We start from the raw sequence: 49,122 nt of genomic DNA, 5'->3' as shown, positions 1-49,122 counted from the left end.
CTCCTTCAACGGCGGTACGGCGGTCGACGTCACCTTCGGCGACGGCACCAACGGCACTGTCAAAACGCTCGATCAGCTCAACGCGAAGCTCCAGGCCAACAACCTGTCGGCGACGATCGACGCCAACGGCCTGCTGACCATCATCGCGTCCAACGACTATGCGTCCTCGACGCTCGGGTCGACGGCGGCGGGCGGCGCGATCGGCGGGACGCTCACCTCGGCGCTCACGTTCTCGACGGCTTCCAACCCCGTCCAGGACGGCGTTGCCCAGACGGCGCGTGCCAATCTGGTATCTCAGTACAACAACATCCTGAACCAGATCGACACCACCTCGCAGGACTCCTCGTTCAACGGTGTGAACCTCTTGAACGGCGATCAGCTCAAGCTGGTGTTCGACGAGACCGGCAAGTCGAGCCTGAACATCACCGGCGTGACCTACAACTCGAAGGGTCTGGGCCTTGCCTCGCTGACCGTCGGCGTCGACTTCATCGACAACGCCGCCGCCAACCGGGTGCTGACCAACCTGAACTCGGCATCGAGCACGCTGCGCTCGGAAGCCTCGAGCCTCGGCTCGAACCTCTCGGTCGTGCAGATCCGTCAGGACTTCAACAAGAACCTGATCAACGTGCTGCAGACCGGCTCGTCCAACCTCACCCTGGCCGACACCAACGTCGAGGCGGCCAACAGCCAGGCGCTGTCGACCCGCCAGTCCATCGCGGTCTCCGCGCTGTCGCTGGCCAACACCTCGCAGCAGAGCGTGCTCCAGTTACTCAGGTAATAAGCGACTGAAATAACTGGATAAAATTGACCGGCGGGGCCATTTGTCCCGCCGGTCTTTTTTGCGTCCGGACACGGGCAGGGGCCTTCACCGGCCATTAACCCTATCCCTTAAACCGGCGTTAACCATACTTTAAAGGAGACCCCCTAAGACTGGACAAAAGCCCGCTTTGCAGACCGCGCGGCCGATTCGTATCCGGTTCAAGAGGAAGACTCGCCAATGTCCAACATCGTTCTCTCGGCGTCCGTTCGCCAGAACCTGTTGTCGCTGCAGTCGACGGCCGACTTGCTGGCCACGACGCAGGAGCGGCTGTCGACCGGCAAGAAGGTCAACACGGCGCTCGACAATCCCACCAACTTCTTCACCGCCCAGGGGCTGGACAACCGGGCGAGCGACATCAGCAACCTGCTCGACGGCATCAACAACGGTGTCCAGGTGCTGCAGGCCGCCAACACCGGCATCACCTCGCTGCAGAAGCTGATCGACAGTGCCAAGTCGATCGCCAACCAGGCGCTGCAGACCACGGTCGGCTACTCCACCAAGTCGAACGTCTCCACCACCATTCCCGGGGCGACGCCCGCCGACCTGCGCGGCACGACCTCCTATGCGAGCGCAACCGCGAAAAGCAACGTGCTCTATACCGGCGCGGCCGGCGGCGTCACCCCGGTCACGGGAACTGCCGCGCTTGGCGCCTCGCTGGGCTCGAGCGCCGGCACGTTGGTCGGATTTGCGGCGACCGCGGCCGACGGCACCACCGTGCTCAGCGGCACCGCCACGCTGGTCGGCACCACCGCATCCACGACCTTCGGCGCCGCGCCCGCGGACGGCGACACCATCACGGTGAACGGCAAGAGCATCACCTTCCGCACCGGCGTCGCACCGAGCACGCAGCCGACCGGCTGGGGTCTCGACGCCAGCGGCCACATCGCCACCGACGGCAACGGCAATTCGATCGTCTACGAGGGAACGCCGACCGCGCCCGGAGCGACCATCAACGACGTCCTCACCGCGATCGACCTCGCCAGCGGCGTCAAGACTGCAACCATCAGCGCCAGCGCGGCGACTATCGCCATCAGCGGCGCGGCCGGTCCGGTCGGCACGCTCCAGACGGCATCTTCGATCTCGGGCGGCGGCCAGATCACGCTGAAGAGCTCGACCGGCGCCGATCTGAGCCTGACGGGCAAGGCCGACTTCCTCAACAAGCTCGGTCTGACCGCGGCGACCGGCGCAGGCAATGCGTCCGTGAGCGCGAACCGGTCGACCACCGCCGGCTCGCTCGGCACTCTCGTGCAGGACGGCTCGACGCTGAACATCGACGGCCACACCATCACCTTCAAGAACGCGCAGACGCCACAATCGGCCGCGAGTGTCGCCACCGGCTATGGCGTCAGCGGCAATGTCGTCACCGACGGCAACGGCAACTCGACGGTCTATCTGCAGAGCGCGACGCTGACCGACCTGCTCAACTCGATCGACCTCGCCACCGGCGTGAAGACCGCCAGCATCTTCAATGGTGCGGCGACGCTGCAGACCACGTCGGGCCAGATCCCGTCGTCGGTCAACAGCAGCGGTCAGCTTGCGATCTCCACCGGCGTCAACGCCGATCTCTCGATCACCGGCACCGGCAACGCGCTGAGCGCGTTCGGCCTCAGCGGCAACACGGGAACTGCGACCGCCTTCACCGCGGCGCGCACCTCGGGCGTCGGTGGCATCAGCGGCAAGACGCTGACCTTCACCTCCTTCAACGGCGGCACGCCGGTCAACGTCACCTTCGGCGACGGCACCAACGGTACGGTCAAGACGCTCGACCAGCTCAACGCGCAGCTTCAGGCCAACCACCTCACTGCGACGATCGACGCCAACGGCGTGCTGACGGTCACCACCGTCAACGAATACGCCTCCTCGACGCTAGGGTCGGCGACCGCGGGCGGCGTCGTCGGCGGCACCATCACCGGTGTCCTGGCCTTCACCACCGCGCAGCCGCCGGTGCAGGATCCCGTGGCACAGACCGCGCGCTCCAACCTGGTCAACCAGTTCAACAACATCCTGGCGCAGATCGACACGACCTCGCAGGATTCCTCCTTCAACGGCGTCAACCTGCTCAACGGTGACACGCTGAAGCTCGTCTTCAACGAAACCGGCAGCTCGACGCTCAGCATCAACGGCGTGGTGTTCAACGCGGCCGGACTCGGCCTCAGCAATCTCGTCAACGGCGTCGACTTCATCGACAACGGCGCCACCAACAAGGTGCTGGCCAGCCTCAATGCGGCTTCGAGCACGCTGCGCTCGGAGGGCTCCGCGCTCGGCTCGAACCTCTCGATCGTGCAGGTGCGTCAGGACTTCTCCAAGAACCTGATCAACGTGCTGCAGACCGGCTCGTCCAACCTGACCCTCGCCGACACCAACGAAGAGGCGGCGAACAGCCAGGCGCTGTCGACCCGCCAGTCGATCGCGGTGTCCGCGCTGTCGCTGGCGAACCAGTCGCAGCAGAGCGTGCTGCAGCTGCTCCGCTAATTTAGAGAGAGCCAAGGTCGCCATTCGAGATTTCGCGGCGGGGCTAACGCCCCGCCTTTCTTTTGAGGGAGATCGCTAAGACAAGATTAGCTGAGATCGGTGCGCATCACGGCAAGCGAGTTTACATCGTGCGTGCGTGGATCTAGCGTTGCGCTGACGAAGAGCTCCGTGACCCGTAATTATCCGGAGTGCTTCCAAGCACAACACGTAAGCAAATCTTAAGCGGTGCTGCCTAGGGTCGGGAAAGAAATCCTTAAGCGCGTACAACGCGCTAGGTAACCTCCAGGGTGTGATTGATGTCGAATTCCGCTGCCTCGGCTTATGCGCGTGTTGCAACGACCACCGCATCTCCTCGCGACATCGAGGCGCAGACTCTGCTGAAGGCCGCGAACAAGCTCCAGGATGCGGTGAACAACGCCGATCCGCTCAGCGAGCAGACCATGCAGGCCCTGATGTTCAACCGCAAGCTCTGGACCATCTTCCTGAGCGAGGCGATGCGCGACAACAATCCGCAGCCGATCGACGTCCGGCAGAAGATCGCCAACATCAGCGTGTTCGTGCTGAGCCAGACCGCCGCGCTGCAGATGAGCCCGCAGTTCGATCACTTCCGTCCGCTGATCGAAATCAACCGCAACATCGCTGCCGGTCTGTCCGGGCGGCCGTGACGGCGACTCGGGTGATCGCTGCATCACGAGCATCCCAGACCAATTGTCCTTCGGAAATGCGAATTTCGCGCTGACCGGTGCCGGTCAAACGCAGAGCGTCGCCATCGATCGCGTGATCGTCAGGCGCTGACGTCCGTGTTGAGCGGGCGCGAAGGCTCGGACTTCATGTCCAGGGCATGGAAATAGGCCCGCCGGCGCAGCATCGCTTCGTCAGGGAACTGGTTGACCACCGCTTCGGTCTTGTCGTTGACGACCTGGAAGACCATGGATGCCGACGCCTGGTCGAACACGACCTGGCGCGAGATGTTCTCGTGGCTCGGCAGATCGTTGCGCACAGGCGCGCTCGTATCCGCCGCGGCGACCGTCTGGCTCACCGGAAGATCAGTCTGCACAGCCTCGTTCGCCGCCGCGTTTGACGTCGCTGCGATCTGCACGGGGGCCGGGATCCCCACCGGCCTGATGCTGAAATCTGTACTCATGGCAGCCTCCTGGTTGCCTCACGTGAGTCAAATCCCAACCCCTCTCAATACGCAACCATGGAACACCAGGACTGAAGACCCGGTAAGGAAACGTGCCTAACCGCGCGACGATATCGCCGCGCGGTTTTTCGTAAAATTGTTGCTTGTTTTCGCGTGCGCTCAGAGCGAGCGGCTGACCGCGAGCGGCGTGATGTGGCGCGGGCCTGGAGCCGCGCGGCGCCCCGCGGCCGTATAGGTGTTCGGCACGTTGCGCTTCTGGATCTCGGCATTGACGCCGCGCACGACGCTTTCGGAGACCGCGTGTGCGGTCGCGAGCACGGTGAGATTGACCTGGAGCATCGCGCGGAACGCGTCGTGGTGGCGGTGCAGCGTCGAGAGCAGCTCCGGCGCGGACTTCGCGAGCTGAGGCTGGTTGGCCTTCAACTGGCTGACGGCAGCGACGTAGTTGCGCGACAGCTCCTGCTTCTTGCTCTCGAACGTCATCGCCTCGCGGACCTTGCCGGCGCGAACGAGCTCGGTCTCGCGCTCGATCAGTCCGAGCAGCGCGTTCATCGCATCCATCAGGTCTTCGGCGAGCTTGCGCGCCTCGGTGCTGCCGGGCGCAGTGGCCGGGCGCTGGGCCTGCATCGGCTGACGTGAGGCGTTGAACTGGTTCATCTCGTTGGACCTTATGCCGTACGAAGAGTGGTCTTCGCCTGCTGGATGATCAGGGTACGATAGACGTCACGGGCCACGCCGACGCCGCCGGCATTGGCGAAGTTCTTGGAATATTGCTCGGTCAGCATCGAACGCCACACGCCGGTGCCCGGCGTGTCGCCGAACGGGCCTTCGCCCTTCAGGCCCGAGGTCATCTGCGAGAACATGCTGTTGAGGAACATCGCCTCGAAATCGGTGGCTGTCTTCTGCGCCTTGGCCTGCTGTTGCGGCGAGACCTTTTGCAGCGCGGCCGCGAGGTCGAAATCGGGCCGGCCGTTGCGGCTCTCGACCGAGAAGGCCGAGGAGTTGGAGAGGCGCGGGGTGTTGATCGCGTTGGTCTGCATCACATCACCTCGATGTCGGCTTCGATCGCGCCGGCGGCCTTGATCGCCTGGAGGATGCTGATCATGTCGCGCGGGCCGATGCCGAGGCCGTTGAGTCCGTCGACGAGCTGCTGGAGCGAGACGCCGTCCTTGACGACGGCCAGCTTCTTGCCGTCCTCGGTGACGGTAACGCTGCTGCGCGGCGCAACCACGGTGCGGCCCCGCGACAGCGGATTGGGCTGGCTCACCTGCGGGCTCTCGGAAATCGTGACCGTGAGGTTGCCCTGCGCGACCGCGACGGTGGCGACGCGGACGTCGCGGCCCATCACGATGATGCCGCTGCGTTCGTCGATGATGATCTTGGCGGCGAGATCCGGGTCGACCTGGAGCTGCTCGATCTCGGTGAGAAAGGCGACGACGTTGCCCTTGAACTCCGGAGGGACCGACAGCTGCACCGTGGAGGGATCGATCGGCTCGGCGGTCTTGACGCCGAGATAGTCGTTGATGGCCGCCGCGATCCGCTTGGCGGTGGTGAAGTCGGCATTGCGCAGCGCCAGGCGAACGTTCGGCAGGCGGTTGAGCGCGAACTCGATCTCGCGCTCGATGATGGCGCCGTTGGCGATGCGTCCGACGGTCGGAACGCCGCGCACGATCTTGGCCGCTTCGCCCTCGGCCTGGAAGCCGGAGATCGCGAGCGAGCCCTGCGCCACGGCGTAGACATTGCCGTCGGCGCCTAACAGGGGGGTGACGAGCAGGGTGCCGCCCTGGAGGTTCTTGGCATCGCCGAGCGCGGACACCGTGACGTCCATGCGTGTGCCCTGGGTGGCGAAGGCCGGCAGATTGCCGGTCACCATCACGGCGGCGACGTTGCCGGTGCGGATGGTGGCGCCGCGGATGTTGACGCCCATGCGCTCGAGCATCGCCTGCAGCGACTGCTTGGTGAAGGGGATGTTGTTGAGCGTGTCGCCGGTACCGTTGAGGCCGACGACGAGGCCGTAGCCGATGAGCTGGTTCTGCCGCACGCCTTCGATGTTGGCGAGGTCCTTGATGCGCGAGGTCGCGCTTGCGGACGCGACCGACAGCGCCAGCGCTGACAGCGCCGCGCAGGCCACCCCGACAATCCTCACCCAACGAACGCTTGGCATCCTCTGCTCCCCAAGGATCCTCAAAAGGCTCCTCAAATCTCGGACCAATCTCAACACTCCCATGTCGAGCTGGTCCGGCGCTGTCCTTGCGAGGGCTGTGCCAACCCGGGGTGACAGGGGTAGGTCGCTGAATAGGTTGAATAAATCTGTTTCGACTGGCGTCAGCCGGCGTTCGCCCTGAGGAGCGAAACTGCCGCCTATCGGCAGATTTTGCCGGGCTGTTTACGCCCCGTTAACCATAAGACAGCGAAGGTGACGGCATCGATCACCCGGATTCTTTCCGATGCGCATCTACGGACCGAACGGCACCACGCTTGGAACGCCGGCCAGCCAGGCCAGGCGAACCGGCTCCGGCACCTTCGTGCTGCCCGACACGTCGTCGGCGCAGGAGACACGGAGCGCTGCGGCGCCGAAGGCCGCCGCCAACATCGACGGGCTGCTTGCCCTGCAAGGCGTCGAAGAGGATCCGATCGAGCGGCGCAGGCGCTCGGTCGCTCGCGGCAGGACTGCGCTCGACGTGCTCGACGATCTCAAGATGGGTCTGTTGTCCGGCAATCTCGACAAGTCGACCGTGTTGCGGCTGCGGGACGCTGCGGCGAACCTGAAATCGTCCTCGGGCGATCCGGGTCTCGATGCGGTGCTCTCCGAGATCGAGCTGCGCGTCGAGGTCGAACTCGCCAAGGCCGGGCAGGGGTAGCTGCTAAATCCGTCACCCTGAGGCGCTTTTCATGCGGCGCATGCGCCGTATGAAAAGCCTCGAAGGGCGACGAGCCCGGCCTGCTTCATCCTGGCCGTACATCCTTCGAGGCTCCCGGCGCGATGCTTTGCATCGCACCACTCGCACCTCAGGATGACGGGACTCCCATAAGCCTGTCTTCGCAGCGGCCTACGCCGCTTCCTCCTTCTGCTGCGCGTCGTAGCGGCGCTGGGCGGCGAGAACGTCTTTCAGATTCTGCTCGGCCCAATCGCGTAAGGGATCGACCGCGCCGGCGAGCGTCAGCCCGAGTTGCGTGATCGAATACTCCACCGTCACGGGCACGGTCGCGATGGCATGGCGTCTGATCAGGCCGTCACGTTCGAGCGATTTGAGAACCTGGCTCAGCATCTTCTGAGAAATGCCTTCGATCGTGCGGCGCAGCTGATTGAAGCGCATCGGCTGCTCGCGCAGCAGCAACAGGATCAGCACCGCCCATTTGTCGCCGACGCGGTCGAGGATCTGGCGGGTGGGGCAGTTCGCCGCATAGACGTCGGGTTTCATGGTCGAGCCTCGGACTCCATTTTCGTCGCTTGCGATGCGCATGGGGGTTACCCTTGTGTAATCAGGTAAGCACAAAGTGCTCTCTTAACACCAGCATTCTTTGCGATATCTAGTTTCTGATAGTTACCTAAGAAGCAAAGGAAGCCTTCCATGAAAATCGCAGTTGCCGGCGCCTCGGGCCGGGCGGGGTCGGAGATCACCAAGGAACTGGCCCGCCGCGGCCACGCGGTCACCGCCATCGCCCGGAACCCTGAGAAGATCGCGGTCCTGCCGAACGTCACGCCGACCAAGGGCGACGTGCTCGACCAGGCCGGCCTTGCCAAGCTGTGGTCCGGCCACGACGTCGCCGTGAGTTCCGTGCACTTCCTGGCCAGTGACGCCCGCAAGCTGATCGGTGCGGCGAAGGACGCCAAGGTTGGCCGTTACCTCGTCGTCGGCGGCGCCGGCAGCCTCGAGGTCGCGCCGGGCGTGAAGCTGGTCACGACTCCCAATTTTCCGGCCCAGTACAAGGCGGAAGCCGAGGCGGGCTCTGCCTTCCTCGACCTGTTGAGGCACGAGAAGGAGCTGAACTGGACCTTCATTTCGCCGTCCGCGCTGTTCGTCGAGGGGGAACGCACCGGCAAGTTCCGCCGCGGGACCGATCAGCTTCTCGCAGATGCGAACGGCAAGAGCTGGATCACCTTCGCCGACTACGCCATTGCGCTCGCCGATGAGATCGAACGCCCCGCCCATCCGAGGCAGCGCTTCACGGTCGGCTACTAGGCCTTCGGCCGCCCCCGATCCCTTCCGGATAAACCTTCCTGTGCAAGGGCTTGGGGGCGCCAGCCGGACGGTGAGGGAAATATTGTCTGTCACAGGAGGCCACTATATAAGGCCCGGTTCAACGGACCCTGTTTCCGTTGCGAGTCGTTGCTTAGACAGATAGGCCTCCCTTGGAAAAGTTGAAAAACTACCGACCGACCGAAAAAGAGCCTTTCATGAACGACCGGCAGAAGGAGTACTTCCGTTTGAAGCTCCTCGCCTGGAAGGATGAGATCCTCAAAGAGTCCAAGCTCACCCTGCAAGCCCTGCAGGAGGAGAACGTGAACCACCCCGATATTGCCGATCGGGCATCGTCCGAAACCGACCGCGCCATCGAACTCCGCGCCCGCGACCGCCAGCGCAAGTTGATCGCCAAGATCGACGCCGCGCTCCAGCGCATCGAGGACAACACCTACGGCTATTGCGAGGACACCGGCGAGCCGATCTCTCTGAAGCGGCTCGAAGCCCGGCCCATCGCGACGCTCTCGGTGGAAGCGCAGGAGCGCCACGAGAAACGCGAGAAGGTCTATCGCGACGAATAAAGCCCGAGCCGCAGCGATGCGGCTCTTTGTTTTTGGACGCGAGGCGCCGTTTCGCGCCGCGATCAGCATTTTGCCTGTCGCCTGCCGCCGCGCGTCCCAACGCGCGAGCGCGAGCGCCAAAAGTGAATCATGATCAATGGGCTAGACTCGATTCCTCCGAGCTCACGTGAGTTCGGATGAGAAACAGCCTTCACTTCAGGTGCGGGAGATTTTGCGAGTCGCATCAACGAGATCGGCTCGGATGCTGAGAGGCTGATCCAGCAGCTTCATACATCGCTGCAATCAAGCCTGCTGCGACGCCATGAGGCGCGCATTCCCATAAAGCCTGGACCAGCTCAATATTTCCTTAAACGCCGGTAGCAGGCCGTAGGCCGCATCCGTCAGCTCGTATTCGACCTGCAACGGCCTCGAAGCGACGACGGTGCGCGACACCAGCCCGTCCTGCTCGAGCTCGCGCAATTGCGTGGTCAGCATGTGCTGGGTGATGCCGCCGATCGAGCGTCGCAACGCGCCGAAACGTACCGCGCCGTTCATCAGCGCGAACAGGATCTCCAGCTTCCACTTGCCGCCGAGGGCATGGATGGCCCGCTTGAAGTCGGCGAGCAGGGCAGGGTCGGGGCTGCAATCGCAGTCGGCTTCGCAGGCACTGGTCAGGTTTTCCATACCGGTCTCGAAATCCATTCTACTTGCTCCCCCGAAGATAGTGACCAGATGCCGCCTTGAGCAGGGTGGCGGAACCAATTCGCCGGCCCGTGCAACGAGGGGAATTTGGCAATGAGCACTGTTCTGGTCACCGGCGGGTCGGGCTTCGTCGGCATCCATGTCGTCCTGCAACTTCTGGCCGCCGGCCACACGGTGCGGACGACGGTGCGCCGGCCGGAGCGGCAGGCCGACGTGCTGGCCATGCTGCGCGAGGGCGGGGCGGCTTCGCCCGAGCGCCTGTCCTTCTTCACCGCCGACCTCGTCCGGGATGAGGGGTGGCGTGAGGCCGTCGCGGGCTGCGACTACGTGCTCCACGTCGCCTCGCCGCTCTCCACCAGCGTTCCCAAGGACGAGAACGAGATGATCATCCCGGCCCGGGACGGCACGCTCCGGGTGCTGCGTGCCGCGCGCGAGGCCGGCGTCAGGCGCGTCGTGATCACCTCGTCGCTGGGTGCGATCGGCTATGGCCACAAGCCGCGTGAAAAACCGTTCGACGAGACCGACTGGACCAACCTCGGCGGTGCCGACGTGCAGCCCTATATCAAGTCCAAGACGCTGGCCGAGCGGGCGGCCTGGGATTTCGTCGCGGGCGAGGGCGGCGGGCTGGAGCTGTCGGTGGTCAATCCCGCCGGCATTTTCGGTCCCGTGCTGGGGCCGGACTTCTCCGGCTCGATCGAGATCGTCAAATCGCTGCTCGACGGCGCCATGCCGGCGGTGCCGCGCGTCTATTTCGGCGTGGTCGATGTGCGCGACGTTGCCGACCTGCATCTGCGGGCGATGACCGCACCGGAAGCCAGGGGCGAGCGCTTCATCGCCGTCTCCGGCGAAGCGCTGTCGATCCTCGACATCGCCAGGGTGCTGCGGCGGGAACTGGGCCCGCGGGCGCGCCGGGTTCCGCGATTGCAGGCCCCGGACTGGCTGGTGAGGCTCGCCGCACATCGGATTCCGCTGCTGCGCGCCGTGGTGCCGATGCTCGGCAAGGTCAGGCATTCCACCAGCGCCAAGGCGCGATCGCTGCTGGGCTGGGAGGCGCGCTCCAATGATGAAGCGATCCTGGCGACGGCCGAGAGCCTGATCCGGCTTGGCCTGGTCAAGGCGTGAGGTCACGCGCCGCCCGCGCTTGTCAGGCCGGGGCGGGGATGCTCCACTGCCGCGCATGATCGCGTAGCGTGGGAGGCGGCGCCGATGGACAAAATTCTCGAAGCCGCAAAGGCGATCGCGCTGGCGCGGCGCAACCATGCGCCACTTGCCGCGCTCGAGGTTCCTCCGGCCGACGAGGCCGAAGGGTACCAAGTCCAGCGTGCGCTGCACGATCTGCTGCTGCCGCATGTCGGCCCGCTGGTCGGCTACAAGATCGGCTGCACCAGCCAGGTGATGCAGGAGTACATCGGCATTCCGCACCCCTGCGGCGGCGGCGTGTTCCAGAAGGGCGTGCACGAGAGCGGCGCGAAGCTCGCCACCTCCAAATATGTCCGCGTCGGTGTCGAATGCGAGATCGCGGTGCGGCTGAAGCGGGATCTCGCCGCCGGCGAGGCGCCGTTCACGGCCGAGTGGGTCGGTGAGGCGGTCGAGTCCTACCATCCCGCCATCGAGATCGTCGACGACCGCTACGTGAAGTGGGAGACGATGGGCGCGCCGACGCTGATCGCGGACGATTTCTTCGCCGCCGGCTGCGTGCTGGGACCGTCCGTGCCGCGCTCGTCGGTGCCGGATCTGAAGGCGATCAAGGGCCGCGCGATTCTCAACGGCGAGGAGGTCAGCCACGGCACCGGCGCCGACGTGCTCGGTCATCCCCACAACGCGCTCGCCTGGCTCGCCAATCATCTCGCCGCGGACGGCAAGGGACTGCATGCGGGGCAGCTCGTTCTCACCGGCAGCCTGGTCAAGACGCTGTGGCTGAAGGCCGGCGACAAGGTGCGGATGGAGCTGGACGGGCTCGGCGTGGTGGAGGCGGAGTTTACGTGATCCATGCGCGGTCTCGTGCCCCGGACGCAGCGCAGCGCTCCCCTGGCGATGCGAAGCATCGTCCAGCGAGCGGTGCGCTGCAGAGCCGGGGCCCATGCTGGACCGTGGGGTGTGGCTTTCTGGGTCCCGGCTCTGCGCCGCACCGCTGACGCGCACAAGCAGAGCCAGCAGGCTGATATCAGCGTCGCGCTTCGCCGGTGGCGCGATTACAAGGCGCGCAAGCGCAATGAGGGATAGGCGGATGCCGTTGACCCACAGTTTTCAAGAGACCATTCGCGCGCGGGCCCAGCGCGATCCCGCCTTTCGCGAGGCGCTGTTTCAGGAGGCCATGCAGGGCTTGCTGCAGGGAGACGTCGACTATGGCCGCACCGCGCTGCGGACCTACATCAATGCCACCATCGGTTTCGAGCGCTTGAGCGAAGTGCTGGACCGCCCGCCGAAAAGCCTGATGCGGATGTTCGGACCGCGCGGCAATCCAACGGCTGAGAACCTGATGGCGGTAATCCACGCGCTGCAGACGGAGACGGGCGTGCATCTGGAGATCCGCGCCGTGGCCAGCGCGGCGTGAGGAGCAGGCGCTCTCTCCGCCGGCATTGAGGAGCTTCGCGGCCAAGCAATCCAGAGTTGTTTCGCGAGGAATTCTGGATTGCTTCGCTTCGCTCGCAATGACGGAGCTTGCGGCAGCTGCGTTGCTGCAATTGCGCGGCCCTCACTCGCTGCATGAGCCGACCATCGCCCAAAATACATGCGGCCCTCGCCAGGGGAGCTAGCGAGGGCCGCGTCGTACATCGTCGTTCGCGCCTAGGTTCGCGAACACGATGTGGGAGCTCGGGAGATTCTTAGAAGGGCAGCAGCACGTCCATCACTTGTTGGCCGTAGCGCGGCTGCTGCACGTCCATGATCTGGCCGCGGCCGCCATAAGCGATGCGGGCCTGCGCGATCTTGGTGGAATCGATGGTGTTGTCGCTCTGGATGTCTTCGGGGCGGACGATGCCGGCGACCACGAGCTCGCGGATCTCGTAGTTGACGCGGATCTCCTGCTTGCCCTCGACCACGAGGTTGCCGTTCGGCAGCACCTGAGTGACGACCGCGGCGACGTTGGTCTGCAAGGCTTCGGTGCGGTTGACCGAGCCCTTGCCGTCGCTGGAGGCGGAGGAGTCGGCCGTGAGGATGCGGCCGGGCAGCACCTTCTGCGCCTGCGCGCCGAGGGTCTTGGCGCCGATGAAGTCGGTGATGCCGGAATCTTCCGAATTGGTGCGGCTGCGCTGGGTCTCGTTGGCGATGTTGGCCTTGTCCGTGATGTTCACGGTCACGGTCAGGAGGTCGCCGACCTGGCGGGCGCGCTGGTCCTTGAAGAAGGCGCGGCTGCCGTTGCGCCACAGCGAGTTCGGATTGTAGGAGGCCACTTCCGGCTTCGGCATCGGCATCTGCACCGGCTTGTAGCCGGGCTGCGTCGTCGGATTGTCGATCGCCGACAGCTTCGGTTGCTCGCCGATCTGCGACAGGCGGTCGATCGATGAGCAGCCGCCCAGCGCGCTAGCTGCCAGCAGAAGTGCGGAGATCGCGATGCGACGAAGACGGTAAGCCGAACTGAAAGCGGACATGACGAACTCTTACTTGGCTTGAGCTTGCGAGACGCGAGCTTGCGGGATCTGGGCTTCTGCGATCTGGGCCGGCGAGGCGGGGGCCTGCACCAGGCTGCGGAGGAGAGCTGCGGTGTCGACGGGGGCGGGCGCCTCGTCGCGCTTGAGCGAGGAGGTCTGCTCGACCGCGGGCGCCATCGGTGCGGACTGGCTCGCGCCCTGGATCGTCACCTGGCCGCGGCCGGTGACGACGCCGGTCAGCGTGCGCTTGGATTGCAGATTGAGCACGCTGACGGTGTCGCCCTCGGCGCCGCTCTCGATCGCCTTGCCGCGCGTGGTGAGGTAGAGGCCGGGCGCCTGGAAGATGACGGTCACGGCCTGGTCGCGCACGACGAAGTCGGGCTTGACGATGTCGGCGGCACGAAGCGGCGTGCCCGCCCGCATCGGCCGGCGCAGCTGCATGCCGACGCTGCGCTCGCGCGAGGCGGGCTCGCCGGTGACCTCGGCCTTGGGCCGGCGCTCCAGTGCGACGTCGGAGGCCTTCAGCAGATCGGCGCGGTCGATGTCGCGCGTCAGCACGGCCACTTCCACCGTCTCGATCGCGGTGCCGGAGAAGCGCAGCTTGGTCGGGCTCGGATTGTTGTCGTTGGCAATCTCGAAAGCGATGTCGAAACGGCCGCTGCGCGCGTCGTAGCGGGTTGCGACCGGCTGCAGCGCGCCGGTGTTGGAGGCGTCGAGCCGCATCTCGGCCACGCCGCGGTCGAAGGTGACGGTGATGTTGGCGGCATCCCCGAGGCCGAAGCGGCGCTCGAGCGCCGAAGCGACGGCGTTTTCGAGATCCTTGTTCGCCAGCGTGCGGGCGAGGCGGGTGACCTGGACCTCCTTGATGTCGCCGGTCATCACCCCGATCACCTGCTTGGCGCGGAGCACCGACAGCACCTGCGCGGTCGTCAGCGTGCCGGTGGTGCCGAGATCGGGCGAGCGGTAGACCGGGATCAGCGCGGCCGATCCGGCATTGTCGATGAGATCGCCGACCCGCACCACGTCCGAGGTCACGGTGACGCTCGCGCGCAGCGTCGGCGAGGCGATGAAGTCGTCCGCCGCCGCTGCCGGCAAGGCCAGCGCGACAAGGGCGGAGATCGTGGCGAGGGCGGTGCGGATCATCGTCATCACCTCAGCGGAACAGCGCCGTGGTCGATTGCATCATCTGGTCGGCGGCGCTGATCACCTTGGCGTTCATCTCGTAGGCGCGCTGGGCGGCGATCAGGTCGCTCATCTCCGAGACGACGTCGACATTGGCCTGCTCGAGGCTGCCCTGGGTGATCTTGCCGTAGCCCTCGGAGTTCGCGGTGCCGTCCTGCGGCGGGCCGGACGAGGGGGTCTCGGTGAACTGGTTGCTGCCGACCGGCTGCAGGCCCGCCTTGTTGATGAAGCGGGTCACGCCGATCTGGCCGACGATCGAGGAGGTCGACGAGCCCGGCAGCGTCACCGAGACCTGGCCCTGCTCGCTCACGGTGATGCCGGAGGCGTTGTTCGGAATCGTGATCGTCGGCTGCACCGGGTTGCCCTGGGCGGTGACGACGCGGCCCTGATTGTCCATCTGGAAGGTGCCGTCGCGGGTGTACTGATAGGTGCCGTCGGGCATCAGGATCTTGAAGAAGCCTTCGCCGGACATCGCAAGGTCGAGATCGTTGCCGGTCTGCGACAGGGTGCCCTGCGTCATGCTGCGCGGCGTGCCGACGGTCTTGACGCCGCCGCCGATGTCGACGCCGACGGGCAGGATGGTGCCCTGGTCCGAGGCCTGCGCGCCGACGCGGCGCACGTGCTCGTAGATCAGGTCCTGGAACGCCGCCGTCTGCTTCTTGAAGCCGGTGGTGCGGAGGTTCGCGATGTTGTTGGAGATCACCTGAACGTTGAGTTCCTGTGCCGCCATTCCGGTCGCTGCGGTGTGAAGCGCCTGCATGTCAGTTCTCTCCTAATCAGGCCGGAACGTCGGCGAGCTTCTCGATCGCCGATTTGTGGAGGTCGCTCTGCTGCTGGAGCAGATTGGCGATGGCGGTGTAGCTGCGCATGACCTCGACCATGCGGGTCATCTCGCCGACCGAATTCACGTTCGACTTCTCGATATAGCCCTGCTGCACGGTGGACTTGGTGTCGGCCTGCTGGGTCGCGGAGCCGGCGCTGTAGAGGTTGGCGCCGAGCTTGGTCAGCTTGGTCGGATCGTCGAACGAGGCCATGCGGATCTTGCCGCGGATCGAGTCGGTCTTGGCGGTGCCTTCGAGCACCGTGATGGTGCCGTCGGGCGCGACGTTGATGTCGTGGTCGGTCGGCTGGAAGGTGATCGGGCCGCCGGTGCCGAGCACCAGATTGCCGTCCGAGGTGACGAGCTGGCCGGTCGAGTTGAGCGAGAATTTGCCGTCGCGGGTGAAGAGCTCGCCGCCATTGGCCTGCACCGCGAAATAGGCGTTGCCGCTGATCGCCATGTCGAGCGGATTCTTGGTCGGCTCCATCGGCCCCTGGCCGATGTCGCGGTAGGTGCCGCGGTCCTGCACATAGGAGACCCGGCGGTCCGCGCCGATGAAATTGTCCTCACGCGCGTTCGAGTTGAGGTACTCCTCGAACAGCGAATGATCGGCCTTGAAGCCGTTGGTGTTGGCATTGGCGACGTTGTTGGCGATGACATCCATCTGCCGCTCCAACGTCATCTGCCGTGACAAGCCGATCAGAAGCGCGTTCTGCATCGGATGATCTCCCCTGAGTGGGACCTGCCATTTCGCTCTCCCAAGCGCCTTGGCGGACCCCGTGAACGAGACTGTCGGGTTCTCCCAAACCGTTCGGCCTCGGCCCTCTCTCAGCGAAAGCCGTGCCAACCTGAAAAAATTATATATTTCAATGGATTGTCGATTTCTTGAGGGTGCGGGAGGGCGGCAGAAAGGTTCTGTTAGCCATGTTTGCCCGGCAGATTTTTCCTAGCTGAGGCCCAATCGAAAGATTCCGTTAACCATTATTACCGTAGCGTTTGCCATGAAGAGGAGCGCATTGCGCCGGGGCATTTGTATCGCGTCACTGTCTTGAGGCTTCGCTCTTTCGACCCCTTTGAGAGATCCGGGCGCGGCGACCATGGCAGAGAATGAAGCAGAAGGCGGCGCAGCCGCCGAGGGCGCGGAAGCCGCTCCGCCGAAGAACAAGCTGAAGCTCATCATCATGGCCATCGGCCTGCTCGCCATCCTCGGCGGTGGTGCTGCGACCTGGTTCTTCTTCTTCCGTCACGGCGACGACGAGCACCATGCCGAGGTCGCGCCGCCGCCGAAGCCGCCGGCCTTCGTCGACGTCCCCGACATGATGGTCAACCTCGCCGGCGCGCCGGGCGAGCGCGTGCAATATCTGCGGCTGAAGATCGTGCTGGAGCTGAAGGAAGAAAAGCAGGTCGAGGCGATCAAGCCGACGATGCCGCGCGTCACCGACATCTTCCAGACCTATGTGCGCGAGCTGCGCCCCTCCGACCTCAACGGTTCCGCCGGCATCTTCCGCCTCAAGGAGGAGCTGACCAAGCGCGTCAACGCGGCGGTCGCCCCGATCCAGGTCAGCGCGGTGCTGTTCAAGGAAGTCGTGATCCAGTGAAGACGCTGCGGAAGGGCACGGGCTAGCGTCATGGCCGGCAACGAGCAAATGGACCAGGATGCGATTGCCGCCCAATGGGAGGCGTCGCTCGATTCCGAGGATCCCGCGGAGGCCGCCAAGGCCGCTGCCGAAAACGAACTATCAGAGACCATGGCGCTGCAATGGGCGGCCATGGTCGAGGACGGCAGCCGCGATCTCGGCAGCGGCAAGAATTCCGGCGAGCGGGTGCTGTCGCAGGAGGAGATCGACAATCTCCTCGGCTTCACCGTCGGCGACGTCACGCTGGACGACCATTCCGGCATCCGCGCGATCATCGATTCGGCGATGGTCTCCTACGAGCGTCTGCCGATGCTCGAAATCGTCTTCGACCGCCTGGTGCGGCTGATGACGACGTCCTTGCGCAATTTCACCTCCGACAACGTCGAAGTCTCGCTCGACCGCATCACCTCGGTGCGTTTCGGCGACTACATGAACTCGATCCCGCTGCCTGCCGTCCTCACCGTCTTCAAGGCCGAGGAGTGGGAAAACTTCGGCATGGCGACGGTCGATTCCAACCTGATCTATTCGATGATCGACGTGCTGCTCGGCGGCCGCCGCGGCACCAGCCAGCTCCGCATCGAGGGCCGGCCCTACACCACGATCGAGACCGAGCTGGTCAAGCGGCTGGTCGAGGTGGTGCTGGCCGATGCCGAGCAGGCGTTCCGGCCGCTGTCGCCGGTCACCTTCACGATCGACCGGCTCGAGACCAATCCGCGTTTCGCCGCGATCAGCCGTCCCGCCAATGCCGCGATCCTGGTGCGCCTGCGCATCGACATGGAAGACCGCGGCGGCAACATCGAACTCCTGCTGCCTTATGCGACCATCGAGCCGATCCGGGGCGTCCTGCTCCAGATGTTCATGGGCGAAAAGTTCGGCCGCGATCCGGTCTGGGAAGGCCATTTCGCCACCGAAATCGTGCAGGCCGAGATCGCCGTCGATGCCGTGCTCTACGAGGCCGACATCCCGCTCAAGCAGCTGATGCGGCTCAAGGTCGGCGACACGCTGCCGCTGGACATGCGCGCGGATGCCAACGTCACCGTGCGCTGCGGCGACGTCACGCTGACCGAGGGGCGGATGGGCCGGGTCGGCGACCGCGTCGCGATCCGCGTGACGAAACCCTTGCGCAAGCCAAGTACGACACTTGCGATGTTCGAGAAGGTGGACGAGCAGAACAAGATGATGGAGGCCCCATGAACCACTCCCTGGGAATGGCGATCGAGACGCTGGTGGCTATCCTGCTGATGCTGACGATCGTCTACTGCGTCATGCTCAACAAGCGCCTGACGCGGCTGAAGGCGGACGAGCATTCGCTGAAGGCGGTGATCGGCGAGCTGATCACCGCAACCGAGATCGCGGAACGCGCGATCGGCGGGCTGAAGCTCGCCGTGCGCGACGTCAACGAGAATCTCGGCAGCCAGCTCGCCGCGGCGACGCAGATGTCGGACCAGCTCTACAAGCAGCTCGGCGAAGCCGACAACGTGGTGCGGCGCCTGTCCAAGATCGCGATCGCCGCGCGCCCCGTCACCAATCCGGAGACAGTTTCCGCGACGGCGCCGAAGCCGTCGACGGCGAAGGCGGTCGCGGCGGCGGCCGAAGCCTTCTCCGAGCGCCGACGATCCAACGGCCTTGCCGCGTGAAGTGAGGATATGAAATCCTTCCGTAACATCCGCGTCATTCCGGTCGTCCTGGTTGCCGTCGCCGGCCTCGCCACGCTGAAGGTGGCGGGCCTCGTGATCAATGGCGGCTATGTCTTCGACTACAAGCCGAACCAGACCAAGAAATCCTGGGCGCAGGAGAATCTGAATTTCCCGACTGGCCGCGAGGAACCGGAGATCATCACCGGCTCGACCCACGGCGCGCCGAAGGAGGCGCCGAAGCCGGCCGCGCCCGAGAGCAAGCCCGAGGGCGGCACACCCGTCAAGATCGAGGAAGGCCAGCCGCAGGTCTCGGCCTCCGAGCGCGCGATCCTCGAGCGGTTGCAGGCGCGCCGCCAGGAGATCGAGGCGCGCCAGCGCGAGATCGACATTCGCGAAAGCCTGCTCAAATCGGCCGAGAAGCGCATCGAAGGCAAGGTCGAGGAGATGAAGGCGGTGGAAACCCGCATCTCCGCCACGCAGGCCGAGCAGAAGGCCGCCGAAGCCCAGCGCATGAAGGGCCTCGTGACCATGTACGAGGGCATGAAGCCCAAGGACGCCGCACGGGTGTTCGACCGGCTCGAAATGGGCGTGCTGATCGAGATCGCCTCGGCGATCGCGCCGCGAAAGATGTCGGACATCATGGGGCTGATGTCGCCGGAAGCCGCCGAGAAGCTGACCGTCGAGATGGCCCGCCGTGCCAATGGCGGCGGCGATCAGTCGGCCTCGGCCGGCGATCTGCCCAAGATCGACGGCAAGCCGACGCAAAAGCCGAATTGAGGGCTCATACTTAAGAAGTCCTTAATTGGCAAAACCTTAAAGTCGAGGGCAGGGGCCGGTACCAGTGCCGGCGTAGAGCCGTCGAAACGGAAGACATGCCGCCAATGGCGCTAGAGGCTGCCGATGGATTGTGGTCGCGAGCCCGCGCTCTGGCGCCGGGGCTGTCGCGTCATGTCCGCGCGGCGGGCGCGCTGGCGGTCTGCCTGCTGATCGGCCTCGGTGCACCCAGCCGGGCGGCTGATCCCGTCAGGGGCGAGGCGACTTTTTCGGCCGGCGGCGGCTTTGCCCGCCTCGTCATCAAGCTCGGCGAGGACGTTCCCTCCGAGGTGACGACCGCGGGCTCCATCCTCATCATCCGCTTCGACCGGCCCGTCGACGTGCCCGTCGACCGCGTGCCGGAAGGCGCGCCCGATTACGTCAACTCCGCGCGCCGCGATCCCGACGGCACCGCCATCCGCCTGTCGCTGGCGCGGCGCGTCACCGTCAACACCATGAACGCCGGCGAGCGCACCTTCGTCGACCTCCTGCCCGAGGGCTGGAAGGGGCCGGCGCCGAGCTTGCCCATGGACGTCGTCAAGGAGCTCGCCGAGCGCGCGCGCATCGCCGAGCGCGCGCTGCGCGCTCAGCGCGCCGCGGCCGAGAGCAAGAAGCGTCCGCAGATCCGCGTGCGTGCCTCGGTGCAGCCGACCTTCGTGCGCTTCGTGTTCGAGATGCCCGACGGCGTCGGCGTGTCCTCGGTGCTGAACGAGCAGAAGCTCACGCTCGCCTTCAACGCCAACCTCAATTTCGATCTGGCGGACGCGGTCGTCGCCGCGCCGCCCAACGTCGCCTCGATCAAACAGAAGGCCGACATCGACCAGACCAATGTCGAGATCGCGCTGATCGGCGACTCCGACGTGCACTCGTTCCGCGACGAGAAGAACTACGTCGTCGACGTCTCCTTCCAGCCCGACCGGGGCAAGGCCGCCGCGACGCCCGAGGCGGCGATCGCGCAGATGAAGCCCGGAGGTCACGGACTGGCGCCGGCGCCCGAGAAGCCCGCGGCCGAGAAGCCGAAAGACGCCCATCGCGAGATCGTGCCGCCGACGTCCGAGACGATCGCGCGCGAAGCCAAGATCGAGGTGAAGCCCGACGCCAAGCCCGAGGTGAAGCCGGAGGCGCCCGCGGCGATGCCGCCCACTGAGGCGCCGAAGCCGGCCCCGGCCCCCGCAGCCGAGGCCGCGCACGCTGCGGAAGCGGCCAAGGAAGCTCCCAAGGACGTCGCGAAGGAAGCTGCGAAGCCGGTGCTTCCCGCTGTCGAAGCCGCGGCCGCGCCGTCCAGGCCCGCCGAGGAGGCCGCGAAGGAGCCGGTCAAGGAAGCTCCTAAAGAAGCTGCCAAGGAAACCGCCAAGGAAGCCACCAAGCCTGCGCCGCAGCCGACCATCGCCAGCGTCGATGCGCGCCGCGACAGCGACGGCTTGCGCGTGACTTTCCCGATCCAGGTTACGACGCCCGCGGCGGCGTTCCGCCGCGGCGATACGGTGTGGCTGGTGTTCGATACGCCGAAGCCGATCGACCTCGAGGCGATCCGCACCAGGGGCGGCGCGATGATCGGCGAGGTCGGCCGCATCCCGCTCGACAAGGGCCAGGCGGTGCGCATCCGTCTCACCCGCCCGCTGGTCTACTCGCTGGCGAGCGAGGAGGTCGGCAAGGAAACCAACTGGCTGCTCACGCTGGCCGACAAGATCCAGACGACGCCGCTGCCGCTGATGATGTCGCGCAACATCACCGACCCCGCGCTCGCCAACATCGCGATCCCCTTCGCCAATCCGGGCCAGCTGCACAAGCTCACCGATCCCGATGCCGGCGACACGCTCTATGTCGTCACCGCGCAGCGGCCGGTGCGCGGCTTCATCAAGCGGCAGGACCTCGTCGATCTCTCGCTGCTGGAATCCGCGCACGGCATCGCGATCCGGCCGAACTCCGACGAGGTCGGCGTCGAGGTCGGCCTGGACAAGGTGATCCTCGGCAAGAAGGGCGGACTGACGCTGTCGCCGGTCGACATCTCGGCCGAGCGGGCGCCGACCGCGGTGCGCCCGGTCTTCAGCCCCGAAGGCTGGCGCAAGGGCCAGTCGGAAAACTTCATGGCGCGTCAGAGTGATCTGATCACGGCCATCTCCAACGTCGAACCGGCACTTCGCTCGCTGCCGCGGCTCGATCTGGCGCAGTTCTACATGTCGCGTGCGATGTATCACGAAGCCAAGGCCGTCACCGAACTGATGTTGAGCGATCCGCTCAACAAGGAGGAGAGCGGCGCGCTGATCATGCATGCGATCGCCAGCATCCTGATCGGCCGGCCGGCGCAGGGCCTGAAGGACCTCGCCAATCCCGTGATCGGCAACAGCCACGATTCCCAGCTCTGGAAGGCGCTCGCCTACGCGCGCCAGGGCAAATGGGCGGACGCGCGCGAGAAATTCAAGAACGTCGAATTCGCCATCGCCTCGCTGCCGCTCGACATCCAGCGCATCGTGACGATGGACGCGATGCGCGCCTCGCTCGAGGTGAAGGACTATGCCGGCGCCTCCAAGCGCCGCAGCGAGCTCGAAGTGGTCGGCATCTCGCCGGAGGCTGCGCCCGGCTTCGCCGTGCTGCGCGGCCGGCTCGCCGAGGCGCTCGGCCACGACAGGGACGCGCTCGACGACTACAAATTGGCGGTCGCCTCGGCCGATCGGCCGGCCGCGGCCGAGGCCAAGCAGCTCGAGGTCGCACTGCGGCAGAAGCGCGACGAGATCGGCAAGGAAGACGCGCTGCGCGAGCTCGAGACCCTGTCGATGACCTGGCGCGGCGACTCGATCGAGGTCAAGACGCTGCAGATGCTGTCGCGGATGTATGCCGAGAACGGGCGCTACCGCGACGCGCTCACCGCGGCGCGCACCGCGACGAGGCTTCAGCCCAACGCGGAAGCCTCGCGTCAGGCGCAGGATCTCGCCTCCGAGCTGTTCACGCAGATTTTCCTGGGGCCGAAGGGCGACGAGCTGCCGCCGGTCGAGGCGCTCGGCATGTTCTACGAATTCCGCGAGCTGACGCCGATCGGCCGCCGCGGCGACGAGCTGATCCGCCGGCTCGCCGACCGTCTCGCCTCGATCGATCTGCTCGATCAGGCTGCCGAGCTCCTGCAATATCAGGTCGATCACCGCCTCGAGGGCGCCGCGCGTGCCCAGGTCGCCGCGCGCCTTGCCATGATCTATCTCGCCAACCGCAAGCCGGACATGGCGATCTCGGCGCTGCGCGCGAGCCGCATCAGCGATCTCTCCGGCGAGCTCAGGCAGCAGCGCCTGCTGCTGGAAGCGCGCGCGCAGAGCGACGTCGGCCGTCACGACCTCGCGCTCGACATCGTCTCCAACGTCTCCGGCCGCGAGGTGCTTCGCCTGCGCTCCGACATCTTCTGGGCGGCACGGCGCTGGCGCGAGTCCGCCGAGCAGATCGAGCTCTATTACGGCGAGCGTTTCCGCGACTTCAAGCCGCTCAACACGGTGGAGAAGAGCGACATCATCCGCGCCGCCGTCGGCTATGCGCTGGCCGACGACTCGATCGGCCTGTCGCGCTTCCGCGAGAAATACGCGCCGCTGATGAGCGAGAGCGCCGACCGTCTCGCCTTCGACATCGCCAGCAAGCCGGCCGCGGCCTCCAGCGCCGAATTCGCCGAGATCGCGAAGCTTGCTGCCAGCGTCGACACGCTCGACGGCTTCCTGCGCGAGATGAAGCAGCGCTTCCCCGACGCCTCCGCCCGCGCACCGACCTCGCCTCAGGCCAAGGACGAAGCCGAGCACACCGGCTCGCTGCCGACGATCCCGGTCGTGCGGCAGATCAAGATGACGCGGTAGGAAACGGCGGCCGCGCCACACTCCGTCATTGCGAGCGCAGCGAAGCAATCCGGAATCCCTCCGCGGAAAGACTCTGGATTGCTTCGTCGCTAGGGCTCCTCGCAATGACGGGGAGGGGGCGGGGGCTATGGAGTGAGAGCGGCGAGGGGGCGCCTTGCGGTGCGATCTCCGAAGCCCGCCGTCACCCCCCGTAACTCTGCACCAGGCTCCCCGCCACCAGCGACCAGCCGTCGACCAGCACGAAGAAGATCAGCTTGAACGGCAGCGAGATCGTCGCCGGCGGCAGCATCATCATGCCCATCGACATCAGCACCGAGGCGACGACGAGGTCGATGATCAGGAACGGGAGGAACAACAGGAAGCCGATCTCGAAGGCGCGCTTCAGCTCGGAGATCATGAAGGAGGGCACGAGAATGCGCAGCGCGAGGTCGTCGGGGGTGGCCGGCGGCGGTTCGCGCGAGAGATCCAGGAACAGCTTGAGGTCCTTCTCGCGCACGTTCTTCTGCATGAAGCCGCGCAACGGCACGGAGGCGCGCTGCAGCGCGTCCTCGACGCTGATCTGGTTGGCGACGAGCGGGCGGATGCCGTCGTCGTAGGATTTCTGCAGCACCGGTCCCATCACGAAGAAGGTGAGGAACATCGCGAGCGCGATGATCACCGAGTTCGGCGGTGCGGTCGCCGTGCCCATCGCGGTGCGCAGCAGCGACAGCACGACCACGATGCGCGTGAACGACGTCATCATGATCAGGATCGACGGCGCGATCGACAGCACGGTGAGCAGCGCGATGAGCTGGATCGCGCGCTCGGTGACGCCGCCGCCGCCGGCACCGCCGCCGAGATTGATGCTGATGTCCTGCGCATGCGCCGGCATCGCGAGCGAAGCCGCGGCGATCAGGACAGAAAGGAAAACAACTCTACGCGGGAGGGACGGCAGCCTCACGAAGACGGCTTCGGACGGCCGAGCAGCGAGGCCATCTCGTCTTCGAGATTTTCAAAGCTGGTCTTTTCAGCGGCCGGCTTCGCCGGCGGGGCTGCCGGCTCGCTGCGTGCCGCCCGCGGGGGCGCGGCAGGCGGCTCCGGCGCGACGGGAGGCGCGACCGTTTCGCCGGCGGGGCGACGCAGCGCTGCCTCCAACCGCTGGGCCATTTCGGCGAGGTTCTGCTCGGCGCTCGAGGGCGCAGCGGCAGGCGCCGGCGGCGGCACGGGCGGAGCCTGCGGCACGGGCGGAGGAGGCGGCGGCGCAGCGGGGCGCTCGGCGCGCATCGGCGGCATCTTCGGCGGCTCGCTCGCGCGCGGCGGGCGCGGCATCAGCGGCGGCTCGCTGCGCGGGGCGCGCGGCGGCAGCGGCTCGGGCCGCGGTTCGCGTTCGGGACGGGGCGCGATCGGCTCGGGCGGAAAGCCACCCATCGGCGGTTCGCCGCGGCGTTCAGCCAGCACGGGCGCGGGCCGGCGCATTTCCTCGGCGAAGGACGGGCGCGCGGGCCGCGGCGGGGGCTCGGGCATCTGCGGCTCGGGATGATCGAGCAGTTCGGGCCGCGGCGCTTCGTCGGCCCAGCCGCCGGCATCCGGCATCGGGGCAAGGCGCGGCGGCTCGGCGGCGTTCGGGCGCTGCGGCAGCTGATCGCGGCCATGCGCGGCGCGAACGATGTTGGGCTCGACGACGATATCGGTGGGGCCGCCGATCATCAGAAGATGCTCGACATTGTCGCGCCGGACCAGCACCAGGCGGCGCCGGCCGTCGACTGCGGCGGCGTCGATCACGGCAAGGCGCGGCATCCGGCCGCGCTGGGTGTTGGCGCCGAGCCGGCTGGTGGCGAATCGGCGAACCAGCCATGCAGCGACGCCGATCAACGCCAGGACGACGATGAACGCGACGATGAAGGTGATAGGGCTGCCTTGCATACTTGTCCCCGACAAATGGCGCTGTTCTCGTACCCCTGGCCGGACGTGCCGACCACCGGCTTACGATGCCCCAAACTGCGATCTCTTAACGTCCCACGGCAAGTTTTGCCGTCCCCAACTCTTAATAACCCATGAATCGCTCGATCCAAAACGACTTCTTGGCCCGTGCATGCGCCGCCAAACGGTTGGGTTAATGCCACTTTTGGAGGCGTAGAATCACGGGGTCGCAATATCGTGTCTCACTTGGGGACATGCGCCCGAGGTCCTCTTAACCAGCTGTTAACCATACAGGCGGCAAATTCTGCCTAGCTTCGGACCCCGAGGTCCGCAAGAGGCGGAAGGAGCCGCGACGATGTCCATCAACGACCTCCCGGTGCTGTCGGCGCTTCGCACCAAGATGCAATGGCACCAGGAACGCCAGCGCGTCCTGTCCGAGAACGTCTCCAATTCCGACACGCCCAAATTCCGGCCGCGCGACCTGGTCGAGCCGAAACTCGACAAGACCGGGGCGGTCACGGGCTCGATGGGCCCGCTGAGGATGGCCGTCACCAGCGCTTCCCACATGACGCCCTCCGGTGCGGCCTCCGGGTTCGACCAGAACAAGAATGCGGGCTTTGAAACCCGCCCTGCGGGCAACGCCGTCAATCTCGAGGAAGAGATGATGAAGGCCGCCAGCAACCAGATGGACTACGCGGCGGCGACCTCGCTCTATTCGAAGAGCCTGCATCTGCTCAAGACCGCGATCGGTAAGGGCTAGCCCGCATGACCCGCGAACAGAAGCGCTAGGGGAGGAGGCACATCATGGCCAATGACAGCAGCGACTTCGCCCGCTCGATGGCGATCGCGACCTCCGGTCTGCGCGCGCAGGCCGGCCGCATGCGGGTGATCTCGGAAAACATCGCGAACGCGGATTCGACCGCGCAGACCGCCGGCGGCGATCCCTACCGGCGCAAGGTTCCGACCTTCTCCTCCGCGCTCGACCGCACGCTCGACGCGCAGGTCGTGACCCTCGGCAAGATCAAGCCCGACCAGTCGAACTTCCGCGTCAAATACGAGCCGAACAATCCCGTCGCCGACGCCAGCGGCAACGTCAAATACCCGAACGTGAACTCGGTGGTCGAGATGACCGACATGCGCGACGCGCAGCGGTCCTACGAGGCCAACCTCAACATCATCAGTGCGACGCGCCGGATGATCCAGCGCACGCTCGACATTCTCAAGAGCTGAACAGGACAATTGAGCCATGGCATCCCCGACAATTGCCGCCAACGCCTATGCCAACCTCGCCCGCGTGCTCGAGAACAGCGGCGCCGGTGCCGGCAAGGGCAGTGAAGCCAGCGGGCAGTCCTTCGCCTCCCTGCTGAAAGACGCGGTCGGCAGCGTCATGGAATCCGGCCGCAAGTCGGATGCGCAGACGGTGGCGATGGCCGCCGGCAAGGCCAACGTGATGGACGTGGTGACGGCGGTGGCCGACACCGATGTCGCAGTGTCCACCCTGGTCTCGGTCCGCGACCGCGTGATCGCGGCGTACGAAGACATCATGAAGATGCCGATCTGATTGGTCCTGTCATTCCGGGCTCTCGCTGCGCGAGCCCCGGAATGACAATAACAACTCACAGTGAGAAATCGAAAATGACCGGCCCCGAGACCCTCGACGTTGCGCGCGATGCGATCTGGACGATCGTGATCGTGTCCTCCCCCCTGATGGTGGTGGGCCTGGTGGTCGGCGTCATCGTGTCGCTGTTCCAGGCGCTGACGCAGATCCAGGAACAGACGCTGATCTACGTGCCGAAGATCCTCGCCATCTTTGCCACGATGCTGCTGGCGCTGCCGTTCATGGCCGACGCGCTCCATTCCCACATGCTGCGGATCTCGTCGCGAATCATCGGCGGCTGAGGCACAATGAGAGCGCTATGCGCATCGACGTCTCGCTGCTGCCGGCGCTCGCCGCGTCCTTCATGCTCGCCTTCGCCCGGGTCGGCGCGATGGTGATGCTGTTGCCTGGCCTCGGCGAGACCAACATTCCGACCCGGATCAAGCTGTCGATCGCACTGCTGCTCACGCTGATCATCCTGCCGCTGCACCGCAACGCCTACCAGGTCGACATGGGCTCGCTCGCGCCGCTCCTGGTCCTGATGCTGCATGAGATCGCGATCGGGATCGTGCTGGGCGCGACCGCGCGCGTCACGCTGTCGGCGCTCCAGGTCGCGGGATCCGTGATCGCCCAGCAGATGGGACTCGGCTTCGTCACCTCGGTCGATCCGACGCAGGGGCAGCAGGGCGTGCTGGTCGGCAACTTCCTGACCATGCTGGGGGTGACGCTGCTGTTCGCCACCGACAGCCATCATCTGGTGATCGCGGCGCTGAACGACAGCTACACGATCTTCTCGCCGGGCGAGACCGTGTCGAGCGGCGATGTCGCCGCGCTCGCAACGCGCGCCTTCTCCGCCGCGTTTCGCCTCGGCCTGCAGCTCTCGGGCCCGTTCCTGGTGTTCGGCCTGGTCTTCAACATCGGGCTCGGGGTGCTGGCGCGGCTGATGCCGCAGATGCAGGTCTATTTCGTCGGCGTGCCGCTCTCGATCTTCGCGGGCTTCCTGGTGCTCGCCGTGGTGCTCACGGCGATGATGGGCACGTATCTGGATTACTTCATCGGTGTCATGCACCAATTGATGCCGCTGAGGTGAAGAGGGATCGATGGCCGAAGACAACGATCCAGAGAGTCAAACAGAAGACCCGACGCAAAAGCGTCTCGACGACGCACTCGAACGCGGCGACGTCGCCAAGAGCCAGGAGATCAACACCTGGTTCATGATGGCGGGCGGCACGCTCGTGGTCTCGACCTTCTCGGGCTCGGTGGGCAGCGGGCTCCTGACGCCGATGCGCAATCTGCTCGCCAATTCCTGGATGATCAAGACCGACGGCAAGGCTCTGCTCGCGCTGATGCAGCAGATCGAATTCGCCATGCTGGCCGCGATCGGCGTGCCCCTGATGATGCTGATGCTGGCAGCGATCGCCGGCAACATGCTGCAGCACCGCCTGGTCTGGTCGACCGAATCCCTGACCCCGAAGTTCAGCAAGATCTCGCCGGGCGCCGGCTTCAAGCGCATCTTCGGCAAGCAGGCGGCGGCGAACTTCCTGAAAGGTCTCGGCAAGCTGATCGGGCTCGGCGTGGTCATGACCATGATCCTGTGGCCGGAGCGGCACCGCATGGAGGCGATGGTCAGGCTCGATCCGGCCGCCATGCTCGGCGCCAGCACCAGCCTGACCATTCATCTGCTCGGCGCGGTGGTCGCAGCGCTCGCAGTCGTCGCCATCGCCGATTATTTCTTCCAGTACCGCAGCTGGTTCCAGCGGCAGAAGATGTCGCTCCAGGAGATCAAGGAAGAGTTCAAGCAGTCGGAAGGCGATCCGCACATCAAGGGCAAGATCCGGCAATTGCGGCAGCAGCGCGCCAAGAAGCGCATGATGGCGGCGGTTCCCAAGGCCTCGGTGATCATCACCAACCCGACCCACTATTCGGTGGCGCTGTCCTACGAGCGCGGCATGACGGCCCCGATCTGCGTCGCCAAGGGCGTCGACAGCCTCGCCTTCAAGATCCGGGAGATCGCGCGCGAGCACGACATCCCGATCGTGGAGAACGTGCCGCTCGCCCGCGCGCTCTACGCCACCGTCGAGATCGACCAGGAAATCCCGACCGAGCACTACCATGCGGTCGCCGAGGTGATCGGCTACGTCATGCGCCTGAAACAGGGATTCCGCGCCGGACGCGGCTAAAAACCTCCGAAAAGTACCGGAAATGGCCGTAACCTGGGAATCAGCGTACCTTTCGCCCCCGCTGCCCTTGCACCTCAGGGTCCGATTCAGGCAGGGAGGACCCCGCGCGCTTCGAAGCGCGTTGATTCTCTGCCCACAGGCTGCGCCAGCTTGAGATGACCGCCGAGACCGACCACGACCTCACGCGAGATCCCGTTGCGGCGCACGAGCCGTCGCCGCGCTCGGGCAGCATTGCGCTGGTGCTGCTGGTGGCCGCCGGCCTCGTTGCCGTCGCCGTCGGGCTGATGACGCTCGGGCGCGCGCAGGCCCAGCCCTACATCCTCGGCACCCTCGCCGTGCTGGCGATGGTCGGCCTGTTCAACCTGTTCGCCTTCGCTGCCGGCATCATCCGCTTTGCCGACCGCAATCTCGATGATCCCATCATTGGCCGCATTGCCGATCACGCCTTCGACGGGCTCGCGGTCACTGATAGCCGCGGCCACGTGGTCTATTCCAACGCGGCCTATCTGACGCTGACCGGCGCCAGCGGGCCGCAGGACGTGCGCCCGGTGGAGCGCGTCTTCATCGGCAATCCCGATGTCTCCGAAGCCGTGTTCCGGCTGCTGAAGGCCGCGCGCGAAGGCAAGCGGCAGCAGGAGGAGGTGCGCATCTCCGGCCAGGACGGCAGCCAGGGCCGCTGGCTGCGGATGCGCGTGCGCCCGCTCGGCACCGGCAAGCGCGAGGGGAAATACGCGGTGTGGTCGATCGCCGACATCACCCGCGACCGCGAGCGCCAGGAGGACGTGTTCCAGGAGCTTCAGCACGCCATCGAATATCTCGATCACGCGCCGTGCGGCTTCTTCTCGGTCAATCCGGCCGGCGAGCTTGCCTATGTCAACGCGACGCTGGCGAACTGGCTCGACTACGACCTCGCCGAGATCGGCTCGGGCGGGTTGAAGCTGACCGACATCGTCTCCGGGGACGGCGCCTCGCTGCTCACCGCGATCGTGGCGGTGCCGGGCGAAGTCAAGACGGAGGTCTTCGACATCGACCTGCGCATGCGCACCGGCAAGACCATGCCGGTGCGGCTCTATCACAAGCTCGCCTTCGGCGCCGACGGCGCGCCGGGGCCGTCGCGCACCCTCGTCATCAGCCGCGCCCGCGACGAGCGCAGCGATCCCGACCGCGCCGCCGAAGTGCGCTTCATGCGCTTCTTCGACCATACGCCGATGGCGATCGCGACGGTGGACCGCGGCGGCAACGTCGTGCGCGCCAATGCGCGCTATGCCAAGCTCGGCCAGGCGCTCGGGCTGGACAGCGCCTCCAAGTCGATCTTCCGTGCGGTCAATTCGCGCGACCGCCACCTCCTGATCGCGGCCATCAACCAGGCCTCCGAGGGCCAGGCCGACATCGCGCCGGTCGAGGTGGCGCTGGAAGGCACCAAGGAGCGCTGGGGCCAGTTCTTCGTCACGCCGGTCGACGGCGGCGAGAACGACGCGGAAGCCGCCATCGTGCACATGCTCGAGACCACCGAGCGGCGCGCGCTGGAGAACCAGATCAACCAGTCGCAGAAGATGGAGACGGTCGGCCAGCTCGCCGGCGGCATCGCCCACGACTTCAACAACGTGCTCTCCGCCATCATGATGGCGAACGACTTCCTGCTGAACGCGCACAAGCCGACCGACCCGTCGTTCCAGGACATCATGCAGATCAAGCAGAACGCGACGCGCGCCGCCACCCTGGTGCGGCAGCTGCTCGCGTTCTCGCGGCGGCAGACGCTGCGGCCGCAGGTGCTCGATCTCGGCGACGCGCTGTCCGATCTCACCATGCTGCTGCGCCGGCTGATCGGCGAGAAGGTCAAGCTCGACCTCGTCCATGGCCGCGACCTCTGGCCGGTGAAGGTCGACGTTTCCCAGTTCGAGCAGGTGATCGTCAACCTCGCGGTCAACGCGCGAGACGCCATGCCCGATGGCGGCAAGCTGATCATCCGCACCGCCAACGTCACCACCGAGGACGCGGGCAAGCTCGCTTACAAGGGCATGCCGGCCGCGGACTATGTGCGGATCGAGGTCGCCGACACCGGCACCGGTATTCCCGCCGACATCCGCGACAAGATCTTCGAGCCGTTCTTCTCGACCAAGGAAGTGGGCAAAGGCACAGGCCTCGGTCTTTCGACGGTTTACGGCATCGTCAAGCAGACCGGCGGATTCATCTACGTCGATTCCGAGCCGGGGCAGGGGACCTCGTTCCACATCTTCCTGCCGCGTCACCATGCCGAGCCTGAAGCCCAGGTCGAGCAGGCTGCGGCTGCGGCCAGCGCGACCAACGGCACCGCGAAGGAAGCCGCGGCCGTCGAGGCCAAGCCGCGCACCGATCTCACCGGGCAGGGCACGATCCTTCTGGTCGAGGACGAGGAGGGCCTGCGCGCGCTGAACGCACGTGGCCTGCGCTCGCGCGGCTACACCGTGGTCGAGGCCGAGAACGGCGTCGAGGCCATGGAGGTGCTGGACGAGCAGAGCGGGGCGATCGATCTCGTCGTCTCCGACGTCGTGATGCCCGAGATGGACGGCCCGACGCTCCTCAAGGCGATGCGGGAGAAGAACCCCGACATCAAGTTCATCTTCGTCTCCGGCTACGCCGAGGATGCCTTCGAGAAGAGCCTGCCCGAGGGGCAGCAATTCGACTTCCTGCCAAAGCCGTTCACGCTCAGCCAGCTGGTGGCGGCAGTGAAGGAGACGATGGCGAAGCAGGGATGAGTGAGGGGGGCGGGGAAAGAGCGGAAATTCCGTCCCAAAGTCGCCGGTAACCGACAACCATTGTTCCCGCGCGCTTCCGGCCAAACCCCCGCCAAATATGGGCTTTTGCCACATCCCCGCGACTGAGGGCCGCAGCCACAAGTTCCGAAAGCGGCTTCACTTTTCGGGAAGTCTGCCCATCTTAGGGGCACGTCCCCATGCCGGGGATATGGGAAACGCACATGACTTTCTCGCAACGCTCCCGCAGTCTCTTCAAGACGATCGCCGTCGTGCTGGCGCTTGCGCTGCCGACTGCGCTCGCCATCTCGTCCGCCGACGCGCGTGTCGGTGGCGGCATGTCGTCGGGCTCGCGCGGTTCGCGCACCTATTCGGCTCCGCCGTCGACCACGACCGCGCCGGGCTCGGCCTCGCAATTCAACCGCACCTACACCCAGCCGGGCGCAGGCATGAACTCGGCTGCCGCCGCGCCCGCGCGCGGCGGCCTGTTCGGCCGTGCCGGCGGCTTCATGGGCGGCCTTGCGGCCGGCTTCCTCGGCGCCGGCCTGCTCGGCATGCTGTTCGGCGGTGGCCTGTTCGGCGGCCTCGGCGGCCTGTCCTCGATCCTGGGCCTGATCATCCAGATCGTGCTCGTGGTGTTCGTGGTGCGGCTGGCGATGTCCTGGTGGCAGCGCCGTCACGCGCCGCAGGCGGCCTATGCCAATGCCGACGCAGGCGCAGGTCCCGGACCGCAGGCGAATCCGCGCAGCGGCCTCGGTGGCGGTCTGGGTGGTGGCCTCGGCGGCTTCGGCTTCGGTGGTGCCAACAACGCGCCGCTCGAGATCAAGCCGGATGACTATGAAGCGTTCGAGCGCCTGCTCGGCGACGTCCAGACCGCCTGGTCGAACGAGGACGTGGCCAAGCTGCACACGCTCGCGACGCCGGAGATGGTCTCCTATTTCGAGCAGGACCTCGCCCAGAACCGCGCGCGCAACGTCGTCAACAAGGTGACCAACGTCAAGCTGCTGCAGGGCGATCTTGCGGAAGCCTGGCGCGAAGGCGAGACCGACTACGCCACGGTGGCGCTGCGCTTTGCGCTCACCGACAAGACGCTGGACCGCAACAGCGGCACGCTCGTCGCCGGCAGCGAGCAGCCCGGCGAGGCCACCGAAGTCTGGACCTTCGCCCGTCGCCCCAACACCGGCTGGGAATTGTCGGCGATCCAGCAGACCAACTGATCGCTGGCGATTAAGAGAAACCAGGGCGTCGTGCTTCCGGCACGGCGCCTTTTTCTTTTGGGCGCCTCGTGCGGCATTGGAATAAGCGGATGCGCCTCGGGTTGAAATTCAGGCGGCCAGCGACCAGCACAATTGGGAGGACAGGATGATCCGCATCGAGAGATCCGTGACGATTTCAGGACTCGCGCTCACGCTGGCGTTGCTCGCGGCGCCGTCCGTGCAGGCGCAGCCGGCCGACATGACGTTCTTCGTGACGTCCAGCGGCCCGGGCAAGGGCGCCGATCTCGGAGGCCTCGAGGGAGCCGATGCGCAGTGCCAGAAGCTGGCTCAGGGCGCCGGTGCGAAGACCTGGCGCGCCTATCTCTCGACGCAGGCCGCTGACGGCAAGCCGGCCGTCAACGCCAAGGACCGCATCGGCAGCGGACCGTGGCAGAATGCCAAGGGGGTGGTGATCGCCAAGGACGTGGCCGAGCTGCACGGTGCCGCCAACAACCTCACCAAGCAGACCGCACTCAGCGAGAAGGGCGAGGTCATCAACGGCCGTGGCGATACGCCGAACCGGCACGACATCCTGACCGGAACGCAACCTGACGGCACCGCGTTCGCGGCCGGCGACGACAAGACCTGCAAGAACTGGACGTCGAGCACGCAGGGCGCGGCGGTGGTCGGCCACGCCGATCGTCAGGGCCTGCGCGACGACGAGCCGTCAAAGTCGTGGAACAGCTCGCACCCCTCGCGCGGTCCCGACGGCGGCTGCTCGCAGGCCGATCTCAAGAGCACCGGCGGCGACGGGCTGACGTACTGCTTCGCCGCGAATTGAGCTTAGGGGCGCGACGCTCTCTCCACTCGTCATTGCGAGGAGCTCTTGCGACGAAGCAATCCAGAGTCTTTCCGCGGAGACAGTCTGGATTGCTTCGCTGCGCTCGCAATGACGGAATGTACTGCGAGAGGGTTCCGTCTCATCCTCACGGACCCCTCGGGCACATGCTACATTGGTCCGATCGCATCCACGCTCACGGACCCCTCCCATGAAATACGAGCTCTACTACTGGCCCGAGATCCAGGGCCGCGGCGAATATGTGCGGCTGGCGCTGGAGGAGGCGGGGGCGGCTTACGTCGACGTCGCGCGTGGCCCGCGCGGCACGGCGGCGATGATGAAGATGATGGAGGCGCAGAAGGGCACGCCGCCGTTTGCGCCGCCGTTCCTGAAAGCGGGCAAGCTCGTCATCGGCCAGACCGCCAACATCCTGCTCTATCTCGGCAGCCGGCACGCGCTCGCACCGAAGACGGAGGCCGGAAAACTCTGGGTGCACCAGCTTCAACTCACCATCACCGACCTCGTGGTCGAGATCCACGACACCCATCATCCGCTCGGCCCCTCGCTGTATTACGAGGACCAGAAGCCGCCGGCGAAGAAACGCACGGCCGAGTTCTGGAGCGAGCGCGTGCCGAAATATCTCGGCTATTTCGAGCAGCTTCTCAGCGAGAACGGCGGCGCGTATGTCACCGGCCGGAAGCTGACCTATGTCGACCTCTCGCTGTTCCAGATCGTCGCCGGGCTGCGCTATGCTTTCCCCAAGCGCATGACGGCGTTCGAAGCGGATATTCCGGGCCTCGTTGCCCTGCACGATCGGGTCGCGGCGCGGCCGAACGTCAAGGCCTATCTCGCAAGCCCGCGCCGCATCCCCTTCAACGAGCAGGGCATCTTCCGCCGCTACAAGGAGCTGGATAATTAGCCGGTCCGGACGGCGGCTGGCGGCAGCCCCCGTTCCGGACCGGCCGCTTCGGGCGCGATCAGTCGCCCGAACCCGTCATGGCTGCCGCGCGCCTGCGAACGCTGCGCGCCAGATCGATCGTCTGAAGCACCGGGGTCGGGAGCGAGATCGTGCTCGTCGGGACAGGGGGGCTTGCAGAACATCGTCGCGTCTCCCGTTGCGTGGTGCGATTGCTCTAACGAGGTTCGCTCGCTGCGACGTCAGTCGATCGGAGGAGGGAGGCGCGATTTTCTCTGCGATGCACAGGAGAGCGAGGCGCCCTCACCAGACGCCGGGCACCAGGCGATAGCGCACCCGTGCCGCATAATCGGCATAGCCCGGCAGGCCCTCGCGCAAGGTGCGTTCCTCGATGCCGATGCGGATCGCGAGCAGGAGGACCAGGACGGGGACCATCACTAGGCCCCACCACGAGCCCAGCAGCAGCGGCACGCCGGTGAAGAACAGGACCATGCCGCTATACATGGGATGACGCACGTGAGCGTAGGGGCCGGTCGAGACCACATGCTGCGCGCGCTCGGCCTGCAGCTTCACCACGGGGGCCGCGAACGAGTTCTCGCGGAAGACCCAGAGTGTGAACAGCGTCGAGAGCAGGAACAGCGCGAAGCCGGCCGCCTGCAACGCGACCGGCATGTCGGACGCTTCAAGGCGCCGGTCGACGCCGATCAATGCAAGCCAGGCCAGCATCGCAACGACGAAGACGCTCATGAACACCTTGTCGGCGGCAGGCTGATCCTTCTGCAGGAGCGGTCGCAGACGCTCGGCGAGCAGCGCCGGATCGATCCGGTAGAGCCACCAGCCGCAGAGTGGGCCGAGCAGGATGCACGTCGCGAGAAACACCCAGGCCGCGGTCCAGCGCAAGGTCCCTGCGGACGCGAACAGCAGCGCGCCCATCGCTGCGGTGGTGATCGTGTTCTGCAGCAGCAGCCTGGCGATCATTGTCGATCTTGTCCCATCAAACGCCAGCGCATTGACAGCATGTCTTTCCGGCAGACATGCGGCCGGCAAGGTGATCGAGACCGCCCTCAGACCTTGATCGGCGGTGTGAAGGCCGCCACCAGCCGAACCAGATCGGCCTGTCGCTTGGTTCCGGTCTTGACGAAGATCCGGGCGAGATGGGTCTTGATGGTCGTTTCGGCGAGACCCATGCTTCTGGCCACGTCGGGAACTCCGCCGATCTCGACAATGGACAGGAAGACGCGCAGCTCGGTCGGCGTCAGCTTGAACAGCTTGCGGATGAGGTCGGGCGCGACGATCGTATCGAGCGCGGCCTTGCCGACGAACAGCACGGCGCAGGCGTCGTAGCTGGCGCCGAATCTCTGCCGGCGCCCCGCTGTCAGCGGCAGGAGATGTCCGACATAATGCGAGCCGTCGCGCGCCGTCAGATGCAGCGAGATGCTCGCGCTCGTCATCGTCCGGTCGCCGAGAACCGTGCCCGCCAGCGCCTGCCGCAGCACGCGGTCGGTGTTCGGATCCGATGTTACGAGCCGGCCGCGGACCGAACGCAGCACGTCGGCCTCGTCCAGAATCTCGTGCGCGCTCGCATTGAGGTGCGTGATATGGCCTTCGGCGTCGAGCAGCAGGACGGCGGTTCGCAGTGCGTCGAGCGTGCGGACCGATGTCGTCTCCAGCTCGTTCTGGTGATGCAGCTTCTGTCTCACCAGCATGGCCCGCTGCAGATGCGGCGTGAGGTGGGAGATTACCTGGTACATCCTGCGGTCGACGGGACCGCCGCCCTTCATGATCGAGAGGCGGGATATTCCTGTCGAGGATTTGTCGAGCAGGACATTGGCGGCATCCTCGAGACCCTGCGGCCGCGTCCACTCGTTGTAGAACATGGTGGTCCGGAATTCGTCGACGTCGATCCAGTCCCCGATCGTCTGGATCTGGCCGACCGGCGCGTGGAGCACGGCGCGCGACGGATCGAATGGCTCGTAGGTTTCGATGTAGGATTGAATATAGGCCGGGTCGACGCCGACGGCATGCGAGATCACGGGCTCGCCGGCTGACCCGATCCGCACCAGGCCGCCGCTCTGGCCGCCCGCAAGGTTGACGATGCTGCCCAGCGTCGCCGACCACCTGGAATCGTCGAGCGCGGCGTCGTAGATGTCGGCCACCAGCGACAGCAGCTTGTCATTCATTTCCATCGGCTTGTCCCACGGTCGCTTGCCCACCGGATGCTTGGACGGGCTGGTTCGTCCTCGCAGATGAGCACGCCCGGTCGGGAAGTTTGATGAGCGGGATCACACTTGAGGGCGTGCGCCGATCCGGAGGCGGGCCTTATCCGCGCCAATGATGCGCGAAGGGCAAGGAATTGGGAGGGCCGATGTGACGTGCGCGCGAATGGAACCCGCGCGCGCATGACGGCGGGCAGGATCGTGTTCGGCAATTGCAATCTTGCGATCATGCGCAGGTCCCGGGGGGCCGCGCACGAGTTTGATCCCTTTATCCGGCAAAGATGCGGCCGGATGCGAAACGGGCCCGATCGACCGGATCGGGCGATCCGTTCGCGCGGGGCCGATCAGGCGAGCTGATCGATCCGCGTGCCCTGACCCGGCGGCAGCGGCGCAGGCGGCTGCGGCTTGTAGGTCGGGTCGGCGTCCTTGGTCTTGGTTTGATCGTCCTGCTGCTTGGTCGTGTCGTAGCTTGGCACCACGATCGCGATCGGCGGCGGGGCAACGGTAGAAACCTTCATCCGCAAATCCTCACATATGGAAACAATTGAGCCTGCGCCGCGAGGCGCGAAAATTCCTTCAAGGCAATCGTTAAAATGCGAGGGATCTGGTGCGATGGGAGGGTCCGTGTTTGCGTCTCATCCGCGTGGTGTCAGAGAAACGACGAGACCTCTCCCCGTCATTGCGAGGAGCTCGCGCAAAATTGCTGAGCAATTTTTGCGCTGGCGACGAAGCAATCCAAACCGCCTCCTCGAAGGGATTCTGGATTGCGTCCGCCTTCGCCAAGGCTTCGGCGGACAAGTCGCTACGCTCGCAATGACGGAGAATGTCGCAGGCAGCACCGCGGCGCATGCGCCGCGCGTGCGCGGACAGGGCGCGCGCCCCGCCTATTCGTCCTTGCCGCGCGTGATCGCGATGGAGGCGTCCGTCTTGGTGCGCGTGCATTCCATGTTGAGGCGGCGATAGCGCATGTTGACCTTGTCGCCGCGCAGCAGGCCCATCCGCTTCAGGCAGCGTGTCGCGCCGGTCGTGGTGTCGTCCTTGGTCACGGTGAAGACGATCGCCGCCATCGATCCCACCAGCGTGTAGAACTCCGGCTTGGGCTTGCGATCGCCCTTGGCATAGAGCTCGATCGAGTACTTGTCGCCGCGGCAGCCGACCGACAGCTCCTTGGCCGCCGGATGCGAGAGGTAAACGACGTTGCCGGCTCGGAAATTCACCTTCATGCGCTCGACCTGGTTCGCCAGCTCCTTGGCGCTGTCGTCGCAACGATCGGCGCGCGCGGGCGAAGTGAGGGTCACAAGGCCGGTGATGGCGGCGGCGACCAGGATCGCGCCGCGGACGTTCAGTTTCAAAGTCATGTTGAAAAGCCCCTTGGAGCCCCCATAAAAGCCCCGGACCGGACGAAGAGCAAGAGTGGCCTTCCCGGCTGGTGTTTCCATCCCCAAACGCAGGACGGCTGCGACATCGAAAGCCCCCTATGGGTTGGAGGTCTGTGTCGCGCCCGGAGTCTTTCGAAAGACGGCCCAATCTCAAGTCGAAAACCCGTTTCCAAGAACATCCATTGGGAGTATTATTTCGGGCGTATTACTCGTAATTGCATTTCCTCCGGGGCGCTTCAAGCGGGACTGAATGCGCGGTCCTGCGCTTCGGCAACCGATTTCGAGGACACCCCATGGCTGACACAGCTGAGACATCCCTGTCTGAAGCAACAGATGTCGCGTCAGTTCTTCAGAGCGCGATTGAACTCAAGAATTTCGCGGTTCGTCGAGGCCTTCCCGTCCCCGACGCCCTGCTCAAGGATCTTTCGGAGATAAGCGCGAGCTTTCGCGATCAGGAGCACGCGCCGGACGTGGACTGCCGTCTCGATGCGCTGATACGCGATCTCACGAACATTACGTGGCCGACCACGACGAGGACGCTGGAATTCGCAGCACAGAAGGGCAAGGTCCACTTCTTTCAGAGGCACTTTCGTGGGTTTCTTTTTGCTCTGCTTCTCTTTGCGCTATTTCTATCGATTGGAAGTTTGATTGCCGCGAGCGGCGAGAAGCACAGCGATCTCGGAGAACATCTCTTTCCTCTGGCGCTTGGGCTCCTGGGGTCGACGACGTATATCTTCTTCAGCCTGATGAATGTCGTATCGGAGCGGGCGGTCGACGAGAGCGACGTCTTTTCCAGCTACGCCAGGTTGATGCTGGGTCCCGCGTTCGGGTGGCTGTTCGCGCAGGTTTTCAACGTCTCGATAACCGCCTCGACCGCCACCAATGCGAAGTCGCAACTGCTGCTGCTAATTCCTTTCGTGGCCGGATTCAGCACACGCTTGGTGCTCGGGATCATCAATCAATCCATTCAAGCGATCGAAATCACGCTGGGCCTGAACGACAAGCGAACTGAATTGAAGAATCGCAGTACGACGCGGAGATGAAAGCCGACGTTGATGCAATCTGAGGCATGATGCCCGCCGCCGGCGCCCGGCCGGAGGCGGCTGACGGCTGGGAGAGGATCGCGGTGGCCGTCCTGCATGGGCGAGGGATCGCGAAATCCAGGGCTCACCCATGAGCCGGGCGGGCTTCCGGGGCGCTTCCCTTTGCGGCAAAAGAGCTTAGAACGCTTCTATGCCGAGAGGCCCGCCAGGGCTCCAAAACCCCGAGATTCGCCCATGAACGCTCCGACCGCCTTCCCCGACCAGTCCAAGCCAGTCCCGCCCTACAAGCACACCCCGTTGTTCCCGCTGGGCAAGGACGAGACGCCCTACAAGAAGATTTCGTCCGAGGGCGTCAGGGTCGAGAAGGTCCTCGGCAAGGACATGCTGGTGGTGTCGCGCGAGGCGCTGCGGGCGCTGTCGGAGGCGGCTTTCGGCGACATCAACCATTACCTGCGGCCCGGCCATCTGAAGCAGCTCCGCGCCATCCTGGAGGACGGCGAGGCGAGCCCGAACGACAAGTTCGTCGCGCTGGACTTCCTGAAGAACGCCAACATCGCGGCCGGCGGCGTGCTGCCGATGTGCCAGGACACCGGCACCGCGATCATCATGGGCAAGAAGGGCTGCAACGTCATCACCGACGGTGAGGACGAGGCGGCGCTGTCGGAGGGCGCGCGCGATGCTTACCTGCGCCGCAATCTGCGCTACTCGCAGGTCGCGCCGCTCTCGATGTATGAAGAGAAGAACACCGCCAACAACATGCCGGCGCAGTGTGAGATCTACGCCGAGGGCGACGACGCCTACAAGTTCATGTTCATGGCGAAGGGCGGCGGCTCCGCCAACAAGAGTTTCCTGTTCCAGGCGACGCCCTCGGTGCTGACCAAGGACCGGCTGCTCGCGTTCCTGAAGGAAAAGATCCTCACCCTCGGCACCGCGGCGTGCCCGCCCTATCACCTCGCCATCGTGATCGGCGGCACCTCGGCCGAGCTCTGCATGAAGACGGTGAAGCTGGCCTCCGCCCGCTATCTCGATGCGCTGCCGACCCACGGCTCGCCCGACGGCAACGCCTTCCGCGACGTCGAGATGGAGAAGGAAATCCACAAGATGACGCAGAGCCTGGGAGTGGGGGCGCAGTTCGGCGGAAAATATTTCTGCCACGACGTGCGCGTGATCCGCATGCCGCGTCACGGCGCCTCGCTGCCCATCGGGCTTGGCGTGTCCTGCTCGGCCGACCGCCAGGTGCTCGGCAAGATCACGAAGGACGGTGTCTATCTCGAAGAGCTCGAGCACAACCCGGCGCAGTACCTGCCACAAGTCGAAGAGTCGCTCGGCGGCGAGGTCGTCAAGATCGACCTCAACCAGCCGATGAAGGACATCCTGGCGACCTTCTCGAAATATCCGATCAAGACGCGCGTCTCGATGACCGGCACCATGATCGTGGCGCGCGACAGCGCCCACGCCAAGCTGCGCGAGCGGCTGGAGAAGGGCGAGCCGCTGCCGGATTACTTCAAGAACCATCCGGTGTATTACGCGGGACCAGCCAAGACGCCCGAGGGCTACGCCTCCGGCGCGTTCGGTCCGACCACGGCGGGCCGCATGGATTCCTTCGTCGATCAGTTCCAGGCCGCCGGCGGCTCGATGGTGATGGTCGCCAAGGGCAACCGGGCGCCTGCCGTGCGCGAGGCCTGCAAGAAATATGGCGGCTTCTATCTCGGCTCGATCGGCGGGGCCGCGGCGAACCTTGCCGAGCACTGCATCAAGAAGGTCGAGGTGCTGGAATATCCCGAGCTCGGCATGGAAGCGATCTGGCGCATCGAAGTCGTCGATTTCCCGGCGTTCATCATCATCGATGACAAGGGGAACGACTTCTTCAAGGAGTTGAATTTGGGCTAGCTCTTCACCTCGCCCCGCTTGCGGGGAGAGGTCGGACTTTGCGCGTTGCGCAAAGTCCGGGTGAGGGGGACTCTCCACGAGTCCGACTGTCACCGTCCTCGCGGAGACTCCCCCTCACCCCAACCCTCTCCCCGCAAGCGGGGCGAGGGAGTCGAGAGAGCTAACTGCAAGTCGTGACCTGGTTGGAGCACAGCGCGCGCCACCAGCCGCGGACGCCGTCGTGGCTCTCGACGAGACCCCAATATCCGCTGCAGGCGAGCAGGCGCTTCGGCCCGCCGTCGCCGTCGATCGGGCCGCCGAGCTCCCGCTGGGCGGGCATCCATTTGGCGTCGACGAAGGGCGCCTGGAACAGGCCGCCCATGCGGGTGGCGCCATTGGCATAGGCGGCGCCGATCTTGTTGGAGGCGACCCAGCCACGCCCGGCATAGGGCTTTGGCGCGCTGCGCGGGTATCGCTTCTCGTCCTCGTAGTCCTTGCCCGGCGGCTTCGCACCTTCGATCAGGAACCAACCGCTCTTGAAACCGATGATGCGGAATTCGGTGAGCCAGCCGCCGTCGGGCGTGTTCTCGGCGCCGCCAAGCTTGAGCCGGTAGGGCGGCGGCAGCGTGCCGAGCACACGCGCCGACGTTGACGGCTCGGCGCGTACATTGAGGCCGCCTGGATCCTTGTCGATGGACCAGGCGCCGAGACTGCAGGGCTCGGTGCCCTCAGGCAGCGCCGCCCGCTTTGCCGCGAGCTCGGCGTGCAGCCTGGCGAAATCGGTCTCGTCATTGTCCGGATCGGGCTCCGCGCGGGGCTTCAACTCGGCGGAGACGGCGCGCGTCGCATCCGGTGTCAGCGTGACCACGAGGGCCTGCCGCGCGGCGAACACGCTTGCCGGTGTCTTCGGATCGTTCGACGTCGCGGGATAGACGGCGAGATAGCCTGTCGAACCCTCGGTTCGATAAGCGGTGCCGGCGACATAGCCCGCCGGCACCATGGCGAGCGCGCTGGCGCGCCACGCCGGTTCGGTGTCGTCCGCGCGCGCCGCTTGTGCCGCGACGCACAGCATCGTCGCCGCGATGAGACGGAGCGCGCGCATGATGGCTGGGCGGCCTTACGCGCGGGCGCCGGTGAACGGGAAGCTGCCCATCGGGCCGATGCCCATCTCGCCGTTCATGCTGTCGCCGGAGACGGTGCCGGTGAATTCGAGCGTGAGCGGCATCGGCTTGTCGATCGAGACCTTCCAGGAGACGTTGTCGCCTGAGACGGTGCCGTCGAAAATCTCGGCGGTATTACCTTCCGCGCCCTGCGAGCCCGTGAGCGTGCCGCCCGCGGCCTTCAGGCTCAGCGTCGCCTGGCGCTCGCCCATCGGCGTCGTCATGGTCAGATTCCAGTTGCCGTCTACGGCCATTCCCGTCTCCCGAACAAATCCCGGCGGACCGCGACGATCCGCGGCCAGTCCTTAAGCGAGCCTATAGCTCAACTCGCGGCTCCTGACTAACCCTCGAATAGGGCATTGCAGCACGATCCCGAAAAGCGTGCCGCGGTTTTCGGTAGCGCGATCACGTCGCGCTTCAGGCGCGGGCGGCGGCACGGCGGCGGCTGGTGACGATGAGCCGGAGCACGACGTACTGCACGGCGAAGGCGAGGATCTTGGCGCCGCCGGCGACCACCGTGAGATAGAACGCCCACAGCTTCAGGTCGCCCGTGGAGGCGACCACGATCATCCCGGCGCCGATCACGAACATCAGCACCGCCCAGGCATAGCCTGCAGCCGTCACATATTCCGGAACGGTCTCGACGACCATCGGCGGCATGTAGCGCAACATCCAGCCGCGCTTGAGCATGATCGCACCGATGGCGAAATGCGCGATCGACGGTTTTGCCATCATGAAGCGGGGATCATTGGTCAGCAGCGTGATCGCGCCGAGGCCAACCACGAGCGCGAGGCTCGCATAGGTCATGTAGTTGAGCTGCTGGCCCTTGATGCGGGCGTAGATCACCTGCGCAATCGCCCCGGCCACGGCCACCGAGGTTGCCAGGATGACGTTGTCGGTGACGAGATAGACGACCAGGAAGACAATCGCGGAGAAGAGATCGGAGCCGAGGCGGGCGAATACGTCCTTCATCGTCAATCCTGTTCAGCGGGCGGTGGGCAAGACGGTGGGCAAGGCGCGGGCAGCCGTACCGTACTTGATCTGGCGATACTCCGGATACCACTTTGTGAAGTAGATCGCGCTGTTGCGGGCGGCAAAGGCAACCGCAAGGCTGGTCCAGAGCGGCAGGCCCGGGACGTAGAGCAGCACGAGATTGGCGGCCGCCATCAGCAGCGCGGCCACGGTCCAGGCGCCGGTGATGACGTAATTGGCAGTGAGGAAGCCGGGCATCGCCGCGGTCTCGGCCGGCACCGATTCAAGCGCATATTGCAGCGTGAAGGGACGGCGGAGCAGGATCGATCCGAGCGAGAGGGCGAAGATGCCGATATCGACCGACAGCTTGACGCCCAGTGTGCCGAGTTGCGGATCGAGCAGCGCGAGGTAAAGGCCGATCGCGGCGAACACGACCGCCGAGCCGGCGGCCAGGATCTTCACCGAGCGGCCGCACGCCACGTCGACCGCGATGGTGGCGAGGCAGATCGCGGAGGCCGCGAACACGCTCATCGTGGCCGACGTCACCAGCATCAGGAAGCTGTAGGCGCCGTAGGGCGCGAGGATCAGGAAAATCGTCATGGGCCGCCTCGGTCTGGCCGATCTTTACGGTGTAAAGATCAATAATTCAGGGCAGGCGTCGGGTCAAGCGAAATCTTTACAGTGTCAAAATAACGTAAGCGGCATATAAAAGCTGAGCAGCCGCAACGGCTTGGTCGGATACCTCCTCGGCCAATTCGGCCCAGGGCAGGTGCGACAGGAGGGGGATTGCGCAGGCGATCGCCAGGCCAAGGGCAAGCAGGATGCCGCCATTGAAGATCACCTGGCCGCTCCGCCGCAGCCGGACGACCTCGATTGTGAGCGCGGCGCCGATCAGTGCGAGGATGGCGAGCAGGTCTGCGGTGATCGAGGGCATCTGCTGGGACCTTTCGGTGACAGATCCGTGCTGTGGCTTCGTTGGTATGACGGGCGCTATTGCGCGCCCACCCAATTGCCGTGAAACCCGTCCGGCACGCGATGGCCGAGCTGGACCAGCGCGACGGGGCCCGCCTCGACATCGGTGGCGTTGAACACCGCGAGGTCGCTACGGTTCTCGCGTGCCCGCCAGACCACCGCGAGCAGCCAGCCATCGCCTTCGACGGAGTCCTTCGCGCGCTCGACGAACACGGGCTCGGAGATGGTGTCGCCGGCGGGCAGCAGATAATGGCCGAGCCGCCGTCCATTGCCGTCGACATGGACGACGCCGGAGAGCGCGCCGAACATCGGCAGTTTCGGATTGGCGCAGGCGTACCAGCCGTGGCGGTTCTTCAGCCCGGCGCGGCGGTCGTCGATGCGCGGGAATTCGCCGGTGAGATCGTCGAGGTAGGTCTGCTGGAAGCGGTCGGTATTGCCGGAGAGATCGAAGGTCCAACGGCAGTGCCGGGCGCGCGACTTCTCCGGATCGGTCGGCCGTCCATCGGGATGCGGAAACAGCGGCGCTTCCTCGAATTGCATGACGTCGGCCACGATGCGGTTCTCGTCCTCCCACGCATTCATGATGTGGAGGACGTAGCAGGCGTCACCGCGGAACCAGACGATGTCCTTCGCGGTGCCGCTGCGCTTCATCACGCCGACATAGGCGCCCTTGTTCGGCTCCCAGGCATAAGGCGGCCGTCCGCTCATGGCGCGCTCCATGCTGCCGGTGATGGGCAGGATCGGAAACAGCACATGGTTCGCGGTGACGATGAAGTCGTGCACCATGCTGGCATAGGGCGCTTCGAACCGCTCGAAGCGCGTCGCCTTGCCGGAGGCGTCGATCGAGCCGTAGGAGAGCGCGGGCGTCAGCGGACCTGCCGCGTTGTAGCCGAAGAACACCAGCTCGCCGCTCACGGGGTCGATCTTCGGATGCGCGGTGAAGCTGCCGGCGACGCGGCCCTGGTAGTCGTGATAGCCGCGCGTCGCCAGCGTGCCGGGCTCGATCTCGGTCGGCAGATGCGCTTCTTCAAGCGCCAGCAGCTTGCCGGCATGGAAGATGATGTTGGTGTTGGCGACGCCGCCATCGGTGAGATCAGCCGGCGCGTCCGGCAGCTTGCGGCCGAAGCCGCCGAACAGGGCGCGGCCGGCATCGTGCTCGGCGAGCCATTTCGGCGTGCGGACCCAGCGGTTGCGGTAGCTGGCGCGGCCGTTATCGAGATGGAAGGCGTGCAGCATGCCGTCGCCGACGAACCAGTGCGCGCCGGGGGAATCGAACTGCGGATTGGGACCGTTACGATAGAGCACGCCGTTCAACTCGCGCGGCAATTCGCCGATGATCTTGAGGAAGGGCGCGTCGGCCTCGAACGGGATCGGCGCGATATTGTTGCGACGCTCGGCGACGGTGTCGTGCAGCACGGCATATCCCTCCCTATCTTTACATCGTAAAGATCAGATAGCGCCGATCGTCCTTTCGGTCAAGTGAAATCTTTACACTGTCAATATTGCGTCATATAGCTTGCAAATGGCCAAGACCGACACCAAGAGCGACACGGCGCGAGGCTCGCGCACCCCCAGGCGAACCACGCCGAGCGCGGCATCGCGCGGCTCACGGCGCGCGGGAAACGCGAAGACCGAGACGCCGTACCATCACGGCGCCCTGCGCGAGGCACTGCTCCAGGCCGCCGAACGCGTGCTGGAACGCGACGGGCTCGCCGGCCTCACCTTGCGCGCGGTGGCGCGCGAGGCGGGCGTCTCGCACGCCGCGCCCACGCATCATTTCGGTGATCTCACCGGCCTGCTCAGCGAGCTCGCGGCCGTCGGCTTCCGCCAGTTCAACGCGGCGATGGCATCGGCCTGCGACACCGCCACCACGCCGCTCGCGCGCGCGCTGGCGCGGCCGAAGGCCTATGTTGCCTATGCGCAGGCCCATCCTGGCATGTACGGCATCATGTTCCGCACCGAGCGGCTGGATTATTCCAGGCCCTCGCTGCACGAGGCGGCCGAAGCCTCCTTCGCCGGACTTGCGAATGCGGTCGGCATGATGCGGCAGGAACAGATCAGTGGCGACGCGCTGACCTTGAACCAGGGCGCCGCGATCGCACGCGCCTGGTCGATGGTGCACGGCTTCACCACGCTGCTGCTGGACGGCCGGCTCGAGGACATCCTCGGGCGGCTGCCCGAGGGGACGACGGCGGAGCGGCTGCTCGAGGCGATGCTGACGGTGCCCGTGACCACGAAACTTCCCGCATAGCGCTGTTTGACCCGTCGAGGCCTACCGCATCGTCGCCAGCTCGACGGCGCGGCCGCGCGTGCCGATGATCTTCACCTCGTCCTTGCCGCAAGTAAAGCCGCGGGCGAAATCGTCCGCGGCCTTGCGCGCCAGCTCGTTGGCGGTCGGGTTGGCGATCGCATCGACATAGGCGACATGGCAGACCGGGCCGGGCGGCAGCCGGGTCACGACCAGCATGGCCTTGGTGTTGGGCCGGCCCTGCTTGTCGGGATCGCTGTTATCGGCGATGTGCCAGCGCTGGATGATCGCGAACGGCTTGGCGCCCATGGCGCGCCATTCGATCGTGGTCTCCGACGAATTGAACGGGGCGAACCAGACCTTGGCCGCCGGTTCCTCGGCTGCAGCCCTGCGATTGCGGCCGACCGAGACGATTTCGCGAAGATCGTCCTCGGCAATCAGCACCACGAGACCCGCCTTGCCCGGACAGCTGCGCGTCGTGCTGCCGTCGAGCTCGCTCGCTTTGCCGATCTGGCGGCAATCCTTTGGCGCCGTCGATGTGTAGGCGCTGCCTATGGATTGGGCGGCAGCGCTGTTCAGGCCGATGCATGTCGTCAGGACAACCAGTCCGATGCGGGTGATACGGTTGATCATGAGGCTTCGATGGTCCGGGAACTCGCTTCCATCAGACGTCTTGATTGTGGGCAAGGTTCAAACAGGGGTGGGATAGACCTGACAGCGACGCGGAATCGTTCTAGAAGAGCGGCTTCGCCTGAGGCATCGTGCCTCGTTCGCGTTCTCATTTCTCTTGATCATGCCAGCCATCGCTTCCAGCAAATCCTATCGTGTCGGCCGTTCCAAGACCGGGCTCGGCCTCTTCGCCACCAAGCCGATCAAGAAGGGGACCCGGATCATCCGCTATTTCGGGCCGATCCTGGATTCGCGAATCCCCGCGCACGACGAGATCGAGAACAAGTACCTGTTCGAGCTCAACGGCCGCTGGACCATCGACGGCTCGGTGCGCAAGAACCTCGCCCGCTACATCAACCATTCCTGCCGGCCCAACGCCGAGTCCGACGTCCGGCCGCGCGAGCGCAAGGTCTTCATCCGCGCCATCAAGAACATCGAGCCGGGCGACGAGATCAACTACGATTACGGCACCGACTATTTCAAAGCCTATCTGAAGCCGATCGGCTGCAAGTGCGAGTCTTGCGAGAAGAAGCGCAAGAAGCTGCGCGCCGAGGCGCGGGCGGAAGCCGCCAAGGTCAAGGCACGCAAGGCGAAGAAGGTTGTCGCCAAGGGGTCGAAGAGCAAGGCCGCCAAGAAGAAGAAGCTGAACGGCCACGCCGTTGCCAAGGTTGGCGGCCGCGCACGCGCTTAGCTCCGCGCTCGTGCCCCGGACGCAGCGCAGCGCCTCTTTGGCGGTGCGCTGCAGAGCCGGGGCCCATCTCAGCTCGATCTATATTGGCACAATCTGGGTCCCGGCTCTGCGCTGCAACGCCAAGAGCGTTGCAGCGCGTCCGGGACACGAGAGGCCGCACGCCGCCGCCACATTCCCGCTCTTGTGCAATCCAATATTACGGTTCGGCAGACACCGGGGGCGATGGCCTGCGCCAGGACCATCTGTGGCGTGACGAGGCCGTGTCGACCCGTCGGGCAAAACACCCAAAACCAGTCAATCCCTCCCGCCAAAAATATATCGCTTTTCCGAATTTCGGATTTATGGCATACAGCCGCCATCCCGGCCCTGCCAGAGGGGCGCTTCGCGATCGTCACGAGATGCGGGTCGGGGTGCGGTGGACGCGGTAGCGCCGGCGCGATTTGCGTGAGGACAGGGCGGGCAACCGTGAGTCTCAGGCGATGCGCATACGACACGGCGCGGTCACAGCGGTTTGGTCGATGGTCCGGGGCGGGCACACGCAAGCCCCGGGCGCTGAGGCCGGGCCGTCCGCGGACGGAGAAGTCGTGTGGTCCTGGCGCCCGGGGTTCTGGCGTCAAGGCTTGCGGTGATGTGGCGACCAACCGGCACGCGCATCGATCAGCCGCAAGGCGACGGGGGCAATAGTGCAACGCTCCCCGAGGAGAGCACGAAGGACACCGTTAAAACCATCCGCGCAGGGAAGGCCGGGCGACCGGCATCACCTGTGGTCCACCCCGTGTGCGTTCTTGACGCCCACGGACCTGCGGGTGCCGCCGGCGCCCGGCCTTCCCTGCGCCCTTTGGCAATCGACGGGCGCAAGACGGCAGCAAAGCTCGGGCGAAATCCGCCGCGAGAATGGAATGGCGCGCCTGTAAGTTGAACTGAGAGTGGCAAGATGACCGACGATGCACCTTGCTCCGTCATTGCGAGGAGCGCTTGCGACGAAGCAATCCAGACTGATTCCACAGAGGCAGTCTGGATTGCTTCGCTACGCTCGCAATGACGTGGGGAGAGCGAGCGCCACGCGGGTGCTCTCGTGCCCCGGACGCAGCGCAGCGCTTCTTCTGCGATGCGCTGCAGAGCCGGGGCCCATGTATCCGCGAGCGATCCGTGTGGCA

Annotated in this window: 52 protein-coding genes; 28 read left to right on the top strand and 24 right to left on the bottom strand. The window is 65.6% G+C overall.

Translation table 11 applies throughout. The annotated features are described in order from the left end of the window. The 3 genes from TSA1_RS18140 to flaF all read left to right on the top strand — a co-directional run. A partial coding sequence (locus TSA1_RS18140; protein ID WP_283814369.1) for a flagellin occupies positions 1 to 778 on the top strand: 778 nt, incomplete at its 5' end. A 219-nt stretch (positions 779 to 997) separates the two neighbouring features. After that, positions 998 to 3,292 (top strand): DUF1522 domain-containing protein, encoded by a 2,295-nt coding sequence (locus TSA1_RS18135; RefSeq protein ID WP_100177549.1) that lies wholly within the window; start codon positions 998 to 1,000, stop codon positions 3,290 to 3,292. A 296-nt stretch (positions 3,293 to 3,588) separates the two neighbouring features. Then, positions 3,589 to 3,957, top strand: a complete 369-nt coding sequence (gene flaF / locus TSA1_RS18130) for a flagellar biosynthesis regulator FlaF (RefSeq protein WP_008554779.1) — start codon at positions 3,589 to 3,591, stop codon at positions 3,955 to 3,957. A gap of 119 nt (positions 3,958 to 4,076) precedes the next feature. Here flaF and TSA1_RS18125 read toward each other — a convergent pair whose 3' ends face one another. The 4 genes from TSA1_RS18125 to TSA1_RS18110 all read right to left on the bottom strand — a co-directional run bounded on the left by TSA1_RS18125 (position 4,077) and on the right by TSA1_RS18110 (position 6,600). After that, positions 4,077 to 4,436, bottom strand: a complete 360-nt coding sequence (locus TSA1_RS18125; protein ID WP_100177548.1) for a hypothetical protein — start codon at positions 4,434 to 4,436, stop codon at positions 4,077 to 4,079. A gap of 159 nt (positions 4,437 to 4,595) precedes the next feature. Next, positions 4,596 to 5,093 carry a hypothetical protein gene (locus tag TSA1_RS18120; protein WP_100177547.1) on the bottom strand — a complete coding sequence of 166 codons (498 nt, stop codon included), beginning with the start codon at positions 5,091 to 5,093 and terminating at the stop codon, positions 4,596 to 4,598. An 11-nt stretch (positions 5,094 to 5,104) separates the two neighbouring features. Then, a complete protein-coding gene (gene flgJ / locus TSA1_RS18115; RefSeq protein ID WP_174718961.1) occupies positions 5,105 to 5,476 on the bottom strand; it encodes a flagellar assembly peptidoglycan hydrolase FlgJ in 372 nt (123 codons plus the stop codon). Beyond that, on the bottom strand, positions 5,476 to 6,600 hold the full coding sequence (locus TSA1_RS18110) for a flagellar basal body P-ring protein FlgI (RefSeq protein ID WP_174718960.1): 1,125 nt from the start codon (positions 6,598 to 6,600) through the stop codon (positions 5,476 to 5,478). The genes flgJ and TSA1_RS18110 overlap by 1 nt, the downstream gene beginning before the upstream one ends. Positions 6,601 to 6,883: 283 nt before the next feature. Between TSA1_RS18110 and TSA1_RS18105 the strand changes: the two genes are divergently transcribed. Further along, the gene (locus TSA1_RS18105; RefSeq protein ID WP_100177544.1) at positions 6,884 to 7,297 is read left to right on the top strand and encodes a flagellar assembly protein FliX; all 414 of its coding nucleotides are present in this window, start codon (positions 6,884 to 6,886) and stop codon (positions 7,295 to 7,297) included. A gap of 189 nt (positions 7,298 to 7,486) precedes the next feature. Here the strand turns inward: TSA1_RS18105 and TSA1_RS18100 are convergent, their stop codons facing one another. Next, positions 7,487 to 7,858 (bottom strand): winged helix-turn-helix transcriptional regulator, encoded by a 372-nt coding sequence (locus tag TSA1_RS18100; protein WP_100181193.1) that lies wholly within the window; start codon positions 7,856 to 7,858, stop codon positions 7,487 to 7,489. A gap of 150 nt (positions 7,859 to 8,008) precedes the next feature. Between TSA1_RS18100 and TSA1_RS18095 the strand changes: the two genes are divergently transcribed. Both TSA1_RS18095 and dksA read left to right on the top strand, forming a co-directional pair. Continuing rightward, positions 8,009 to 8,620 carry an NAD(P)-dependent oxidoreductase gene (locus TSA1_RS18095; RefSeq protein ID WP_100177543.1) on the top strand — a complete coding sequence of 204 codons (612 nt, stop codon included), beginning with the start codon at positions 8,009 to 8,011 and terminating at the stop codon, positions 8,618 to 8,620. A gap of 215 nt (positions 8,621 to 8,835) precedes the next feature. Continuing rightward, on the top strand, positions 8,836 to 9,201 hold the full coding sequence (dksA, locus tag TSA1_RS18090; RefSeq protein ID WP_100177542.1) for an RNA polymerase-binding protein DksA: 366 nt from the start codon (positions 8,836 to 8,838) through the stop codon (positions 9,199 to 9,201). Positions 9,202 to 9,483: 282 nt separating this feature from the next. On the opposite strand, the gene TSA1_RS18085 is transcribed toward dksA, so the two are convergent. Continuing rightward, on the bottom strand, positions 9,484 to 9,882 hold the full coding sequence (locus TSA1_RS18085; RefSeq protein WP_174718958.1) for a winged helix-turn-helix transcriptional regulator: 399 nt from the start codon (positions 9,880 to 9,882) through the stop codon (positions 9,484 to 9,486). 93 nt (positions 9,883 to 9,975) lie between these two features. Between TSA1_RS18085 and TSA1_RS18080 the strand changes: the two genes are divergently transcribed. From TSA1_RS18080 to TSA1_RS18070, 3 genes are all read left to right on the top strand, one after another. Further along, a complete protein-coding gene (locus TSA1_RS18080; RefSeq protein ID WP_100177541.1) occupies positions 9,976 to 11,004 on the top strand; it encodes an SDR family oxidoreductase in 1,029 nt (342 codons plus the stop codon). Positions 11,005 to 11,088: 84 nt separating this feature from the next. After that, entirely contained in the window at positions 11,089 to 11,868 is a 780-nt protein-coding gene (locus TSA1_RS18075) for a 2-keto-4-pentenoate hydratase (protein ID WP_100177540.1), read from the top strand. 241 nt (positions 11,869 to 12,109) lie between these two features. Then, a complete protein-coding gene (locus TSA1_RS18070; protein WP_100177539.1) occupies positions 12,110 to 12,436 on the top strand; it encodes a helix-turn-helix domain-containing transcriptional regulator in 327 nt (108 codons plus the stop codon). 271 nt (positions 12,437 to 12,707) lie between these two features. Here the strand turns inward: TSA1_RS18070 and flgH are convergent, their stop codons facing one another. From flgH to flgF, 4 genes are read right to left on the bottom strand one after another with little or no spacing between them, the layout of a single operon-like run. Continuing rightward, positions 12,708 to 13,472 carry a flagellar basal body L-ring protein FlgH gene (gene flgH / locus TSA1_RS18065; protein WP_097658010.1) on the bottom strand — a complete coding sequence of 255 codons (765 nt, stop codon included), beginning with the start codon at positions 13,470 to 13,472 and terminating at the stop codon, positions 12,708 to 12,710. A 9-nt stretch (positions 13,473 to 13,481) separates the two neighbouring features. Next, positions 13,482 to 14,615, bottom strand: a complete 1,134-nt coding sequence (gene flgA, locus TSA1_RS18060; protein ID WP_174718957.1) for a flagellar basal body P-ring formation chaperone FlgA — start codon at positions 14,613 to 14,615, stop codon at positions 13,482 to 13,484. A 10-nt stretch (positions 14,616 to 14,625) separates the two neighbouring features. After that, positions 14,626 to 15,414 carry a flagellar basal-body rod protein FlgG gene (flgG, locus tag TSA1_RS18055; protein ID WP_100177537.1) on the bottom strand — a complete coding sequence of 263 codons (789 nt, stop codon included), beginning with the start codon at positions 15,412 to 15,414 and terminating at the stop codon, positions 14,626 to 14,628. 16 nt (positions 15,415 to 15,430) lie between these two features. Beyond that, a complete protein-coding gene (gene flgF / locus TSA1_RS18050) occupies positions 15,431 to 16,192 on the bottom strand; it encodes a flagellar basal-body rod protein FlgF (protein WP_100177536.1) in 762 nt (253 codons plus the stop codon). A 379-nt stretch (positions 16,193 to 16,571) separates the two neighbouring features. Here flgF and fliL point away from each other — a divergent pair, with 379 nt between their 5' ends. The 5 genes from fliL (at position 16,572) to TSA1_RS18025 (ending at position 23,388) form a co-directional block, all read left to right on the top strand. Then, complete coding sequence (gene fliL / locus TSA1_RS18045; protein WP_100177535.1) at positions 16,572 to 17,072, top strand: flagellar basal body-associated protein FliL; 501 nt, start codon at positions 16,572 to 16,574, stop codon at positions 17,070 to 17,072. Between the two features lie 30 nt (positions 17,073 to 17,102). Further along, the gene (gene fliM / locus TSA1_RS18040; RefSeq protein WP_018321852.1) at positions 17,103 to 18,305 is read left to right on the top strand and encodes a flagellar motor switch protein FliM; all 1,203 of its coding nucleotides are present in this window, start codon (positions 17,103 to 17,105) and stop codon (positions 18,303 to 18,305) included. Next, on the top strand, positions 18,302 to 18,748 hold the full coding sequence (locus TSA1_RS18035) for a DUF6468 domain-containing protein (protein WP_100177534.1): 447 nt from the start codon (positions 18,302 to 18,304) through the stop codon (positions 18,746 to 18,748). Before fliM ends, TSA1_RS18035 begins: the two co-directional genes overlap by 4 nt. A 9-nt stretch (positions 18,749 to 18,757) precedes the next feature. After that, on the top strand, positions 18,758 to 19,525 hold the full coding sequence (locus TSA1_RS18030) for a MotE family protein (RefSeq protein WP_100177533.1): 768 nt from the start codon (positions 18,758 to 18,760) through the stop codon (positions 19,523 to 19,525). A gap of 104 nt (positions 19,526 to 19,629) precedes the next feature. Beyond that, positions 19,630 to 23,388 (top strand): tetratricopeptide repeat protein, encoded by a 3,759-nt coding sequence (locus TSA1_RS18025; protein ID WP_174718956.1) that lies wholly within the window; start codon positions 19,630 to 19,632, stop codon positions 23,386 to 23,388. Between the two features lie 181 nt (positions 23,389 to 23,569). Here TSA1_RS18025 and fliP read toward each other — a convergent pair whose 3' ends face one another. Then, a complete protein-coding gene (gene fliP / locus TSA1_RS18020; RefSeq protein ID WP_100177531.1) occupies positions 23,570 to 24,328 on the bottom strand; it encodes a flagellar type III secretion system pore protein FliP in 759 nt (252 codons plus the stop codon). Then, positions 24,325 to 25,290, bottom strand: a complete 966-nt coding sequence (locus TSA1_RS18015) for a flagellar biosynthetic protein FliO (protein ID WP_100177530.1) — start codon at positions 25,288 to 25,290, stop codon at positions 24,325 to 24,327. The genes fliP and TSA1_RS18015 overlap by 4 nt, the downstream gene beginning before the upstream one ends. A 352-nt stretch (positions 25,291 to 25,642) precedes the next feature. Here TSA1_RS18015 and flgB point away from each other — a divergent pair, with 352 nt between their 5' ends. From flgB to TSA1_RS17965, 10 genes are all read left to right on the top strand, one after another. After that, positions 25,643 to 26,047 carry a flagellar basal body rod protein FlgB gene (gene flgB / locus TSA1_RS18010; RefSeq protein WP_100177529.1) on the top strand — a complete coding sequence of 135 codons (405 nt, stop codon included), beginning with the start codon at positions 25,643 to 25,645 and terminating at the stop codon, positions 26,045 to 26,047. 44 nt (positions 26,048 to 26,091) lie between these two features. Beyond that, positions 26,092 to 26,517 carry a flagellar basal body rod protein FlgC gene (gene flgC, locus TSA1_RS18005; protein WP_100177528.1) on the top strand — a complete coding sequence of 142 codons (426 nt, stop codon included), beginning with the start codon at positions 26,092 to 26,094 and terminating at the stop codon, positions 26,515 to 26,517. A gap of 16 nt (positions 26,518 to 26,533) precedes the next feature. Then, positions 26,534 to 26,848: a flagellar hook-basal body complex protein FliE gene (gene fliE, locus TSA1_RS18000; RefSeq protein ID WP_100177527.1), complete on the top strand. Its 315-nt coding sequence runs from the start codon at positions 26,534 to 26,536 to the stop codon at positions 26,846 to 26,848. 74 nt (positions 26,849 to 26,922) lie between these two features. Continuing rightward, positions 26,923 to 27,186: a flagellar biosynthesis protein FliQ gene (gene fliQ, locus TSA1_RS17995; RefSeq protein WP_015684971.1), complete on the top strand. Its 264-nt coding sequence runs from the start codon at positions 26,923 to 26,925 to the stop codon at positions 27,184 to 27,186. Between the two features lie 17 nt (positions 27,187 to 27,203). Then, positions 27,204 to 27,974: a flagellar biosynthetic protein FliR gene (gene fliR / locus TSA1_RS17990; protein WP_100177526.1), complete on the top strand. Its 771-nt coding sequence runs from the start codon at positions 27,204 to 27,206 to the stop codon at positions 27,972 to 27,974. Between the two features lie 10 nt (positions 27,975 to 27,984). After that, the gene (gene flhB / locus TSA1_RS17985) at positions 27,985 to 29,064 is read left to right on the top strand and encodes a flagellar biosynthesis protein FlhB (RefSeq protein WP_100177525.1); all 1,080 of its coding nucleotides are present in this window, start codon (positions 27,985 to 27,987) and stop codon (positions 29,062 to 29,064) included. Positions 29,065 to 29,219: 155 nt separating this feature from the next. Next, positions 29,220 to 31,799, top strand: coding sequence for a cell cycle histidine kinase CckA (cckA, locus tag TSA1_RS17980; protein WP_100177524.1), 2,580 nt, complete (start codon positions 29,220 to 29,222; stop codon positions 31,797 to 31,799). Positions 31,800 to 31,996: 197 nt separating this feature from the next. Beyond that, a complete protein-coding gene (locus tag TSA1_RS17975) occupies positions 31,997 to 33,013 on the top strand; it encodes a Tim44 domain-containing protein (protein ID WP_100177523.1) in 1,017 nt (338 codons plus the stop codon). Between the two features lie 145 nt (positions 33,014 to 33,158). Continuing rightward, positions 33,159 to 33,833 (top strand): lectin, encoded by a 675-nt coding sequence (locus tag TSA1_RS17970; RefSeq protein WP_100177522.1) that lies wholly within the window; start codon positions 33,159 to 33,161, stop codon positions 33,831 to 33,833. Between the two features lie 208 nt (positions 33,834 to 34,041). After that, positions 34,042 to 34,749, top strand: a complete 708-nt coding sequence (locus TSA1_RS17965; RefSeq protein ID WP_100177521.1) for a glutathione S-transferase — start codon at positions 34,042 to 34,044, stop codon at positions 34,747 to 34,749. On the opposite strand, the gene TSA1_RS38895 is transcribed toward TSA1_RS17965, so the two are convergent. The 5 genes from TSA1_RS38895 to TSA1_RS17950 form a co-directional block, all read right to left on the bottom strand. After that, a complete protein-coding gene (locus TSA1_RS38895; protein ID WP_145984330.1) occupies positions 34,746 to 34,931 on the bottom strand; it encodes a hypothetical protein in 186 nt (61 codons plus the stop codon). The genes TSA1_RS17965 and TSA1_RS38895 overlap by 4 nt on opposite strands. Before the next feature lie 118 nt (positions 34,932 to 35,049). Then, complete coding sequence (locus TSA1_RS17960; RefSeq protein ID WP_100177520.1) at positions 35,050 to 35,724, bottom strand: methyltransferase family protein; 675 nt, start codon at positions 35,722 to 35,724, stop codon at positions 35,050 to 35,052. Between the two features lie 86 nt (positions 35,725 to 35,810). Beyond that, entirely contained in the window at positions 35,811 to 36,932 is a 1,122-nt protein-coding gene (locus TSA1_RS17955; protein ID WP_100181191.1) for a helix-turn-helix transcriptional regulator, read from the bottom strand. 374 nt (positions 36,933 to 37,306) lie between these two features. Then, a complete protein-coding gene (locus TSA1_RS39745; protein ID WP_018321873.1) occupies positions 37,307 to 37,480 on the bottom strand; it encodes a hypothetical protein in 174 nt (57 codons plus the stop codon). A 366-nt stretch (positions 37,481 to 37,846) separates the two neighbouring features. Further along, complete coding sequence (locus tag TSA1_RS17950) at positions 37,847 to 38,320, bottom strand: hypothetical protein (RefSeq protein ID WP_100177519.1); 474 nt, start codon at positions 38,318 to 38,320, stop codon at positions 37,847 to 37,849. Between the two features lie 314 nt (positions 38,321 to 38,634). On the opposite strand from TSA1_RS17950, the gene TSA1_RS17945 reads away from it, so the two are divergent. Both TSA1_RS17945 and TSA1_RS17940 read left to right on the top strand, forming a co-directional pair. Beyond that, positions 38,635 to 39,384 (top strand): hypothetical protein, encoded by a 750-nt coding sequence (locus TSA1_RS17945; RefSeq protein ID WP_100177518.1) that lies wholly within the window; start codon positions 38,635 to 38,637, stop codon positions 39,382 to 39,384. Between the two features lie 234 nt (positions 39,385 to 39,618). Then, on the top strand, positions 39,619 to 41,274 hold the full coding sequence (locus TSA1_RS17940; protein WP_100177517.1) for a fumarate hydratase: 1,656 nt from the start codon (positions 39,619 to 39,621) through the stop codon (positions 41,272 to 41,274). A 160-nt stretch (positions 41,275 to 41,434) separates the two neighbouring features. On the opposite strand, the gene TSA1_RS17935 is transcribed toward TSA1_RS17940, so the two are convergent. The 6 genes from TSA1_RS17935 to TSA1_RS17910 form a co-directional block, all read right to left on the bottom strand. Further along, a complete protein-coding gene (locus TSA1_RS17935) occupies positions 41,435 to 42,355 on the bottom strand; it encodes an SH3 domain-containing protein (RefSeq protein ID WP_100177516.1) in 921 nt (306 codons plus the stop codon). Between the two features lie 15 nt (positions 42,356 to 42,370). Then, entirely contained in the window at positions 42,371 to 42,667 is a 297-nt protein-coding gene (locus TSA1_RS17930; protein WP_100177515.1) for a hypothetical protein, read from the bottom strand. A 163-nt stretch (positions 42,668 to 42,830) separates the two neighbouring features. Then, complete coding sequence (locus TSA1_RS17925; RefSeq protein ID WP_100177514.1) at positions 42,831 to 43,385, bottom strand: inner membrane-spanning protein YciB; 555 nt, start codon at positions 43,383 to 43,385, stop codon at positions 42,831 to 42,833. Positions 43,386 to 43,397: 12 nt separating this feature from the next. After that, positions 43,398 to 43,985 carry a hypothetical protein gene (locus tag TSA1_RS17920; protein ID WP_100177513.1) on the bottom strand — a complete coding sequence of 196 codons (588 nt, stop codon included), beginning with the start codon at positions 43,983 to 43,985 and terminating at the stop codon, positions 43,398 to 43,400. 76 nt (positions 43,986 to 44,061) lie between these two features. After that, a complete protein-coding gene (locus TSA1_RS17915) occupies positions 44,062 to 44,319 on the bottom strand; it encodes a hypothetical protein (RefSeq protein ID WP_100177512.1) in 258 nt (85 codons plus the stop codon). Between the two features lie 56 nt (positions 44,320 to 44,375). After that, a complete protein-coding gene (locus tag TSA1_RS17910; protein WP_100177511.1) occupies positions 44,376 to 45,773 on the bottom strand; it encodes a carotenoid oxygenase family protein in 1,398 nt (465 codons plus the stop codon). Between the two features lie 106 nt (positions 45,774 to 45,879). On the opposite strand from TSA1_RS17910, the gene TSA1_RS17905 reads away from it, so the two are divergent. Continuing rightward, entirely contained in the window at positions 45,880 to 46,608 is a 729-nt protein-coding gene (locus TSA1_RS17905; RefSeq protein ID WP_100177510.1) for a TetR/AcrR family transcriptional regulator, read from the top strand. Between the two features lie 21 nt (positions 46,609 to 46,629). Here TSA1_RS17905 and TSA1_RS17900 read toward each other — a convergent pair whose 3' ends face one another. Next, positions 46,630 to 47,235 (bottom strand): hypothetical protein, encoded by a 606-nt coding sequence (locus TSA1_RS17900; RefSeq protein ID WP_430649799.1) that lies wholly within the window; start codon positions 47,233 to 47,235, stop codon positions 46,630 to 46,632. 163 nt (positions 47,236 to 47,398) lie between these two features. Between TSA1_RS17900 and TSA1_RS17895 the strand changes: the two genes are divergently transcribed. Then, positions 47,399 to 47,965 (top strand): SET domain-containing protein, encoded by a 567-nt coding sequence (locus TSA1_RS17895; protein ID WP_100181190.1) that lies wholly within the window; start codon positions 47,399 to 47,401, stop codon positions 47,963 to 47,965. Positions 47,966 to 49,122 lie beyond the last annotated feature (1,157 nt).

The sequence above is a fragment of the Bradyrhizobium nitroreducens genome (assembly GCF_002776695.1).
Lineage (GTDB): Bacteria > Pseudomonadota > Alphaproteobacteria > Rhizobiales > Xanthobacteraceae > Bradyrhizobium > Bradyrhizobium nitroreducens.
This window is presented reverse-complemented; position numbering and strand designations above follow the sequence as displayed.

Excerpts from the sequence above, each read along its gene's own strand:
- fliQ (WP_015684971.1), top strand. The coding sequence starts at position 26,923 with ATGACCGGCCCCGAGACCCTCGACGTTGCGCGCGATGCGATCTGGACG.
- TSA1_RS18095 (WP_100177543.1), top strand. The coding sequence starts at position 8,009 with ATGAAAATCGCAGTTGCCGGCGCCTCGGGCCGGGCGGGGTCGGAGATC.
- flgG (WP_100177537.1), bottom strand. The coding sequence starts at position 15,414 with ATGCAGGCGCTTCACACCGCAGCGACCGGAATGGCGGCACAGGAACTC.
- TSA1_RS18030 (WP_100177533.1), top strand. The coding sequence starts at position 18,758 with ATGAAATCCTTCCGTAACATCCGCGTCATTCCGGTCGTCCTGGTTGCC.
- TSA1_RS17975 (WP_100177523.1), top strand. The coding sequence starts at position 31,997 with ATGCCGGGGATATGGGAAACGCACATGACTTTCTCGCAACGCTCCCGC.
- TSA1_RS18120 (WP_100177547.1), bottom strand. The coding sequence starts at position 5,093 with ATGAACCAGTTCAACGCCTCACGTCAGCCGATGCAGGCCCAGCGCCCG.
- TSA1_RS18105 (WP_100177544.1), top strand. The coding sequence starts at position 6,884 with ATGCGCATCTACGGACCGAACGGCACCACGCTTGGAACGCCGGCCAGC.
- fliE (WP_100177527.1), top strand. The coding sequence starts at position 26,534 with ATGGCATCCCCGACAATTGCCGCCAACGCCTATGCCAACCTCGCCCGC.
- TSA1_RS18110 (WP_174718960.1), bottom strand. The coding sequence starts at position 6,600 with ATGCCAAGCGTTCGTTGGGTGAGGATTGTCGGGGTGGCCTGCGCGGCG.
- TSA1_RS17950 (WP_100177519.1), bottom strand. The coding sequence starts at position 38,320 with ATGACTTTGAAACTGAACGTCCGCGGCGCGATCCTGGTCGCCGCCGCC.
- fliM (WP_018321852.1), top strand. The coding sequence starts at position 17,103 with ATGGCCGGCAACGAGCAAATGGACCAGGATGCGATTGCCGCCCAATGG.
- flgJ (WP_174718961.1), bottom strand. The coding sequence starts at position 5,476 with ATGCAGACCAACGCGATCAACACCCCGCGCCTCTCCAACTCCTCGGCC.
- TSA1_RS18125 (WP_100177548.1), bottom strand. The coding sequence starts at position 4,436 with ATGAGTACAGATTTCAGCATCAGGCCGGTGGGGATCCCGGCCCCCGTG.
- TSA1_RS18100 (WP_100181193.1), bottom strand. The coding sequence starts at position 7,858 with ATGAAACCCGACGTCTATGCGGCGAACTGCCCCACCCGCCAGATCCTC.
- flgF (WP_100177536.1), bottom strand. The coding sequence starts at position 16,192 with ATGCAGAACGCGCTTCTGATCGGCTTGTCACGGCAGATGACGTTGGAG.
- TSA1_RS18075 (WP_100177540.1), top strand. The coding sequence starts at position 11,089 with ATGGACAAAATTCTCGAAGCCGCAAAGGCGATCGCGCTGGCGCGGCGC.
- flgH (WP_097658010.1), bottom strand. The coding sequence starts at position 13,472 with ATGTCCGCTTTCAGTTCGGCTTACCGTCTTCGTCGCATCGCGATCTCC.
- TSA1_RS17930 (WP_100177515.1), bottom strand. The coding sequence starts at position 42,667 with ATGGCCGTAGACGGCAACTGGAATCTGACCATGACGACGCCGATGGGC.
- TSA1_RS17920 (WP_100177513.1), bottom strand. The coding sequence starts at position 43,985 with ATGACGATTTTCCTGATCCTCGCGCCCTACGGCGCCTACAGCTTCCTG.
- flgB (WP_100177529.1), top strand. The coding sequence starts at position 25,643 with ATGTCCATCAACGACCTCCCGGTGCTGTCGGCGCTTCGCACCAAGATG.
- TSA1_RS38895 (WP_145984330.1), bottom strand. The coding sequence starts at position 34,931 with ATGTTCTGCAAGCCCCCCTGTCCCGACGAGCACGATCTCGCTCCCGAC.
- flgC (WP_100177528.1), top strand. The coding sequence starts at position 26,092 with ATGGCCAATGACAGCAGCGACTTCGCCCGCTCGATGGCGATCGCGACC.
- TSA1_RS17895 (WP_100181190.1), top strand. The coding sequence starts at position 47,399 with ATGCCAGCCATCGCTTCCAGCAAATCCTATCGTGTCGGCCGTTCCAAG.
- flgA (WP_174718957.1), bottom strand. The coding sequence starts at position 14,615 with ATGATCCGCACCGCCCTCGCCACGATCTCCGCCCTTGTCGCGCTGGCC.
- TSA1_RS17965 (WP_100177521.1), top strand. The coding sequence starts at position 34,042 with ATGAAATACGAGCTCTACTACTGGCCCGAGATCCAGGGCCGCGGCGAA.
- TSA1_RS17935 (WP_100177516.1), bottom strand. The coding sequence starts at position 42,355 with ATGCGCGCGCTCCGTCTCATCGCGGCGACGATGCTGTGCGTCGCGGCA.
- TSA1_RS17945 (WP_100177518.1), top strand. The coding sequence starts at position 38,635 with ATGGCTGACACAGCTGAGACATCCCTGTCTGAAGCAACAGATGTCGCG.
- TSA1_RS17925 (WP_100177514.1), bottom strand. The coding sequence starts at position 43,385 with ATGAAGGACGTATTCGCCCGCCTCGGCTCCGATCTCTTCTCCGCGATT.
- TSA1_RS18085 (WP_174718958.1), bottom strand. The coding sequence starts at position 9,882 with ATGGATTTCGAGACCGGTATGGAAAACCTGACCAGTGCCTGCGAAGCC.
- TSA1_RS17905 (WP_100177510.1), top strand. The coding sequence starts at position 45,880 with ATGGCCAAGACCGACACCAAGAGCGACACGGCGCGAGGCTCGCGCACC.
- TSA1_RS18135 (WP_100177549.1), top strand. The coding sequence starts at position 998 with ATGTCCAACATCGTTCTCTCGGCGTCCGTTCGCCAGAACCTGTTGTCG.
- cckA (WP_100177524.1), top strand. The coding sequence starts at position 29,220 with ATGACCGCCGAGACCGACCACGACCTCACGCGAGATCCCGTTGCGGCG.
- TSA1_RS18080 (WP_100177541.1), top strand. The coding sequence starts at position 9,976 with ATGAGCACTGTTCTGGTCACCGGCGGGTCGGGCTTCGTCGGCATCCAT.
- TSA1_RS17960 (WP_100177520.1), bottom strand. The coding sequence starts at position 35,724 with ATGATCGCCAGGCTGCTGCTGCAGAACACGATCACCACCGCAGCGATG.
- TSA1_RS17970 (WP_100177522.1), top strand. The coding sequence starts at position 33,159 with ATGATCCGCATCGAGAGATCCGTGACGATTTCAGGACTCGCGCTCACG.
- TSA1_RS39745 (WP_018321873.1), bottom strand. The coding sequence starts at position 37,480 with ATGAAGGTTTCTACCGTTGCCCCGCCGCCGATCGCGATCGTGGTGCCA.
- TSA1_RS18070 (WP_100177539.1), top strand. The coding sequence starts at position 12,110 with ATGCCGTTGACCCACAGTTTTCAAGAGACCATTCGCGCGCGGGCCCAG.
- TSA1_RS18025 (WP_174718956.1), top strand. The coding sequence starts at position 19,630 with ATGGCGCTAGAGGCTGCCGATGGATTGTGGTCGCGAGCCCGCGCTCTG.
- TSA1_RS18035 (WP_100177534.1), top strand. The coding sequence starts at position 18,302 with ATGAACCACTCCCTGGGAATGGCGATCGAGACGCTGGTGGCTATCCTG.
- fliL (WP_100177535.1), top strand. The coding sequence starts at position 16,572 with ATGGCAGAGAATGAAGCAGAAGGCGGCGCAGCCGCCGAGGGCGCGGAA.
- TSA1_RS17940 (WP_100177517.1), top strand. The coding sequence starts at position 39,619 with ATGAACGCTCCGACCGCCTTCCCCGACCAGTCCAAGCCAGTCCCGCCC.
- flaF (WP_008554779.1), top strand. The coding sequence starts at position 3,589 with ATGTCGAATTCCGCTGCCTCGGCTTATGCGCGTGTTGCAACGACCACC.
- TSA1_RS18015 (WP_100177530.1), bottom strand. The coding sequence starts at position 25,290 with ATGCAAGGCAGCCCTATCACCTTCATCGTCGCGTTCATCGTCGTCCTG.
- TSA1_RS17915 (WP_100177512.1), bottom strand. The coding sequence starts at position 44,319 with ATGCCCTCGATCACCGCAGACCTGCTCGCCATCCTCGCACTGATCGGC.
- TSA1_RS17955 (WP_100181191.1), bottom strand. The coding sequence starts at position 36,932 with ATGGAAATGAATGACAAGCTGCTGTCGCTGGTGGCCGACATCTACGAC.
- flhB (WP_100177525.1), top strand. The coding sequence starts at position 27,985 with ATGGCCGAAGACAACGATCCAGAGAGTCAAACAGAAGACCCGACGCAA.
- fliR (WP_100177526.1), top strand. The coding sequence starts at position 27,204 with ATGCGCATCGACGTCTCGCTGCTGCCGGCGCTCGCCGCGTCCTTCATG.
- dksA (WP_100177542.1), top strand. The coding sequence starts at position 8,836 with ATGAACGACCGGCAGAAGGAGTACTTCCGTTTGAAGCTCCTCGCCTGG.